Annotated in this window: 60 protein-coding genes and 1 riboswitch (1 of these 61 running past the window's edge); of the genes, 47 read left to right on the top strand and 13 right to left on the bottom strand. The window is 39.5% G+C overall.

All coding sequences use genetic code 11. The features are described from left to right. The 26 genes from AA980_RS23970 to argH all read left to right on the top strand — a co-directional run. A protein-coding gene (locus AA980_RS23970) for an ABC transporter ATP-binding protein (protein ID WP_024029134.1) crosses the window boundary here: on the top strand, positions 1-380 show its 3' portion. It extends 634 nt beyond the left edge of the window; the window shows 380 of its 1,014 coding nt (coding positions 635-1,014); the start codon falls outside the window, past its left edge; it ends in the stop codon at positions 378-380. Continuing rightward, positions 361-1,329 carry an ABC transporter ATP-binding protein gene (locus AA980_RS23965; RefSeq protein ID WP_024029133.1) on the top strand — a complete coding sequence of 323 codons (969 nt, stop codon included), beginning with the start codon at positions 361-363 and terminating at the stop codon, positions 1,327-1,329. The genes AA980_RS23970 and AA980_RS23965 overlap by 20 nt, the downstream gene beginning before the upstream one ends. Before the next feature lie 49 nt (positions 1,330-1,378). Further along, the gene (locus AA980_RS23960) at positions 1,379-2,995 is read left to right on the top strand and encodes an ABC transporter substrate-binding protein (RefSeq protein WP_024029132.1); all 1,617 of its coding nucleotides are present in this window, start codon (positions 1,379-1,381) and stop codon (positions 2,993-2,995) included. Between the two features lie 79 nt (positions 2,996-3,074). After that, positions 3,075-4,082 (top strand): ABC transporter permease, encoded by a 1,008-nt coding sequence (locus AA980_RS23955; RefSeq protein WP_024029131.1) that lies wholly within the window; start codon positions 3,075-3,077, stop codon positions 4,080-4,082. A gap of 14 nt (positions 4,083-4,096) precedes the next feature. Beyond that, positions 4,097-4,996: a nickel transporter permease gene (gene nikC / locus AA980_RS23950; protein WP_024029130.1), complete on the top strand. Its 900-nt coding sequence runs from the start codon at positions 4,097-4,099 to the stop codon at positions 4,994-4,996. 353 nt (positions 4,997-5,349) lie between these two features. Continuing rightward, positions 5,350-5,886: a shikimate kinase gene (locus AA980_RS23945; RefSeq protein ID WP_024030236.1), complete on the top strand. Its 537-nt coding sequence runs from the start codon at positions 5,350-5,352 to the stop codon at positions 5,884-5,886. 16 nt (positions 5,887-5,902) lie between these two features. Then, positions 5,903-6,667, top strand: a complete 765-nt coding sequence (gene aroD / locus AA980_RS23940) for a type I 3-dehydroquinate dehydratase (protein WP_024030237.1) — start codon at positions 5,903-5,905, stop codon at positions 6,665-6,667. A gap of 144 nt (positions 6,668-6,811) precedes the next feature. Next, the gene (locus AA980_RS23935; protein ID WP_024030238.1) at positions 6,812-7,744 is read left to right on the top strand and encodes an ABC transporter ATP-binding protein; all 933 of its coding nucleotides are present in this window, start codon (positions 6,812-6,814) and stop codon (positions 7,742-7,744) included. A gap of 20 nt (positions 7,745-7,764) precedes the next feature. Next, the gene (locus AA980_RS23930; RefSeq protein WP_024030239.1) at positions 7,765-8,883 is read left to right on the top strand and encodes an ABC transporter permease; all 1,119 of its coding nucleotides are present in this window, start codon (positions 7,765-7,767) and stop codon (positions 8,881-8,883) included. Beyond that, positions 8,880-9,977, top strand: coding sequence for an ABC transporter permease (locus AA980_RS23925; RefSeq protein WP_024030240.1), 1,098 nt, complete (start codon positions 8,880-8,882; stop codon positions 9,975-9,977). The genes AA980_RS23930 and AA980_RS23925 overlap by 4 nt, the downstream gene beginning before the upstream one ends. A gap of 37 nt (positions 9,978-10,014) precedes the next feature. Next, positions 10,015-11,109, top strand: coding sequence for a sensor histidine kinase (locus AA980_RS23920; protein WP_034724809.1), 1,095 nt, complete (start codon positions 10,015-10,017; stop codon positions 11,107-11,109). Next, positions 11,090-11,710: a response regulator transcription factor gene (locus AA980_RS23915; protein ID WP_024030242.1), complete on the top strand. Its 621-nt coding sequence runs from the start codon at positions 11,090-11,092 to the stop codon at positions 11,708-11,710. Before AA980_RS23920 ends, AA980_RS23915 begins: the two co-directional genes overlap by 20 nt. A gap of 196 nt (positions 11,711-11,906) precedes the next feature. After that, positions 11,907-12,332 (top strand): DUF4395 domain-containing protein, encoded by a 426-nt coding sequence (locus AA980_RS23910; protein WP_024030243.1) that lies wholly within the window; start codon positions 11,907-11,909, stop codon positions 12,330-12,332. 406 nt (positions 12,333-12,738) lie between these two features. After that, positions 12,739-13,059, top strand: coding sequence for a PadR family transcriptional regulator (locus AA980_RS23905; protein WP_024030244.1), 321 nt, complete (start codon positions 12,739-12,741; stop codon positions 13,057-13,059). 71 nt (positions 13,060-13,130) lie between these two features. Beyond that, positions 13,131-13,472, top strand: coding sequence for a DUF1048 domain-containing protein (locus tag AA980_RS23900; RefSeq protein ID WP_024030245.1), 342 nt, complete (start codon positions 13,131-13,133; stop codon positions 13,470-13,472). Between the two features lie 171 nt (positions 13,473-13,643). Beyond that, positions 13,644-14,405: an ABC transporter ATP-binding protein gene (locus tag AA980_RS23895; protein WP_024030246.1), complete on the top strand. Its 762-nt coding sequence runs from the start codon at positions 13,644-13,646 to the stop codon at positions 14,403-14,405. Continuing rightward, positions 14,406-15,155 (top strand): ABC transporter permease, encoded by a 750-nt coding sequence (locus AA980_RS23890; protein ID WP_024030247.1) that lies wholly within the window; start codon positions 14,406-14,408, stop codon positions 15,153-15,155. Between the two features lie 274 nt (positions 15,156-15,429). Next, entirely contained in the window at positions 15,430-16,467 is a 1,038-nt protein-coding gene (argC, locus tag AA980_RS23885; protein WP_024030248.1) for an N-acetyl-gamma-glutamyl-phosphate reductase, read from the top strand. Positions 16,468-16,530: 63 nt separating this feature from the next. After that, the gene (argJ, locus tag AA980_RS23880; protein WP_034724810.1) at positions 16,531-17,757 is read left to right on the top strand and encodes a bifunctional glutamate N-acetyltransferase/amino-acid acetyltransferase ArgJ; all 1,227 of its coding nucleotides are present in this window, start codon (positions 16,531-16,533) and stop codon (positions 17,755-17,757) included. A 12-nt stretch (positions 17,758-17,769) separates the two neighbouring features. Next, positions 17,770-18,564 carry an acetylglutamate kinase gene (gene argB, locus AA980_RS23875; RefSeq protein ID WP_024030250.1) on the top strand — a complete coding sequence of 265 codons (795 nt, stop codon included), beginning with the start codon at positions 17,770-17,772 and terminating at the stop codon, positions 18,562-18,564. Then, complete coding sequence (locus tag AA980_RS23870) at positions 18,564-19,763, top strand: acetylornithine transaminase (RefSeq protein WP_024030251.1); 1,200 nt, start codon at positions 18,564-18,566, stop codon at positions 19,761-19,763. Before argB ends, AA980_RS23870 begins: the two co-directional genes overlap by 1 nt. Before the next feature lie 6 nt (positions 19,764-19,769). Beyond that, positions 19,770-20,846: a carbamoyl phosphate synthase small subunit gene (locus AA980_RS23865; RefSeq protein ID WP_024030252.1), complete on the top strand. Its 1,077-nt coding sequence runs from the start codon at positions 19,770-19,772 to the stop codon at positions 20,844-20,846. Next, positions 20,833-24,069 (top strand): carbamoyl-phosphate synthase (glutamine-hydrolyzing) large subunit, encoded by a 3,237-nt coding sequence (gene carB / locus AA980_RS23860; RefSeq protein WP_034724808.1) that lies wholly within the window; start codon positions 20,833-20,835, stop codon positions 24,067-24,069. The genes AA980_RS23865 and carB overlap by 14 nt, the downstream gene beginning before the upstream one ends. Next, positions 24,053-25,024 (top strand): ornithine carbamoyltransferase, encoded by a 972-nt coding sequence (gene argF / locus AA980_RS23855; protein WP_024030254.1) that lies wholly within the window; start codon positions 24,053-24,055, stop codon positions 25,022-25,024. Before carB ends, argF begins: the two co-directional genes overlap by 17 nt. A gap of 79 nt (positions 25,025-25,103) precedes the next feature. Further along, positions 25,104-26,315: an argininosuccinate synthase gene (locus AA980_RS23850; protein ID WP_024030255.1), complete on the top strand. Its 1,212-nt coding sequence runs from the start codon at positions 25,104-25,106 to the stop codon at positions 26,313-26,315. Positions 26,316-26,531: 216 nt separating this feature from the next. Further along, a complete protein-coding gene (gene argH, locus AA980_RS23845) occupies positions 26,532-27,908 on the top strand; it encodes an argininosuccinate lyase (protein ID WP_024030256.1) in 1,377 nt (458 codons plus the stop codon). A 90-nt stretch (positions 27,909-27,998) separates the two neighbouring features. Here the strand turns inward: argH and AA980_RS23840 are convergent, their stop codons facing one another. Both AA980_RS23840 and AA980_RS23835 read right to left on the bottom strand, forming a co-directional pair. Continuing rightward, positions 27,999-28,889, bottom strand: coding sequence for an ROK family protein (locus AA980_RS23840; protein ID WP_024030257.1), 891 nt, complete (start codon positions 28,887-28,889; stop codon positions 27,999-28,001). A gap of 49 nt (positions 28,890-28,938) precedes the next feature. Next, complete coding sequence (locus AA980_RS23835; RefSeq protein ID WP_024030258.1) at positions 28,939-29,370, bottom strand: ATP-binding protein; 432 nt, start codon at positions 29,368-29,370, stop codon at positions 28,939-28,941. A gap of 365 nt (positions 29,371-29,735) precedes the next feature. Between AA980_RS23835 and AA980_RS25975 the strand changes: the two genes are divergently transcribed. From AA980_RS25975 to AA980_RS23810, 5 genes are all read left to right on the top strand, one after another. Then, positions 29,736-30,857, top strand: coding sequence for a galactosyltransferase-related protein (locus tag AA980_RS25975; protein WP_024030804.1), 1,122 nt, complete (start codon positions 29,736-29,738; stop codon positions 30,855-30,857). Positions 30,858-31,062: 205 nt separating this feature from the next. Next, positions 31,063-31,174, top strand: a riboswitch (SAM riboswitch). A gap of 71 nt (positions 31,175-31,245) precedes the next feature. Beyond that, positions 31,246-32,478: a homoserine dehydrogenase gene (locus AA980_RS23825; protein ID WP_024030805.1), complete on the top strand. Its 1,233-nt coding sequence runs from the start codon at positions 31,246-31,248 to the stop codon at positions 32,476-32,478. Positions 32,479-32,658: 180 nt separating this feature from the next. After that, the gene (locus tag AA980_RS23820) at positions 32,659-33,951 is read left to right on the top strand and encodes a glycosyltransferase (protein ID WP_024030806.1); all 1,293 of its coding nucleotides are present in this window, start codon (positions 32,659-32,661) and stop codon (positions 33,949-33,951) included. A gap of 21 nt (positions 33,952-33,972) precedes the next feature. Then, complete coding sequence (locus AA980_RS23815) at positions 33,973-34,653, top strand: glycosyltransferase (RefSeq protein ID WP_024030807.1); 681 nt, start codon at positions 33,973-33,975, stop codon at positions 34,651-34,653. Positions 34,654-34,996: 343 nt separating this feature from the next. Beyond that, positions 34,997-35,494 carry a DoxX family protein gene (locus AA980_RS23810; protein ID WP_024030808.1) on the top strand — a complete coding sequence of 166 codons (498 nt, stop codon included), beginning with the start codon at positions 34,997-34,999 and terminating at the stop codon, positions 35,492-35,494. 131 nt (positions 35,495-35,625) lie between these two features. On the opposite strand, the gene AA980_RS23805 is transcribed toward AA980_RS23810, so the two are convergent. The 4 genes from AA980_RS23805 to AA980_RS23790 form a co-directional block, all read right to left on the bottom strand. Next, entirely contained in the window at positions 35,626-35,814 is a 189-nt protein-coding gene (locus tag AA980_RS23805; RefSeq protein WP_034725098.1) for a YfhD family protein, read from the bottom strand. Between the two features lie 146 nt (positions 35,815-35,960). Beyond that, complete coding sequence (locus tag AA980_RS26680; RefSeq protein ID WP_082195836.1) at positions 35,961-36,095, bottom strand: YfhE family protein; 135 nt, start codon at positions 36,093-36,095, stop codon at positions 35,961-35,963. 100 nt (positions 36,096-36,195) lie between these two features. Beyond that, positions 36,196-38,193 carry a glycosyltransferase family 2 protein gene (locus AA980_RS25970; RefSeq protein WP_024030811.1) on the bottom strand — a complete coding sequence of 666 codons (1,998 nt, stop codon included), beginning with the start codon at positions 38,191-38,193 and terminating at the stop codon, positions 36,196-36,198. A 16-nt stretch (positions 38,194-38,209) separates the two neighbouring features. Further along, complete coding sequence (locus AA980_RS23790; RefSeq protein WP_024030812.1) at positions 38,210-39,016, bottom strand: UTP--glucose-1-phosphate uridylyltransferase; 807 nt, start codon at positions 39,014-39,016, stop codon at positions 38,210-38,212. 294 nt (positions 39,017-39,310) lie between these two features. Here AA980_RS23790 and recX point away from each other — a divergent pair, with 294 nt between their 5' ends. Further along, positions 39,311-40,120, top strand: coding sequence for a recombination regulator RecX (recX, locus tag AA980_RS23785; RefSeq protein WP_024030813.1), 810 nt, complete (start codon positions 39,311-39,313; stop codon positions 40,118-40,120). A 9-nt stretch (positions 40,121-40,129) separates the two neighbouring features. On the opposite strand, the gene AA980_RS23780 is transcribed toward recX, so the two are convergent. Beyond that, complete coding sequence (locus tag AA980_RS23780; protein ID WP_024030814.1) at positions 40,130-40,801, bottom strand: SDR family NAD(P)-dependent oxidoreductase; 672 nt, start codon at positions 40,799-40,801, stop codon at positions 40,130-40,132. 90 nt (positions 40,802-40,891) lie between these two features. On the opposite strand from AA980_RS23780, the gene AA980_RS23775 reads away from it, so the two are divergent. Beyond that, the gene (locus tag AA980_RS23775) at positions 40,892-41,215 is read left to right on the top strand and encodes a YfhH family protein (protein WP_024030815.1); all 324 of its coding nucleotides are present in this window, start codon (positions 40,892-40,894) and stop codon (positions 41,213-41,215) included. 42 nt (positions 41,216-41,257) lie between these two features. Here the strand turns inward: AA980_RS23775 and AA980_RS23770 are convergent, their stop codons facing one another. Together AA980_RS23770 and AA980_RS23765 are read right to left on the bottom strand one after the other, a co-directional pair. Next, positions 41,258-41,434: a small, acid-soluble spore protein K gene (locus tag AA980_RS23770; protein WP_024030816.1), complete on the bottom strand. Its 177-nt coding sequence runs from the start codon at positions 41,432-41,434 to the stop codon at positions 41,258-41,260. Between the two features lie 146 nt (positions 41,435-41,580). Further along, complete coding sequence (locus AA980_RS23765) at positions 41,581-42,561, bottom strand: metal-dependent hydrolase (protein ID WP_024030817.1); 981 nt, start codon at positions 42,559-42,561, stop codon at positions 41,581-41,583. 171 nt (positions 42,562-42,732) lie between these two features. Here AA980_RS23765 and mutY point away from each other — a divergent pair, with 171 nt between their 5' ends. Continuing rightward, the gene (gene mutY, locus AA980_RS23760; protein ID WP_024030818.1) at positions 42,733-43,833 is read left to right on the top strand and encodes an A/G-specific adenine glycosylase; all 1,101 of its coding nucleotides are present in this window, start codon (positions 42,733-42,735) and stop codon (positions 43,831-43,833) included. 27 nt (positions 43,834-43,860) lie between these two features. Here mutY and AA980_RS23755 read toward each other — a convergent pair whose 3' ends face one another. Continuing rightward, complete coding sequence (locus tag AA980_RS23755; protein WP_024030819.1) at positions 43,861-44,046, bottom strand: hypothetical protein; 186 nt, start codon at positions 44,044-44,046, stop codon at positions 43,861-43,863. 115 nt (positions 44,047-44,161) lie between these two features. On the opposite strand from AA980_RS23755, the gene fabL reads away from it, so the two are divergent. The 5 genes from fabL to AA980_RS23730 all read left to right on the top strand — a co-directional run bounded on the left by fabL (position 44,162) and on the right by AA980_RS23730 (position 48,210). Further along, the gene (gene fabL / locus AA980_RS23750; RefSeq protein ID WP_047772033.1) at positions 44,162-44,911 is read left to right on the top strand and encodes an enoyl-[acyl-carrier-protein] reductase FabL; all 750 of its coding nucleotides are present in this window, start codon (positions 44,162-44,164) and stop codon (positions 44,909-44,911) included. Positions 44,912-44,985: 74 nt separating this feature from the next. Beyond that, complete coding sequence (locus tag AA980_RS23745; protein WP_024030821.1) at positions 44,986-45,210, top strand: gamma-type small acid-soluble spore protein; 225 nt, start codon at positions 44,986-44,988, stop codon at positions 45,208-45,210. A 148-nt stretch (positions 45,211-45,358) separates the two neighbouring features. Further along, positions 45,359-45,616 carry a YgaB family protein gene (locus AA980_RS23740; RefSeq protein WP_024030822.1) on the top strand — a complete coding sequence of 86 codons (258 nt, stop codon included), beginning with the start codon at positions 45,359-45,361 and terminating at the stop codon, positions 45,614-45,616. Between the two features lie 232 nt (positions 45,617-45,848). After that, complete coding sequence (ntdP, locus tag AA980_RS23735; RefSeq protein ID WP_024030823.1) at positions 45,849-46,379, top strand: nucleoside tri-diphosphate phosphatase; 531 nt, start codon at positions 45,849-45,851, stop codon at positions 46,377-46,379. 64 nt (positions 46,380-46,443) lie between these two features. Beyond that, entirely contained in the window at positions 46,444-48,210 is a 1,767-nt protein-coding gene (locus AA980_RS23730) for an ABC transporter ATP-binding protein (RefSeq protein ID WP_024030824.1), read from the top strand. A 17-nt stretch (positions 48,211-48,227) separates the two neighbouring features. Here AA980_RS23730 and AA980_RS23725 read toward each other — a convergent pair whose 3' ends face one another. Together AA980_RS23725 and AA980_RS23720 are read right to left on the bottom strand one after the other, a co-directional pair. After that, positions 48,228-49,304, bottom strand: a complete 1,077-nt coding sequence (locus AA980_RS23725; protein ID WP_024030825.1) for an FUSC family protein — start codon at positions 49,302-49,304, stop codon at positions 48,228-48,230. 209 nt (positions 49,305-49,513) lie between these two features. Beyond that, entirely contained in the window at positions 49,514-50,806 is a 1,293-nt protein-coding gene (locus tag AA980_RS23720) for a glutamate-1-semialdehyde 2,1-aminomutase (RefSeq protein ID WP_024030826.1), read from the bottom strand. Positions 50,807-51,002: 196 nt separating this feature from the next. Between AA980_RS23720 and AA980_RS23715 the strand changes: the two genes are divergently transcribed. From AA980_RS23715 to perR, 7 genes are all read left to right on the top strand, one after another. Then, positions 51,003-52,019 carry an ABC transporter ATP-binding protein gene (locus AA980_RS23715; protein ID WP_024030827.1) on the top strand — a complete coding sequence of 339 codons (1,017 nt, stop codon included), beginning with the start codon at positions 51,003-51,005 and terminating at the stop codon, positions 52,017-52,019. Further along, complete coding sequence (locus AA980_RS23710) at positions 52,012-52,803, top strand: ABC transporter permease (protein ID WP_024030828.1); 792 nt, start codon at positions 52,012-52,014, stop codon at positions 52,801-52,803. The genes AA980_RS23715 and AA980_RS23710 overlap by 8 nt, the downstream gene beginning before the upstream one ends. Before the next feature lie 3 nt (positions 52,804-52,806). Next, complete coding sequence (locus AA980_RS23705; protein WP_024030829.1) at positions 52,807-53,592, top strand: ABC transporter permease; 786 nt, start codon at positions 52,807-52,809, stop codon at positions 53,590-53,592. An 88-nt stretch (positions 53,593-53,680) separates the two neighbouring features. After that, positions 53,681-54,061: a potassium channel family protein gene (locus AA980_RS23700; RefSeq protein ID WP_024030830.1), complete on the top strand. Its 381-nt coding sequence runs from the start codon at positions 53,681-53,683 to the stop codon at positions 54,059-54,061. An 85-nt stretch (positions 54,062-54,146) separates the two neighbouring features. Further along, on the top strand, positions 54,147-54,614 hold the full coding sequence (gene bcp, locus AA980_RS23695; protein ID WP_024030831.1) for a thioredoxin-dependent thiol peroxidase: 468 nt from the start codon (positions 54,147-54,149) through the stop codon (positions 54,612-54,614). A gap of 252 nt (positions 54,615-54,866) precedes the next feature. Further along, on the top strand, positions 54,867-55,415 hold the full coding sequence (locus AA980_RS23690; protein ID WP_024030832.1) for a cob(I)yrinic acid a,c-diamide adenosyltransferase: 549 nt from the start codon (positions 54,867-54,869) through the stop codon (positions 55,413-55,415). A 113-nt stretch (positions 55,416-55,528) separates the two neighbouring features. Next, positions 55,529-55,966, top strand: coding sequence for a peroxide-responsive transcriptional repressor PerR (gene perR / locus AA980_RS23685; RefSeq protein WP_034725105.1), 438 nt, complete (start codon positions 55,529-55,531; stop codon positions 55,964-55,966). Positions 55,967-56,055: 89 nt separating this feature from the next. Here the strand turns inward: perR and AA980_RS23680 are convergent, their stop codons facing one another. Then, positions 56,056-56,412: a YgzB family protein gene (locus AA980_RS23680; protein ID WP_024030834.1), complete on the bottom strand. Its 357-nt coding sequence runs from the start codon at positions 56,410-56,412 to the stop codon at positions 56,056-56,058. A gap of 149 nt (positions 56,413-56,561) precedes the next feature. Between AA980_RS23680 and AA980_RS23675 the strand changes: the two genes are divergently transcribed. Continuing rightward, on the top strand, positions 56,562-57,437 hold the full coding sequence (locus tag AA980_RS23675; protein ID WP_024030835.1) for a nucleotidyltransferase-like protein: 876 nt from the start codon (positions 56,562-56,564) through the stop codon (positions 57,435-57,437). Positions 57,438-57,671: the final 234 nt, after the last annotated feature.

Here is a 57,671-nt window from a genome sequence, read left to right as displayed (position 1 = left end):
TTCTCATTACCCATGATTTAGGTGTTGTAGCGGAAATTTGTGAACGTGTGATCGTTATGTATTCAGGGCAAATCGTTGAACAGGGCGATGTCCGGAAAATTCTCAAAGATCCGCAGCATCCATATACAAAGGGTCTCCTTAAATCTGTACCTGACTTAAGAGGAAAAAAGGACCGGCTTTATAGTATTCCCGGAACTGTCCCGGCACCCGGAACAATTCTGAACGGATGCCGGTTTGCCGCACGGTGCTCAGAGGTTTTCGGAAAGTGTCACTTGGAATCTCCAGAATTATATAAAACCGAGAAGGACGGACATGAAGTGCGCTGTTTCCTACATACATTGAAAGAGGAGAGTGACAAACATGTCGGAGTTACTTCTTGAGGTAAATGGTCTTAAAAAATATTTCCCGATTACCGGTGGTCTTTTTGGAAGGACACAAGGAGAAGTTAAGGCAGTTGATGATGTTTCTTTTTATGTCAAAAAAGGAGAGACATTAGGCATCGTCGGTGAAAGCGGTTGCGGGAAATCCACGACTGGCAGGCTTCTGATGCGCTTAATTGAGGCGAGTGACGGCAAGATTATTTTTGAAGATAAAGAGATTACCAGCATGTCAAAATCTGAATTAAGAAAAACCCGCCGGGATATTCAAATGGTGTTTCAGGACCCCTATGCGTCATTAAACCCGCGGCACTCTGTTGAGCAGATTTTAGAAGAGCCTTTGATTGTCCATGGAATTGGTACGAAAGAGGAACGCCGAAAGCAGGTAAGGGAAATGCTGGAGGTGGTGGGCTTAAGCAGTTATCACGCAAAGCGATATCCGCACCAATTTAGCGGCGGCCAGCGCCAGCGGATAGGGATTGCAAAGGCTTTGATGACGAAACCTAAACTGATTATTGCTGATGAACCGGTATCAGCACTCGACGTTTCCATCCAAGCTCAAGTCCTCAATCTAATGAAGGATATCCAAAAGGAGTTCCAGCTTACATACATATTTATCGCCCATGATTTAGGGGTTGTCCGACATATAAGTGATCGTGTCGGTGTCATGTATTTAGGCAGATTAATAGAATTAGTGGAAAGCGAAGAGCTTTACGAAAATCCGAAACATCCATACACAAAGGCCCTGCTATCAGCCGTACCTATTCCAGACCCAGATATTAAGAAGAAAACGATTTTAATCGAAGGGGAGCTTCCAAGTCCGGCCAATCCTCCTTCAGGATGCGCCTTCCATACGAGATGCTCTCAAGTTATGGATATTTGTAAAACGGCCAGACCCGCGGAACACAATCTAAACGGTCATTTTGTTGCCTGTCACTTATTTAACGGGTGAACGGGAAGCATTCATGATAAAAAAACAAATTAGGGGGTAAGAAAGTCAAATGAAAAAAAGGTCTATACTCGTGCTGTTGATTTCTTTATTAGCAATAAGTATGTTTTTAGCTGGCTGTAACACTAAGACAAATACTGACGCAGACGGTAAGAAAAATCCCGGAACAAGTAATGGTTCCAAAAAGGATACTCTTGTCTATGGCCGTGGCGGGGATTCCACTTCCCTTGATCCCATTACCACAACTGAAGGTGAAGCGTTCAAAGTAACACAAAATATTTTTGAAACGTTGTTAGTGTATGGTGAACAAGATACGACAATACATCCTGGACTTGCAGAAGAGTGGAACACCTCCGATGATGGATTAACGTATACGTTTAAACTTCGCCAAGGTGTTAAATTCCACGATGGTACTGATTTTAACGCAGATGCAGTTGTCTTCAACTTTGACCGTTGGATGAACGGGAATGAGGATAAATTCCCTTATTACACAATGTTTGGCGGTTATAAAGCCGATGAAGGACACGTAATTAAAGAGGTTAAGGCAGTTGACCCGAACACAGTTCAGTTCATATTGAAACGTCCTCAAGCTCCGTTCCTGAAAAACATCGCGATGTCTCCATTTGGAATCGCCAGCCCCGCTGCTGTTGAAAAATGGGGCGATGATTTTAGAAGCCATCCAGTCGGAACAGGTCCTTTCAAATTTGTTGAGTGGAAACAAAAAGATCGAATTACCATTGAGAAGAACCCTGACTACTGGCAAAAAGGGCTGCCAAAGTTGAACAAAATTATCTTCCGCGTCATTCCTGAAAATACTGCTCGTCTCAATGCCCTTGCAAATGGTGAGATTGATGTGATGGATGGATTAAATAACTCGGATGAAGCAACTGTGTTGGCAAATGATAAATTGCAGATTATTGAACGTCCGTCCATGAACGTTGGCTATATTGGCTTAACTACTAATCGTCCGCCGCTTGATAACAAGCTTGTCCGCCAAGCAATTAACCACGCAATCGATAAAAAATCAATTATTGATGCTTTCTATGGCGGTAAAGCACTTGCAGCGAAAAATCCAATGCCTCCTTCCATTGAGGGCTATAACGATGCGATTCAGGAATATCCGTTTGATCTAGAGAAAGCGAAAGCTTTATTAAAAGAAGCTGGATTTGAGAAAGGATTTGAAATGGACCTTTGGGCAATGCCTGTAGCACGTCCTTACATGCCGGAAGCAAAAAAAGTGGCAGAGGTTATTCAGGACAGCTTAGGGAAGATTGGTATCAAGGCAAAAATCCAATCTGTTGACTGGCCAACGTATTTAGAAAAAGCACGAAAAGGTGAGTTTGATGCCTTCATGCTTGGTTGGACAGGTGACAATGGAGACCCCGATAACTTTATTTATACCCTTTTAGACAAGGACAGCATTGGAAGCAACAACTATGCTTACTACAGCAATGAGGAGCTTCATAAAATCCTGATTGAGGCACAGACAGAAACGGAGCAATCTAAGCGTAACGAGCTTTACAAAAAAGCCCAGGAAATTATCCATGAGGATGCTCCGTGGGTGCCGCTTGTTCACTCGACTCCGTTGTTAGCGGCAGGGAAAGATGTATTAAATTATTTACCGCATCCAACCGGTTCCGAGTGTTTACTCAATGTAGAATTTAAATAATAATTGGAAAACGGGGGAGGGTGGTTTGCCTCCCCTTTTGATTAATAAAAGAATCTCCTTAAAAAAAGAGGTGAATATCATGTTAACTTATACAGTTCGCCGTCTGCTCTCTTTAATACCCGTTTTAATTGGTATGACGCTAGTTGTTTTTGCGATTATCCATGCAATCCCAGGAAATCCCGCACAAGTCATCCTAGGACAAAGGGCCACAGCTGAAGCGATTGCAAACTTAACAAGACAATTAGGCTTGGACAGGCCGTGGTACATACAATACTTTGAATATATTAAATCCTTACTTCACGGGAATTTAGGGACTTCACTGCAAACTAGAGGGCCAATTAACGAAGAAATTTGGCCTTACTTGGCAGCAACTGCAGAATTGACAATCGTAGCCATGTTCATTGCAATCATGGTTGGAGTAAATGCCGGAATTATCAGTGCCTGGTTCTCGAAATCATGGTTTGATTATGTCGCAATGGTCCTTGCACTTATTGGCGTATCGATGCCTATCTTCTGGCTCGGCCTAATGGGGCAATGGGCGTTTTCGATTGAATTAGGCTGGCTGCCGACGACTGGAAGAGAGGATGTCCGTGATCCGGTTACCGCCATTACCAATATTTATTTACTAGATACCTTGTTACAAGGTAGATTTGATCAATTTGGAACCGTCCTTAAGCATTTAATCCTTCCAAGTTTTGCGCTTGCTACCATTCCGATGGCGATTATCGCCAGGATGACTAGGGCAACAATGCTTGAAGTTATGAAATCCGATTATATTCGCACAGCCAGGGCAAAGGGACTTAGAATGTTCTGGGTGGTGTACAAGCACTCCTTAAAAAATGCGATTATCCCCGTTCTTACCGTTATCGGGTTGCAGACAGGGCTGTTATTGGGAGGAGCGATTCTGACGGAAACCATTTTTGGCTGGCCAGGAATTGGCAGATATTTATATGATGCGATTGGCTATCGTGATTATCCGGTGATTCAGTCCGGCATTTTGGTCATAGCCGCTATCTTTGTTCTTATTAATTTAGTTGTAGATTTATTATATGTCTTCGTCGATCCGAGAATTAAATATACAAAATAGAGGGGGAATCTAGAGTGGCTGAACTTGCAAAAAATCCGGCAGACATCTCGATGATACCTGCCGAAGAAAAGCAGATACCTCCGTGGAAGGAGAACTGGCAATCATTTTATAAGAATAAATTAGCTGTCATTGGCTTAGGAATCGTTATCTTTTTTATCATTATCGCCATCATCGCTCCCTGGATTGCACCCTATAGCTTTAAAGACCAGGTGTTGGCCGATCGGATGCAGGCGCCTTCGAGTAAGCATTGGTTCGGGACAGACGACTTTGGCCGGGATATTTTTTCCCGTGTTTTACATGGAGCAAGAATTTCCTTAACGGTGGGATTTTTCTCGGTATTAGGCTCAGTTGTCATCGGGACCTTACTGGGAATTGTGGCTGGATACTATGGCCGCTGGGTAGATACCATCATCTCCCGTATCTTTGATATCATGCTTGCGTTTCCAAGTATTCTATTGGCGATTGCAATTGTCTCCGTTTTAGGACCATCATTAAAAAATGCCTTAATTGCAATAGCCGTGATTAATATTCCGAATTTTGGCCGGCTTGTCAGATCGAGGGTTTTAAGTGTGAAGCAAGAAGAATATATCATGTCAGCAAGGGCTGTGGGCATGAAGGATACAAGAATCCTCCTTAGACATATTTTGCCTAATAGCGTTTCTCCAGTCATTGTCCAAGCAACATTAGCCATTGCAACAGCGATTATTGAAGCTGCGGCATTAGGATTCCTTGGATTGGGTGCCAGACCACCCGAGCCGGAATGGGGGACTATGCTTGCCGATTCTAGAAATTACATCACTCAAGCACCGTGGACACTGTTTTTCCCAGGGATGGCAATCATGCTGACCGTGCTAGGATTTAACTTAATGGGAGATGGTTTGAGAGATGCGCTTGATCCGAAAATGAAAAACTAGGCGGTGCATTGTCACTGCCTAGTTTTTTAATTTTATAGCTGTGTTAAAGAACATTGTTGATTATGAGCACAATGTTGATTGGAGTGGAAGGCGCGAGACTCCTGCGGGAGCAGCGGGACAGGTGAGACCCCGCAGGCGCTTTAGCGCCGAGGAGGCTCACCGCCCGCCCCGCGGAAAGCGAAGCGCCTGGAACGGAAATCAACATTCACTTTTAACAGAGCCAATTTTTTATAAAATAAATGGTCGCTATCTGTCTTAGAAGTATTAATTATTGTTTTTCAACATTAATAAATAATATAATTATTTCAATATGCTTCTTGGAATTTTTTATCCTTTAGGGGGATTTACTCATTATGAATAACATCGAAGTTTCATTAAATGAAAAAAATATAATTTTAATAGGTTTTATGGGTGTTGGAAAAACGACTGCTGGAATGCTTGTTGCCAAAAAACTTCAGCGTGAATTTATTGATATTGATGAAGAAATTGAAAAAGAATTTGGAATACCCGTTTCAGAGATTTTCAATAAACTAGGTGAAAAGACTTTTAGAGAAAAGGAAAAAAGTGTTATCACCAGTTTTTGTGAACAAAAGAATAAAGTTTTATCCCTAGGTGGAGGAGCTTTTTTGCAAGAAAAAATTAGAAGCGTTTGTTTGACGACTAGTTATGTCATTTTTCTAGATTTATCTTTTGAAAAATGGAAGGAGCGGATTAGTCAAATTATAGATAGCCGTCCTGTATTACAAGGTAAGTCGCTAGAGGAAATGAAAGAGCTTTTTACCAAGCGGCAGGAAACGTATGCAGAGCACCATTTAAAGGTTGTCACTGATGAAAAGGATCCTGAAGTGATTGCCCAGCGTATCATTAACGAATTTGCTTTATTAATGTAGTAGAGAAGGTGTAATCATGAAAAGGACTGTAACAGTTAGAGGAATTACGATTGGCGAAGGGAAGCCGAAAATCTGTGTCCCGTTGGTTGGAGAAACACTGTCGCAATTAAAGGAAGAAACTGAATTTCTAGAAACTTTAGATGTAGATGTTGTTGAGTGGCGGGCTGATTTTTTTGAACACGTGGAAGAAATTAAAAAGGTGAAAGAGGCGCTCAGCGAGATTCGCACAATTCTCCCTACTATTCCTTTAATTTTTACCTTCCGCAGTGCCAAAGAAGGCGGAGAAAGGGAAATCAGCACTGAATATTACCTTGAATTAAATAAGATTATGGCGGGATCTGGTCAGGTAGATATTATTGATGTTGAGTTGTTTAATGCGGATTATGATATTAAAGCTATAATCGAATTTGCCCATGGATATGGAGTGTTCGTCATTATTTCTAATCATGATTTTGACAGAACACCCTCGAAACAAGAAATCGTGTCACGCCTAAGGAAAGCACAGGAATTAGGTGGAGATCTTCCTAAGATTGCGGTGATGCCCAGAAGTTCGGGAGATGTCTTAACCCTTTTAGACGCAACGAACACAATGAACGACCAATACGCAGACAGACCAATCATAACGATGTCGATGGCGGGCAAAGGGCTTATCAGCCGTCTAGCTGGTGAAATATTTGGTTCAGCTCTCACTTTTGGAGCGGCAAAGGAGGCATCGGCCCCAGGACAAATCGATGTGGCCGAATTACGCAGGACAATTAACCTTTTACATTCAAATTTATAATCATTCAAAAAAGCACTCATTGCAGAGTGCTTTTTTGCATTAATAAACATGACAATTGTCACATGAACTTATTCTTCCAGTCACTATAAGAGCTACTCAATTTGGAATATGATTACATTAGAAAACGAAAAGGGAGTTGGAAACATGTTACTAGAAGTGAACAATTTAATTAAACGATACGGTGATTTCCTTGCATTAGATCATATAACATTTGCTGTAAAAGAAGGAGAAATCTTCGGCTTACTGGGACCAAATGGAGCTGGAAAAACAACGACTATCAGTATTATCTCGAGCCTTACTCAGTATGATGGCGGTGAAGTAAAATTTCTTGGAAAAGAGATCAAGCGGCATGAAATGGAAGTTAAGCAGGAGCTTGGAATCGTTCCGCAAGAAATCGCCTTATTTGAAGATTTAACGGCTTATGAAAATCTGGATTACTTCGGGCGGCTTTACGGACTTAGAGGAAGCCTCTTAAAGGAAAGAATTGCTGAGGCACTCTCGTTTACAGGGCTTACCGATCGACAGAAGGACCGGCCAAAGGGATTCTCCGGCGGGATGAAACGAAGATTAAATATCGCCTGCGCCATCTTGCATCATCCAAAGCTCATCATTATGGATGAACCAACAGTAGGAATCGACCCGCAATCAAGGAATCATATTTTACAATCAATTAAAGAATTAAACAAAATGGGTTCGACGATTATTTATACATCCCATTACATGGAAGAGGTAGAAGAGATATGTACGCGAGTGGCTATCGTCGACCATGGCAGGGTCATTGCCCAGGGAACAAAGGAAGAACTTACCGCCTTCGTTTCCACAGAGGAAAAATTAGTAATTGAATTATCTTCAGTCACTTACACAGTCGTTGAACAGATAAAATCGATCTCTAGCATTCGCGAATGCAGTATCAAAGGAACTAGCTTAGAAGTGATTGGGAAAAAAGGTGAACATAACGTCAGTCGTGTGATTAATTTATTGTCGGAAGCAGGAATTGAAATTCTATCGTTGAATGTAGAGAAGCCAAGTTTAGAGGCTGTGTTCTTGACGCTTACTGGAAGGTCATTGAGAGATTAATAAGAGGAGAGGTGAATCAAATGAAAATATCGATGATTGCTTGGTATACATTCATTCGCAATGTAAGGGATATAAAAGCGATGATTGTGTTTATTTTACTGCCAATTTTAATGATTCTGATTCTTGGAAAGGCCCTGGATAGTGCTTATACCCCAAAGAAAATCGATCCAGTAGTAGTTGGCTATTTCAGTAAAGATGACGGGCTGTTAAACAATTCCTTGAATGAATTTTTTCAAGCAAAAGAAACCAGTTCAATATTAGAAGTGAAAAAATTTAAAACGCTTGAAAGCGGCATGAATCAAGTTAAGTCCGGAAAGTTAAAAGGGTTAATTTATCTTGAAGATGGGATTTCAAACAATTTCCAAAATGGAAAGCAAGTAAAGATTAACTTTTACAGTAAAGAGAAAAACTCTTACGTTCAGCCAGTATTAGAAAGCTTTGTTCGCACCTTTAATATTGGAAACACACTTATCAAGATTAATGGGCAGCAAGTGCAGCCCAACTCTAACACTTCGATTATTAAAGAAGTAAAAATAGTGACAGAAGGGAAAATACCGCGGGGAGTTGATTATTATTCGCTGACAGCATTATTTCAATCACTGTTATTCGGAGCTATTTTTGGAATTTTTGCGATTACGAAGGATATGGGAAACCATACAAATCTACGAATGAATGCTGCGCCAATCCAGACTAGTAAAATCATCTTTGGAAAATTATTGGGAAGTTCAATGACCCTGTACGGAATATCGTTATTGATTTTTCTTATCTCGAAATTTGCCTTTCAAGCAAATTGGAATGGCAGCTTATGGCTTATTTTACTTGTACTGTTCCTATTTTCAACCATTTCAGTCGCATTTGGTATGATTCTAGCGTATTTGTCAAAAAGCACGATGGCATCAGCATTAAGTATCTTTATTATTGGTACCATCCTTACATTAGTTGCTGGTGGATTTTCACGAATGGACGGAAAAGTAATTGAAATGCTGAGCTACCTTTCACCCAACACCTATGCGCAAAAGGCGCTATTTACCAATATTTATGATGGTACCTTTGCGCAATCGAATATTCTCGGATTAGTATTATATATGATTATTGTTGTTACCCTTACATTTATTACTGGAAGGAGGAGAATTGCATGACCATTTTCGTGAATTCTATAAAAAGAATTTTTCGTAATAAAGTTCAGATTTTCTTTATCTTGTTGTTTCCTCTTGCCTTTACGACGTTAGGGTTTATTGGGCAGGAACCTTCAGTAAAAGTCGCTGTAATTGATAAGGATCATACAGAATTTACAGCTGATTTAGCCGGTAATTTAAAAACAAAAGCTGAAATCCGCCATGTTAAAGAGGAAGAAATAAACAACAATCTTAAAACATTAAAGGTGGATTATGTGGTTGTGATTGATAAGGGATTTACAGATAACCTCATTCAAGGAAAAAATGGAGGGATTACGAGTTACTCTGTTAAGGAGTCGAATTTCTCTAAGCCGGTGGGGGCATTATTAGAGCAATGGCTTAACCATGCCATTATGGTTGCTGAGGCCGTCGAACATAATCCAGATTCTTTCTACAAGGAATTTTCCAACTATGACCAGCATGGTGCAATTCAACTCAATCACAAATTAGCCGTTAACGAAGGAGCGGAAAGAACGAGATCGGTGTTGGGATATCTTATCATTTCGATGTTATATACTTCCTTAATTGTTGGTTTGTTCATCATTTTTAATAAAAACAACCATACGCTCTATCGTACACTTACCGCACCTGTAAAAATAAGAACCTACATGCTTCAAATTGTTAGCAGCTTTCTATTTGTTTCGTTTATACAAATTTCCTTTGTCCTGCTGATTTTAAAATATGTTTACAAACTGTACCTTGGTAGTGCCGGGCTTTCCATCTTTGTCTTGTTGCTTTTATTTTCACTAGTCTCGGTATCATTTGGCGTGGCGATCAGTTCACTTTCAAAAAACATCGTTCAGGCCTGCTTAATTGGTATCTGTTTAGTAGCGCCGCTTGCAATGCTCGGTGGTGCCTACTTCCCACTCGACTTTGCGCCGGATATCATCAAGACGTTAAGTAACTTCACACCGGTATCATGGGTTATACATGGAATTGAGAAGCTTTTGCATGGCGATTCCCTAACTTCTCTCGTAAAAGAAGTATCAATCCTATTAATGTTTTCAATTATTTTCTTCTTATTAGGAACATTTAGAAAGGCAGATATTGCTAAATAAAGTATAATGAAGGAAAAGATTAATGGCAGGGGATGACATGAACTATATTGTTAAGGCAGCGATTATCCTATACCTTAGTTTAAACCTAATTATCGATTATCATATACCATACCAACAGCTCTTAATCCTCTTGGTGATTATCGCCGTAAATATTTTTAAAGAAAGATATTTCGATTCTGTTTATTTAGCCATCGTAACGCTGCTATTAACATATGCAGCCGTTACGGTGGATTTCCGTTTTTCTATCCTGTTCGCGCTATGTAGCTATGACTTTATTTTAAAAAGAATGTTTGTTGGACTCGGCGTAACAACTGCGTGCATGATTTATTTACTGAGATCAAGTGATTTGCTCTTAACCAACCTGTTGATTGTTCTTTTTACCAGTTTACTAGCTTATGTTATTCGTAAAGGGAAGGAAGAGAGAGACAGTTTTAAACAAATAGTAGATAACGAGCGCCGTTTACGGTATGAACTTGAAGATACAAAGGCGAAGCTGCTTCATTCGTCAAAAGAAATCGCTAATATAACTGAAGTCAGAGAACGGAATCGAATTGCCCAAGAAATACACGATAATATCGGACATAGCATTGCAGGAGTTTTATTCCAGCTGCAAGCGGCATACAAGCTGCATTCAAGGGACAATGAGAAATCATTAAACATGATTCAGAGTTCTATTGAAGGGTTGGCAAAATCGGTCGAGTTACTCCGTAATACCGTACATAATATTAAGCCAAAACAACATTTAGGAATAGAATATTTAAAAAACATCATCGACAATTTCAGCTTTTGCCCGGTAGAACTTCTAATTAGTGGTGATTTGAATACCATACCTGCCAGCCATCTAGAATTATTAAGTACAAATTTAAAAGAGGCATTAACGAACGCTTCACGTTATTCCAAAGCAACAAAAATCGAGGTAAAGATTGAAGTAACTGAGCAATATTCGAGGATGTATATAAAAGACAACGGGGTAGGTTGTAAAACGATGAAAGAAGGACTCGGGCTAAGTGGGATGCGTGAAAGAGTAAGAAATATTGGCGGCAGTCTTTCAATCTCCGCAAATGATGGATTTTTAATTGTTTGTCTAATTCCGAGGGAAGGAGGTGGGATATTTGAAGATTCTAATCGTTGATGATGATGCATTAATTCGTGATGGATTGAAGATTCTGATTGATCTCGAAAATGACTTTGAGGTAACAGGCACGGCAGCGAATGGACAGGAAGCATTTGAAATGTGTCAAAAGCAACGGCCTGATTTAGTGTTGATGGACATCCGCATGCCCATTATGGACGGTGTACTGGGTACGAAATTAATTAAGCAACATTTTAATACTATTAAAGTAGTTATCTTAACGACCTTTAAGGATGATGACTATATCAAAGAGGCGATAAAAAGCGGTGCAGAAGGGTATATCTTGAAAAATCAACCATCTGACAGCATCATCGAAAGTCTTCGAGCGGTGGGGAAGGGGAATATTGTTTTAGAAAGAGAAGTTGCAAGTGCTCTTTCGACAATGCTTAAAGATGAGAAGAAGGCACCGTTGAAATTAGACCTTTCAGACAGGGAATTAGAGATACTTGGGTTAATTGCAGAAGGTTTGTCCAATAAAGAAATTGCACAACGGATTTATTTAAGCGAGGGAACGATAAGGAACTATACCACAGGGTTACTTGAAAAATTAAAGTTACGGGATCGGACGCAGCTTGCGATATATTATTTGAAAAACTTTTGATGAATGGTCCGTTAATGAAATTCGAAGTATATTAAAACTCTTTCATACAAGCCTTTAAACATTAAGCAAGCACTCACAACTGAGTGCTTTTGTTATTTCAATTACTTCCTTGTTTTAGAGGATTTCATATACATAAGATATAATTCAAGTAAAAATAGTCGTAAGCATATAATTCCAATAAGAAAGGTGGGTTTTTGTGACTGAAAATATTCGTTCCATCCCAAGTCCTCTTGTAAAAACAAATCAATGGGTTATTGTCATAAGTGTACTGCTAACATGGGTGTCAGGTATTGAATGGTTTTTATTAGTTCCGTTCCTTTCAGGAGTATGCGGACTAATATTCGGATTAAATCCGATAATGCAGGTGGCAAGTTTATTTTTGAGGAAGGAGCCAAATGCTTACATTCCTGAGGATTGGGAGCAGCAGCGATTTAATCAAACCATTGCTGTATCGTGTCTTGGAATAGGGTTTGTCAGCTTTTTGCTTAATTGGGATGTAGTGGGTAATATATTTACGATAATTGTTGCAGTTGCAGCATTTGTTGCCATTCTAGGCTTTTGTATTGGCTGTTTTATTCATTTTCAATGGAAGCAATATAAATATAGGCGCAGCATTAAATAGTGGTTTAGATTAAAGTTGCAGCAAATTACTAAAGGGTTCCGTTTTGGGGGCAAAACGTTAAATTGACACAAGAAATGGCATAAGAATTGACTATGCCATTTTTCTTTTTTCCTTTTTATAGAGAATTGACAGCCTAAATTACATAAATATTTTATAGGACAATGATTGTTGTACGCTAAAAAATAGTTGTAAATTAACGTGTCAAACGAACATTCAAATTCATTGATATTGTATCGAAATATTTTTTAAAAAAATAGTTGACACCCCTCGCTACTCGGTGTTACGATGTAGTTGTAATAAGTAACACTAAATAGTGTGATTTCCCATTAGCTATTAGGTGAAAATTTTTACCTCGGTACTATGTTATACTGAATATAAGTCAGACAGAATAGAGGTGGCTCTGAACATGGAAAATTTAACTGAAATGCTGAAGGGTTCGCTGGAAGGCTGTGTGCTGGAAATTATCAGCCGCCATGAAACCTATGGCTACGAAATTACACGCCGCCTAAACGAGCTTGGATTTACCGAAGTCGTGGAAGGGACGGTCTACACCATCCTCGTGCGGTTAGAAAAGAAAAAACTCGTGAGCATAGAAAAGAAACCGTCAGATATGGGACCGCCCCGCAAGTTTTACTCACTTAATGAGGCTGGCCGCCAGGAACTTGAATTGTTTTGGAAAAAATGGGACTTTGTATCCTCAAAAATCAACGTCTTGAAGTCAATCTAGCTTCATAAGATATTCCATCAGATATTTTTGGAGTGTCTTGTTCAGCTTTATAAAAAAGGAGGAAAAATAACATGATGGAAATGTTCAAAAAAATGATTGGTGATAAAAAAGAATACAAGATGATGATGGCACGGGTTGAAGCCCTGCCAGAGGACTACCACTTTGTATTTAAGCAAATTCAAAACTATATGTGGAAGTTCGCATCGGGCAATGGAATGGATATGCTGCACATGCAGTATGAATTAATCGAGTTGTTCGAAGCCGGTGCGGCGGAAGGCAGACAAGTGCTTGAAATCACTGGCGATGACGTGGCGTCCTTTGCCGACGAACTAGTGGCAAACGCTAAAACCTATGTCGCCAAGTATCGTGAGGATTTGAATCAGAGTATCATGAAGCGATTGGGAAAAAAATAAATACAATAGATAATACCGACTGAATAGCTGGTTACAAATGTGAATTGCCACCTTCGTTATTCAGTTATTTTTTCAACTAGGTACTAAGTCATACAGATTATCAGTCAGACTAAATAGTAGAGTGTAGGCAATCTAGCACCAAAAGGCGCATTTTATAAGGAGGAAAAAAGTATGAACAGTGCAGCGATTTCTGTAAAAGGGTTAAAAAAATCCTTTAAAGACAAGGAAGTCTTAAAAGGGGTAGATTTTGAGGTCCGGCGTGGCGAAATTTTCGCACTGCTGGGCTCAAATGGAGCGGGCAAGACGACGACGGTCAGCATCCTCTCGACGCTAATGAAGCCCGATGGCGGTGAAGTAGGTATTTGCGGTTTTGACGTCCAGCGTCAACCGGATCAGGTTCGTCAGAACATCAGCCTGACAGGACAGTTCGCAGCTTTAGACGGCATGCACACTGGGCGGGAAAATCTGATGATGATCGCCAAGTTGCGGGGAGTATCCAATCCCGCTCAAGTCGCCGACAATCTGCTTGCAAGATTCACCCTGCGTGACGCGGCCAATCGCCGGGCGGACAAATATTCCGGCGGAATGAAGCGCCGGCTTGACATCGCCATGAGCCTGATCGGGACGCCAGCAGTCATTTTTCTTGACGAACCGACGACAGGGCTTGACCCCGAAGCGCGGATTGAAGTCTGGGAGACCGTCAAGGAGCTTGCTGGCGGCGGCACGACCATCTTGCTGACGACCCAGTACTTGGAGGAAGCCGAACAACTCGCGGACCGTATCGCCATCCTGCATGGTGGAAAAATCATCACGACCGGTACCCTTACCGAACTCAAAGAGATGTTCCCGCCAGTGAAAGTGGAGTATATCGAGAAACAGCCGACATTAGAGGAAATTTTCCTTGCGATCATCGGCAAAAAGGAGGAGAAGTAAATGAAAGGCAAAACAGGGGTATTACTAGGACGTTTAATGCGCAACATCATGCGCAGCCCGGATACGATTATCACGGTGGCGATTACGCCGATTATGATGATGCTGCTGTTTGTCTACGTTTTTGGCGGTGCTATAGAAACAGGCACGAACAACTACGTTAATTATTTATTGCCGGGAATCTTGCTGATGGCGATTGCATCCGGGGTCGCTTACACTTCCCTGCGGCTGTTTACGGATGTAAAGAGCGGGCTGATGGCGCGTTTCATTACCATGCCCATCAAGCGCTCGTCGGTATTGTGGGCTCACGTGTTGACCTCGCTTGTTTCCAATGCGCTTACTATCGTGGTGGTGATCATCATAGCGCTCTTGATGGGCTTTCGTTCCAACGCTGATATCCTGCATTGGCTTGCGGTAGCTGGGATACTCGGGCTGTTTACGCTGGCGCTGACATGGCTGGCGGTCATTCCTGGATTGACAGCGGGGTCTATGGAAGGGGCGACAGCCTACTCGTACCCGCTGATTTTCCTGCCGTTTATCAGTTCGGCCTTTGTCCCCACCGAAACCATGCCTAAAATTGTCCGTGCGTTCGCTGAGAACCAACCCGTGACTTCAATCGTGAATGCGATTCGCGCTCTCTTGTATGAAGGGTCTGTTGGCAACGAAATCTGGATCGCGCTTGCTTGGTGCGTCGGCATTATGGTCATCGCCTACTTCTTCGCCAGTAAAGCATTTACACGCCAGTTAGGGTAAGTACACCATTATGGGCTAAGCCATACCAATCGTCCGCCGCTGCAATGAATGCATTTGTTATCACATGGAAGGCAGCATAATTGTTTGCCTTCTATTTTTTTAAACATTTATATACATAATAATTGTATATCCTTAAAACGTAAAATGTAAGCGATTTCAAATTAAAAAGCAGTGATTTCCAATTAAAACAGAAAATTAAGCAATATTTATATTGAATAATTATATAATCGTGTGTATAATAATTCATTATTAAAGCAATGCAGGAGTTGAGGAAATGAAGGCTGCAATTATTGGTGGAACAGGATACGGGTCAATTGAATTAGTAAGGTTAATGAAAAAGCACCCTCACATAGAAATAGGTACAGTTGTTTCCAACTCGCATGCAGGGGCCAAGTTTAGTGAAAATTATCCGCAGCTGTCTAATATCGTTGATCCTATTCTTGAAGCATTCAATCCAGATAGAATATGCCAGGAAAACGACCTTGTATTTTTTGCGACACCCTCAGGAGTGAGTAGTAAACTTGTTCCACCACTATTGGATAGAGGGATAAAATGTATTGATTTATCTGGAGATTTCCGGCTAAGGTCAAGCGAGGAATATGAATCATGGTATAAACATACACCAGTCTCAGAGGATTATTTAAACCATGCAATATACGGTTTAAGTGAAATTTATGCAGAAAAGATTAAAACTGCAAATCTAATAGCCAATCCTGGCTGCTATCCGACAGCTGCTGCACTGGGCCTTATTCCAATACTTAAATCTAATTTAGCGGATTTAAATACAATAATAATTGATGCAAAATCAGGGGTTTCTGGTGCTGGGAGAGGACTTTCATTAACTTCCCACTACGCAGAAATTAATGAAAACTTAAAAGCTTATAAATTAGGAGCGCATCAGCATATACCGGAAATTGAGCAGACTTTTCAGGATGAAACTGGTCATCCAATCACGATTACTTTTACGACCCACTTGGTGCCTATGACAAGAGGGATCATGTGCACGATGTATTTATCGTTAAACGAGAACGTTACCACTGATGAGATTCAACAAATATACAGTGAATTTTATAAATATAAACCGTTTGTGAGAGTCAGATCTCAAGGTGCTTTTCCGGCTACTAAAGAAGTACTTGGTTCGAACTATTGCGATATTGGGCTTCATTTTGATGCAAGAACAAATCGATTAACCGTTATTTCCGTCATCGACAATTTAGTTAAAGGAGCAGCAGGCCAGGCCATTCAAAATGTAAATATCATGAATGGCTGGGATGAACAGACAGGACTTGAATTTATCCCAATGTACCCATAAATATTTACTAGTTTTATAGTCCAACAGAGTAACCTAGGGAAATTAAAGGAGGAAAATTAAGTGATACAGGCAATAACCACTAATGAAATAATTGTTTCTGAAAAGGAAAGTGTTACCCTGCCTAAAGGCTATAAAGCTGGCGGAATGCATTGTGGAATAAAAAGAAAACGACTCGATCTGGGGTATATTGTGTCAGATGTTCCTGCCGCTGTTGCGGGTGTATATACAACAAATTTATTTCAAGCAGCCCCATTATTAGTTACACAAGAAAGTATAGCGAAAGAAAATAAAATCCAAGCAATTCTTGTGAATTCCGGTAATGCCAATGCTTGTACTGGCGAACAAGGATTAGCAGATGCACTGACCATGCAAAAAGAATTCGCATACGAAATGGGAATTCAAGACCACTTGGTTGCAGTAACATCTACTGGGGTTATTGGTGAATTGCTTCCTATGGGTAATATCACAAATGGCATTAAACAAATTCTCCAGAAAGAATATGAAAATGAAGAAAACTTTAAGAAAGCAATCCTAACTACAGATACAAGTACAAAAGAGATTGCCGTTCAGTTTACTATTGACGGAAAAACAGTAAGCATCGGCGGTGCAGCTAAAGGTTCTGGAATGATCCATCCCAATATGGCTACGATGCTCGGCTTCGTCACAACGGATGCAAACATTGCCCATGAAGATCTTCTTTCTGCCTTAAGAGAAGTAACGAATACAACATTCAATATGATCACTGTAGATGGAGATACAAGCACAAACGACATGGTATTGGTAATGGCGAATGGGCTGGCAGAGAATAACGAGCTTACTAAAGATCATTCAGAATGGGACGTTTTTAAACAGGGGTTACAGATTGTTTGTGAATCACTTGCTAAAAAAATTGCCCGTGATGGCGAAGGAGCTACAAAGCTAGTCGAAGTAAAAGTTAATGGCGCCTTCAGCACTAATGCAGCAAGAGCAGTTGGAAAATCAATCATTTCTTCTAATCTTGTTAAAACAGCTATCTATGGAACTGATCCAAACTGGGGAAGAATAGTTACGGCCATAGGCTATAGCGGTGTACCAGTAGAACCAACTGCAATTAAAGTTTCAATTGGTCCATTCACTGTATTCGAAAACGGTCTGCCAAGTCAATTTATTGAAGAAGAAGTGAAGGAATACTTAGAGTCAGAAAATGTAAAGTTAATTGTTGAATTAAATCAAGGTGATTCTTGCGCAACTGCCTGGGGATGCGACTTAACATACGATTATGTGAAAATCAACGCATCATACCGTACTTAAGGAGGCCGAAAAATGAAATATTTAGTCATTAAGTGTGGCGGCAGTGTGTTAGATAGTCTACCAAGATCATTTTTTGAAGATGTGGTTAAGATGCATCAGCTCGGAGAATGGACACCAATTATTGTCCATGGCGGCGGCCCACTCATCACTTCATTATTAAAGAGCTTAAACGTTGAAACCAAATTCGTAAATGGACTCAGGGTAACGGATCATCAAGTTTTAGATGTAGTAGAAATGGTTCTAAGCGGTTCTGTTAATAAACAGGTGGTAAGAAATATTGTTGAGGTTGACGGAAATGCGATTGGCGTAAGTGGAGTAGACGGAGGTTTATTAAAAGCTATACCAGCACGAGATGCCAAGACATTAGGCTTCGTTGGCGAAGTAGTGGAAGTCAATCAAAGCATAATCGAAGGGATCATCAATCAAGGTTACATTCCAGTTATCTCACCTGTTGGAATTGATTTCAGTGGGCAACGCTATAACATAAACGGCGACATCGCGGCATCCGCAATCGCAAATGCTTTAGGAGCAAATCTTTGCTTTATCAGTGATATTCCGGGGATTTTAATTGAACAGAATGGAAAAAAAATGAAACTTGATAAAGTTTCAAAATCAATCATCGAAGAAATGATCGGCAATCAAACTATATATGGCGGAATGATTCCAAAGGTAACCGCGGCAATTGACGGCCTTGTTCATAACATACCTGAAGTTGGTATTATCAACGGACTTGATAAAGATAGCCTAATAGATTTTGTAAACGGAAAGAATATCGGAACAAAAATTATTTTAGAGGAGATTGCGTAATGACAACTAATAATTCTATCTCCGTAGCGTCGCCTGTCATGGCAACTTACTCCCGCTTTCCAATCACAATCGTGAAGGGAAAAGGAAGTTACGTATGGGACGATCAAGGGCATAAATTCTTAGATTTCACATCCGGTATTGCCACCTGTAATTTAGGCCATGTTCCAGACGTGGTTAAAGGGAAACTAGAAGAACAATTACAAAATATCTGGCATTGCTCAAACCTCTACAATATACCGAACCAAGAGCAACTTGCATCCCTTCTTACAACAAACAGCTGCGGTGACCAAGTCTTTTTTTGCAATAGTGGTGCAGAAGCAAATGAAGCCGCAATAAAACTAGCTAGAAGATACGCAAATAAGGTTAAAGGCAGCGGCTCATCCGACGTCGTCACATTCCAGCAATCATTTCATGGCAGAACTTTAGCCACCTTAACAGCTACTGGACAGGAAAAAATCCAACAGGGATTTTCACCGCTAATGCCTGGGTTCAGCTACCTGCCATACAATGGCAGCGAAGCACTGGAAAAACTTCATATAATCAAACCGGCTGCAGTACTGCTTGAGCTTATTCAAGGAGAAGGCGGAGTCATTCCCGCAAATAAGGATTGGGTAAAAAAACTCTCCCAGATTTGTAAAGCAAACGATATCCTGCTAATGGTCGACGAAATTCAAACTGGAATCGGCCGAACAGGTACCCTTTTTGCCTATGAACAATACGAAATTGAACCAGATATCATCAGCATTGCCAAAGGCCTCGGCTCAGGCTTTCCAATCGGAGCCATCATTGCAAAAGAAGAGGCGGCAAAAGGTTTTGAGCCAGGCAGTCACGGCAGTACCTTTGGCGGGAATCCATTAGCGACCGCAGCAGGGCTGGCCACAGTTACCCATATACTTGAAAGTAATTTACTCAAACACGTTATCCAAATCACGGATTACTTGGATCAACAACTCCAAGACTTGAAGGAAAAATACTCTTTTATAAAAGAAATCCGAGGAAAAGGCCTGCTTAAAGGTTTGGTTATTGAAGCCAATGCTATAGAAATCGTCCAAAAAGCAATAACGAAAAACCTTCTTATTTTAACAGCCGGCCAGAATGTCGTTCGGATTTTACCACCGTTAACTGTAACAAAAGAAGAAATCAACGAATTTGCGAATAAATTGGAATGTGTTTTTCTAAGTTTAGAGGAAGGCGAGTGAGCGAACTTGGAGCAGGGATACCTTACTTTGGAAACGGGAGAAGTATTTGAAGGCTCCTTAATCGGTGCTGAAAAGGATTCTCTTGGAGAAGTAGTTTTTAACACGAGCATGACCGGATACCAAGAAATCATCACCGACCCTTCATACGCTGGTCAAATCATCACCTTCTGCTATCCGATTATAGGAAACTATGGAATCAATGCACTGGATGATGAAAGCATTACACCTGCATTATCAGGGGTAATAATCGGTGATTTATGCGAGATACCAAGTCATTATCAGTCGATTCATAAGTTTTCTGAAAAACTAAAACAGGCAGGAGTTCCCGGTATAGCGGGAGTAGATACTAGACTTCTCGTCAAAACAATCCGCAACCGCGGGACAGTCAAAGGATACTTATGCCATACGAAGAAGGCAAAATTGCCAATAACAGAAAAACAGGCATTTTGGGTTGAAAAAGTATCGACTAAGGTAACGCAATATTTCAAAAATAAAGGGCCACATGTAGTTTTATTTGACTATGGTTATAAAAAATCTATTCTACATGCTCTTTTAGATGAAAACTGTGCGGTTACAATTGTGCCATATAACACTCCTTTTGAAAAAATAAAAGCGATAAATCCGGATGGTGTCTTGTTAAGCAACGGACCAGGCGACCCAATGGAACTTCAAAAGTGGTTCCCGGAGATTAAAAAGATTACCCAAGCTTACCCTGCACTCGGAATATGTCTTGGACACCAATTAATTGCCTTAGCATATGGAGCCCATACGAAAAAACTTGCCTTCGGACATCGCGGCGGCAACCACCCGGTTAAGGAACTAACCACTGGTAAGGTCAAAATAACAGCCCAAAATCACGGCTACGTTGTTGTTGACGAAAGTATTGATAAGAACGTTTTTGCTGTAACCTTTCGAAATGTAAATGATCGATCAATTGAAGGTCTGAAGCATCAATGCTATCCAATTCAAACCGTCCAATTTCATCCCGAAGCCCATCCGGGACCAAGCGATACAGAATATATATTAAAAGATTTCGTAGGTCAGATTGCATCATTGGGAGAGACCGTTTATGCCGCTAAATAAAAACTTAAAAAAAGTCCTCGTTATCGGATCTGGCCCAATTGTCATTGGCCAGGCTGCAGAATTTGATTATGCCGGGACACAGGCATGTATTGCCCTTAAAGAAGAGGGAATTGAGGTCGTTTTAATCAATAACAACCCGGCAACGATTATGACAGATGAGACATACGCCGACAAGGTATATATCGAACCGTTAAACGTAGCAACCATTGAAAAGATTATTCAAAAAGAAAAGCCAGATGGTGTGATCGGCACACTTGGCGGGCAAACAGGATTGAATTTAACTGTTCAGCTTTATGAACAAAACATATTAGAAAAATATAATGTTGAACTGCTTGGAACCTCCGTGGAGTCCATCAAAAATGGTGAAGACCGGGAAAAATTTCGTAACCTGATGCTTGAAATCGCTGAACCGATACCGGAATCAGCGATCATTCACAGCTTTGAAGAAGGGGCAGCTTTTGTAAAGAAAATTGGCTTTCCAGTCATCATTCGCCCAGCCTATACCCTTGGAGGAGAAGGAGGCGGCTTTGCATATAACGAAGTGGAACTCGAAATCGCTCTAAAGAAAGGCTTAGCGTCAAGTCCGATTCATCAAGTATTAGTCGAAAAAAGCATTAAAGGCTGGAAGGAAATTGAATATGAGGTCATGAGAGACGGCAATGATACATGCATCATTGTTTGTAACATGGAAAACATGGACCCTGTTGGTATTCATACAGGAGATTCGATTGTTGTTGCACCATCACAGACATTAACAGATGTTCAATATCAAATGCTCCGTGACGTTTCGATAAGAGTGATTAGGGAACTAGAAATAATTGGCGGATGCAATATCCAGTTCGCGCTTCACCCGGAATCGAATCAATATTACATCATTGAAGTGAACCCAAGGGTCAGCCGCTCGTCAGCACTTGCCTCAAAAGCAACCGGGTATCCAATTGCCCGAATGGCGGCAAAATGTGCCATTGGTTATCACCTGGATGAGATTGTGAATCCAATAACAGGTAATACCTTTGCTTCATTTGAGCCGGCGATTGATTATATTGTAGTAAAACTGCCTCGCTTTCCGTTTGACAAGTTCCCTGAAGCTGACAGAACACTCGGAACACAAATGAAAGCAACCGGAGAAGTCATGGCAATTGACCGTACTTTTGAAGGGGCATTAAATAAAGCAATCCGGTCAATGGAAATGAATGTTTACGGTCTCTGCCTTGAGGGAAATAGGTCTTTAAACGAGAATTCCTTGTTTGAACTGCTTGAAAATGCAAATGACCAAAGGCTTTTCGTAATAGCCGAAGCATTCAGAAGAGGAAATTCTTTTGAAAAAATTCAACAGTTAACCGGGATTGACCCATGGTTTTTACACAAAATTAGCTCAATCGTTGCGTTAGAAACGGAACTAGCTTCCTTTGACTGGGGCAATGTTCCGACAGCATTGCTGAAAAAGGTAAAACGTAACAATGTTGCCGACAAGCTATTAGCGCAAATATTTAATATCCCAGAAAAAAAGGTCAGAAATAAGTGGAGAGAACTCAACTGGAAACCAGGCTATAAGATGGTGGATACTTGTTCGGCAGAGTTTGATGCCATTACACCGTACTACTATTCTACATGGCACGGATTTGATGAAGTAGAAGTGACGAACAAACGGAAAATCCTTGTCATTGGATCTGGCCCAATCCGTATCGGCCAGGGAATTGAATTTGATTATTGTTCAGTCCATGCCGCAAAAGCGATCAAGAAAAAAGGCTATGAAGCGGTAGTAATTAATAACAATCCTGAAACCGTTAGTACGGACTATTCAGTTGCCGACCGGCTGTATTTTGAACCACTTGCTGCTGAAGATGTCCTTCATGTCATTGAAAAAGAAAAAGTTGACGGTGTATTGATTCAGTTCGGCGGGCAAACGGCTATCAATCTGGCGCAGGCGTTAGAAGAAGAGGGCGTCAATATTTTAGGGACTAGAGTTGAAAATATAAATCTTCTTGAAGATCGAAAGGAATTTTATCAGCTTTTAGAAAACTTAAATATCCCGCATATCGAAGGGAAAACAGCAGCATATTCTGAAGAACTAATAGAAGCAGCGGCCCAGTTGGGTTACCCAGTGCTTGTCCGTCCATCGTATGTCATTGGCGGTCAAGCGATGTTTACAATTTTTTCAGAAGAGGAACTAAAACAGTATATCATTCAGCTGGAGAAAAATTCTCATGCGGAGATGTGGCCGTTATTAGTCGATAAATTTTTGCCAGGGCTAGAATGTGAGGTTGATGTGATCAGCGATGGCTGCAACATAGTTGTTCCGGGAATTTTTGAACATATTGAAAAAGCCGGTGTTCATTCAGGTGACAGCATCTCGGTGTTTCCACCGCTCTCGTTATCAGCAAAAACCAAAGAAACAATCATTCATTATGCAGAAAAAATTGCAACATCAGTATCAGCAATCGGCATGATGAACATTCAATATGTCATTTATAATGATGAAGTCTTTGTGCTTGAGGTAAACCCGCGTTCATCAAGAACCGTGCCAATCATCAGTAAAATAACGGGGATTCCAATGATTGAATGGGCTGTAAGTGTCCAATTAGGAGAATCTCTAAACGACCTATCCTCAGATAAAGGTTTGCTTTCTGAACCTGACTTTTTTGCTGTCAAAACGCCGGTGTTTTCATCAAGCAAGCTTAAGGGTGTGGATCATGTGCTTGGACCGGAAATGAAATCAACCGGGGAAGTACTTGGAATGGGAGAAACGTATCAGGCGGCACTTGAAAAAGCGATTTCTGCACTTAAGGGAAACACGGAAGCCGAGTATCTGTTTTGTTCTATTTCTGACCGAGAAAAACCTGAAAGTCTTTCAATTATGAAGGAACTTAGCAAGCTCGGTTACAAGATTGTTGCGACAGCGGGAACTGCGTTGTTTTTCCAAAGCAATGGTCTTAAGGTTGAACAAGTGGTCAAAAATGATAAAGAGGTAAATGAGCTTTTTCGAAAACAGCCAATCAAGGCTGTAATTAATATCCCAAGCCAAGGGCGAAATAAACTCAAATTTGGTTTTAAAATTCGAGAACATGCCGTTCGTTACCAGCTGCCAGTATTTACACATCTAGATACGCTTGAAGCATTTTGCAGTTTACAAAATCCATTCATGTCAGATGGGGAAGTACGAACAATCCGTGAGTTTGATAATTTGAAAAAAAGAGGTGTTGACCATGTTAGAAGCATATAAATTAAGTAAAATGGAAAAAAATCATTTGAAGGGAAAAGATTTTTTACAGCTTTCAGACTACAGCACTGACGATATTCATTATTTGTTAGACGTGGCCCAGGAGTTAAAGGCACAGCAGAAACAGGGAAAACCTCATCCGTATTTAAGCGGAAAAGTATTAGGGATGATTTTTGAAAAATCATCAACTCGTACACGAGTATCGTTTGAAGTTGGCATGCTTCAGCTTGGCGGTCATGCCATTTTCCTTAGTTCGAAGGACATCCAGCTAGGCAGAGGCGAAAGTATTTCTGATACAGCGAAAGTATTATCCCGTTATGTCGATGGAATTATGATTCGCACATTTTCACACGATTCGGTTGAAGAGTTGGCGGAGCATGCTTCAATCCCTGTTATTAATGGATTAACAGATTTACAACACCCATGTCAGGTATTAGCGGATCTCTTGACCATCCTAGAACATAAAGGAAAACTGGTCGGCTTAAAGATGTGCTATTTGGGAGACGGTAATAATAATATGGCGCACTCGCTGATGGAGGGTGCAGTTAAAACAGGAATGAATTTTAGTATTGCTAGCCCGGAAGGTTATCTGCCAAATGGAAAAGTAACAGGGAAGGCAATCGAAGCGGGCAAACTTACAGGAAGTACGGTTGAGGTTACAAACAATCCACAGGAAGCTGTTAAAGACGCAGATGTCATCGTTACAGATGTGTGGACCAGTATGGGGCAGGAAGAAGAAACCGAAAAGCGATTGAAGGTATTCGAATCTTATCAAGTAAATGAGGATCTATGCAAGCTTGCTAAGAACGACTTTATCTTTTTACATTGTCTGCCGGCACATCGCGGTGAAGAGGTTACCGCCGATATTATCGATGGACCCCACTCGGTTGTATTCGATGAGGCTGAGAACCGCCTTCATGCACAAAAAGCAATTTTAAAATTATTACTAGCAAAATAGTATTTATTTTTTTGAGATTTGCTGTATAATAATTCTATCTAATGAATATTAATGCAATCTAACGAAAGGGAGAATACAAATGACTAAGGAAAAAATTGTTTTGGCCTATTCAGGCGGTTTAGATACATCGGTATCGGTTAAATGGATTCAGGAAAAATACGGCTATGATGTGATTGCACTAGGGCTTGATGTTGGTGAAGGGAAAGATTTAGAGGCGATTAAAAATAAGGCTTTGAATGTGGGAGCGAGTAAAGCGTATATCGTCGATGCAAAGGAATTGTTAGCGAAGGAATATATTTTACCGGCTTTAAAGGCAAATTGCTTATACGAAGGTAAGTATCCATTATCCTCAGCCCTTTCCCGACCGTTGATTTCTAAATTACTAGTTGAGGTTGCTGAAAAAGAGGGTGCAACCGCTGTTGCCCACGGTTGTACTGGAAAAGGAAATGATCAAGTTCGTTTTGAAGTTTCGATTCAAGCGTTAAATCCAAGTTTAAAAGTGGTGGCTCCTGTTCGTGAATGGGGCATGACCCGTGATGAGGAGATTGCCTATGCCGAGGAAAATGGAATTCCAATCCCTGTTGATTTAGACAATCCGTTTTCGATTGATGCTAACATTTGGGGCCGTGCCTGTGAAGCTGGAGTGCTTGAAAATCCATGGGCAGAGGCACCGGAAGCGGCGTTTGATTGGACGAATCCAATTGAATTAACACCAAATGCAGCGGAATATGTGGAAATTGAATTTGACCAAGGTGTCCCTGTTGCTCTAAATGGCGAAAAGCTGCCATTAGTACAGTTAATTGAAACGTTAAATGAGCTTGGCGGCAAGCACGGTGTGGGCCGTATCGATCATATTGAAAATAGATTAGTAGGCATTAAATCGCGTGAAGTGTATGAAAATCCAGCAGCGCTCATTTTAATCAATGCTCATAAAGAATTAGAGTTTCTAACCTTGACTCGTGAGGTCACGCAATTTAAAACGCAGGTTGAACAACAGATGGCAAAAATTATTTATGAAGGTCTCTGGTATTCTCCGTTAAAAGCGGCACTTGATGCCTTTATTGATGAAACACAAAAGGTGGTGTCAGGCACCATCCGAGTTAAGCTTCTAAAAGGGAATCACACGGTTGTCGGCCGAAAATCACCGCATAGTCTTTACAATGAGGAATTAGCAACCTACTCAAAAGGAGATGCCTTTGATCATAATGCGGCAGTTGGTTTTATTAAACTTTGGGGTTTACCGACTAAGGTTTATTCTGAAGTGAATAAAAAAGAATCGGTTCTAAAATAGTTTTTAGAGTGCCCCCGGAGATAAATTTCGGGGGCAAACTTCTTAAGAAGTCTACTATGCCAAAGGCAATTTTGCGATTCGCTGATAAAAATGGAAATTCGCCGATATAATGGTCAGATTCGCTGATAAAATGCAAAATCCGCCGATAAACACCAAAAAATCGCTGATAAACTATTTTTGGAGGCAAAAACACCTTGTTTGAAGGGAGAAAACTACATGTCTAAGCTATGGGGCGGACGTTTTACAAAGGAAACGAACAAATTAGTGGAAGAATTTACAGCTTCGATCAATTTTGATCAAAAACTAGCCAAAGAGGATATTGCAGGCAGCCTTGCACATGTCCAAATGCTGGGGGAATGCGGCATAATCCCGATGGAGGATGCTGAAAAAATTAAGGATGGCCTTCTTTCGATAAAACAGATGGTAGAAAATAACGAGGTTGAGTTCTTAGTGGAAGATGAAGATATTCATATGAATATTGAAAAACTATTAATTGAAAAAATTGGCCCTGTGGGCGGTAAGCTACATACGGGCCGCAGCCGTAACGATCAAGTAGCAACAGATATGCATATTTATTTACGATCAAAAACAACCGAGCTGATTAAATTACTGGAAGATGTCCAGCAGGCATTAATCGGGCAGGCAAAAGAGAATGTGCAAACGTTGATTCCAGGGTATACACACTTGCAGCGGGCCCAGCCGGTTTCCTTTGCCCACCATGTGATGGCCTATTTTTGGATGTTTGAACGTGATAAAGAGAGATTACTAGATTCTCTAAAACGGATTAACTGGCTTCCTCTCGGTTCTGGTGCCTTGGCAGGGACAACATTTCCAATCAACCGTGAACTTGTTGCCGAGCTGCTAGGGTTCGAAACGGTATATCCAAACAGTATGGATGCCGTTAGTGACCGCGATTTTATTCTTGAATTTTTATCAATCGGTTCCATTATTATGACGCATATTTCCAGACTTTCTGAAGAATTGGTCATCTGGTCTAGCCAGGAGTTTCAATTTGTGGAGCTGGATGACTCCTTCTGTACAGGCTCAAGTATTATGCCGCAAAAGAAAAACCCGGACGTGCCAGAACTGCTCAGAGGAAAAACGGGCCGCACGTATGGCAATTTGATTGGGTTGCTAACGGTGCTGAAAGGTTTGCCGCTCGCTTACAACAAGGATTTGCAGGAAGATAAAGAAGGAATGTTTGATACAGTGGAGACACTAGAAGGGTCATTAAAGCTGTTGGCACCAATGATCGAAACGATGACCGTTAAAAAGGATATAATGCGTAAGGCGATCAACAATGACTTTTCCAATGCCACTGATATTGCCGATTACTTGGTTAGAAAAGGGTTACCGTTCCGCGAAGCCCATGAAGTGATTGGAAAAATTGTCTTGCATGCCATTCAATCTAACCAATTTTTACTGGATTTAAATTTCGAAGAATATCAAGAGTTCAGTCCACTATTTGAAAAAGATATTTATAGAGTATTGGCTCCTGAGCATGTAGTTGCCGTAAGAAACAGCTTTGGCGGAACAGCACCGGAACAGGTATCGAAGCAAATTGCACTGGCTGAAGGGAAACTACAAGAATAAGTGTTGTGAAATGCCCGCTATTTGGCGGGCATTACCTATTTTCCATCGGGTACCAAAAGTTTGAGATTAACGTTTCTAGGTAATTTAATTTTATACACCTTGCTTTTGGATGAAATGGTACATTGCTCCAATCATTCCTGCGTCATTTTGATACTTACAACTTTCGACAGGGATCTTAATATCTTTCCACCCGGGAATCTGGTCAAGTTTATTGTTAATATTACCTAACAAACCTTGTTGGGCAATTACTCCCCCGCCAATTAAAATTTTTTGAGGGTTTAACGTTGCTGCCAAGTTATAAATTCCATAACTAATGTTTCGAATCCAGTCATCAAGTAGTTCTTTTACCGAACTATTATGGCTGGATTCTAAAAAAACTGTTTCTCCTTTAATGTTTTCATATTCACTAATACTCTTTAGTTTTTTATAGGACTTAATTAAGGCATTAGTAGAAGCATTGGAGTGCAGTATATCCCTACCATTGTTTCTGGCTTGAGTAATCATAAAACCAAATTCACCGCCTCTAAAACTGTGACCATGCAAAAGTTTCCCGTTAATAAATATACCCCCTCCTATTCCAGTCCCAATTGTGACACAAATAAAATCAGTACATTTTTTTGCGTTACCACTTATTTTTTCTGCTAAAGCAGCACAATTTCCGTCATTTTCAATTTCAATCGGCAGCGAAGTTCTTTTTTTTAATAATTTTTTTAGATTCTGGTTATCTAGTGCTTTTACCGCGCCTCCACGTTCTGAGTAACCTGTATGAGGGTTAATAAAGCCCGGTAAGCTAATAGCTACACCGCTTATATTATAATTTTTAGTATAGATGTGAATGATATCTACCATTTCTTTTAAAAATAATTCTAGATTTGTACAATGAGTATCGAAACTATCTTTTGAAAGAATAGTTCCATTCTCTAGTAATATACCGTGCTTTACTTTTGTCCCGCCTATATCAAAGCAAATATACTTTTTCAATTTCCTTCCTCCTAATCTGCGAATTGTTGTAAGCTTGAAGGTATTTTTGCTATATGACCTTTATAATAGTTCCTTCATCTGAAGTCGGCTTCTGGAATTCTTTATATATTTGTTTTAAAACATTTTCAGATAGTCGCTTCAGCTTTCTGTTACGTTGTTTACAAGTTTCATAATCAGTATCTACATGGAATATTTCCAAAGTAAGTCCAAATTCCTTCGCAACACGAATCCATCTTTTGCGACGATCTCTGGTTCTGTTTGTGGTATCAACAAGGACGTAATGTCCACTTTTTAGCAAAGAACGTACCATAAGTTCAGCGCTTTCCCACACTAGCGGTTCTGCTTCTGCTTTGTATATTTGGCCATGCAAAGCTTGCCTAATATCATCTAGAGATACACGTACCCAACCTTGCTTCTGAAGAGTTTTACTGTATGTTGATTTTCCGCTTAATGGCATCCCACACATAATGCCCAATTTCACTTTTCATCTCTCCCAAATCAGATTCGCATCCACTCTCTAAATGGCAGCGACAAATAAATTTCACATAATTAGCATGTCCTTCTACCTTATAAAATGCAATTGCGCATTGATTTGAAAGGTACAATAAACTATGTTGCAATTACCAAATGATATAAATAAATCCCTCATGAAGCAGATGCCAGCGGTCAGCGAGACATTAATTTCTGAATACCCCATGTTGAATTACTCTAATTCGTCAAATTGCCCTGCCATAACTAATCATTCAGCAGAAGCATTATACATGCCGTTTCCATCACAGATCCATTCACATACAGTAAGAAATAATAGAAATTATAAAAATTTTTATAAAAAAGGAGAGAGTTGCAGTGTTAGAAAACGTTTCAATAATTGTACCTTTCCAAACAGACAATGGTCCAAGAGCGAAGGCGTTTGAATGGATTAAAAGATATTATGCTCGTGCGATGCCCGAAGCTGAATTATGTTTGGGACTAATCAATGGCGAGGACATTAATAAATCTAAGGCTGTAAACTTTGCAGCTAAAAAAGCAACAAAAGATATTTTTGTAATAGCTGATGCGGATGTCGTTTATAACTCCAATATTATTGTAGAAGCGATAAAACTACTTGATAAAGCAGCATGGGTAGTCCCTTTTACTGAAGTTTATAATATTGAATGGCAAGGTACTGAAAGATTACTTAAAACTAAACCAAAGTGGCCAATTGATGTAAAGTATGAAGAATGTAACAAATCAAATTGGGTTTATGAAGGATTTGCAGGAAAACTCTTTGTCATTCCTCGAGTAAACTTTGAAGCAGTTGGTGGTTTTGATGAACGGTTTATTGGTTGGGGAGGCGAAGATGATGCATTTTCACATGCTGTCCGTACGCTTTGCGGAGAAATCGTAAATATTAAAGGGAAACTATTTCACTTATGGCACCCTAGTTCGAACTATCAAACAAATCCACATGGTAAAGCGAATGCTGAGCTTCTCGGCCGCTATATGCAGGCAAGTGGAAACAAGAAAAAAATGACCAAACTCATTTATGAACGGAAAAATACTTTAGAAAACTTTGAAACTAAAAATAGTGATCATTTGAACAGTTATGATAATTTAGGCGGCTATAAAAATGAATTAATTGGATCTTTGTATTTTGAAAATAAACATAATACAAAAAAGTATAAAAATAAAAAATATCCGTGGTATGAGGATAATCCAAATAATTATGCCATTTCCATTCCAATCAAGAGTAAGTTTGGTAACTTAGAGATTATTGTTCGGTCAGGTTCTTCTTTGACCCATTATTGGCAAGACCCTAATGGAAAAGGGCGTAAAAGTAAGACGTTTGCTAAAGGTGTAACGGGAAATCCTCTTTTTTTTGAAAATAATTCAGGGCAATTTGTAGTAGTCAGTAAATTAAAAACTGGTGGAGTTGGCTTTTGGCTAAGAGACAACAAAGCACCTGGCTACCCTTGGTCTGGACTATGACTAATAGCCAATTTTTTTGTATGAAAATATAGGTAATCACCCTTATCAACCACTTTTTATAAAACATATAATGACGATGAAGCAATTAAAAATCTGTGTCTTAATTTCAAGAATTATATAGATGTGGATTCCGAATTTATTGACACTTCAAATTGTTTAAATTAAAATGAATTTTAATAATAAAATGGTGACGCATAAATATATACTCTTATCCAGAGCGGCGGAGGGACTAGGCCCGATGAAGCCCGGCAACCTTCAAGGTATTCCTTGAAAAGGTGCTAATTCCTGCAGGTTATTTTGAACCTGACAGATAAGAGGAGGAAATGAACCCTCTTCTTATGGAAGAGGGTTTTTTGCTTATCATTAAATCTAAAGGGGTGGATTAACCATGAGTGCAATAAAAGTGGCGATTCTTGGTTTTGGAACGGTTGGTGAAGGGGTTTATCGGACCATACAATCCCATTCGGAAGAGTTAACAGCTGTTTTAGGAAAAAAGGTGGAGGTAGCTGCTGTCCTCATTAAAAACAAGCAAAAGGAAAGAGCAATAAATGAAGATGTGCTTGTTACAACGGATTTTTCAGAAATTCTAGAGCTGCCTCAGCTTGACATTGTGGTCGAAGCCATTGTCGACAAAGAACCAACGTTCACATTTTTGAAAAAGGCAATCGAGCGCGGCTGTCATATTATCACTGCTAATAAAGAGATGTTTGCCCACCACGGGAAAGAGTTGTTCGAGCTTGCGGAGGAGAATCATGTTTCCGTGGGTTTTGAAGCAACGGTGGCAGGGGGAATTCCAGTTATTCAAACACTAAGGCAGTTATTAAAAATAAATCGTGTCCAGCAAGTCCAAGGCATTCTTAACGGGACATCAAATTTCATTTTGACGGAAATGCGCGTGAAAAAGCAGTCATTTGCTGAAAGCTTACTCTCGGCACAAGTGAATGGCTATGCGGAGGCGGACCCGACTAATGACGTTGAAGGCTATGATGCTTTTTATAAAACAATGATCCTGAGCCGTATCGCTTTTGGGGAAGAACCGAATTGGCAGGATGTCGAGCGGGAGGGGATTACTTCAATAACTATTAAATTAATTGAAGCTGCTGAAAAAATAGGTCTTAGATTCAAACATATTGCAAGCCTTAGTAGAGCAGGAGGACAAATAAAGGCTTCGGTTAAACCTGTTCTTGTTGGAAGTGAACACCCATTCTACCATGTCGAGGGAGTAGAGAACGCTGTAAATGTTTTCTCCGATATAGTCGGAAGAATCACCCTCCAGGGGCCAGGTGCCGGAATGTATCCCACTGCAAGTGCGGTAATTGAAGATTTGGTGTATGTCTGTCAAAGTAAGCCTGCCAAAAGTAGTGTAACTCCTTCACCCACAGCCATTTCGGAACCGGAAAATCCACAGGGAAAAGAAACTTGGCTTGTATATGGACTTGCCAAGAAACAACTTAACACGTCGATTTTGTGGATTGAACAGGTTTCTGAAGGGACGTTTATCATTCAGGCGACTAAGAAAGATGTTGAACAGCTGGTTCGTCAACAAAATGCACAAGGCTATTATCCTATAGTTGGAGAATATGACGTGGAAATGAAAGATGAAGTAGTAACAGCACTTTAATCCAAATTGGTCATTCTAAATCACCTTTGCCGCGTTATACATCTTTTCCTTAAAAAAGAGCATCAATTGCTCTTTTTTTATAGGGAGGAGTTTAGTCAAATTAAAAAGGCATTCATATATTGTGTAAAAGCACAACAAAGTGGACTGATTATTTCAAAAAAGAAAATGAAGGAGTAAGTCATGTCAGGTAATAGGTATAATTGGTCAAGTAGTATCCTTAAGGATAGCATCGAAAAAGATTTGCAAACTCCCCAAAAAAGCCTAATTCCAGATAACAACACCAACCAAGATATTGAAGTCAGTATCATCATTCCATCCCAAAATAGATATCCTCTAAATTTATTCACCCTCTACTCACTCGAACATCAAACCTTTAATCCCGATAATATGGAAGTGATTTTCATTGATGATGCTTCAACCGACGAAACGAAAGAAAAACTATTAAACTATTCACCACCCTATCATTTTAAATATATTGTCAGTAATGAAAAGCTTGGCAGAGCGAAGGCTAGAAATTTAGGTATTCGTTCCGCAAGGGGAAGAATTCTTATCTTTCTTGATGCGGAAATGATAACAGAACCAGATTTCGTCGAAAATCATTATAACTATCATCAATCCAAAGATAACGTAATTGTGTCGGGTGCCATGTATACCAAAGCGCTATTTTCATGTATTTTCCCTGATTTCTCCAAGCGAAAAATCAATACAATCGCAGACTTAGCGAAAAATAATCAAGAAATATATGCGCGATTCCAAGCGTGCAAATTTCCACTTGAAAAACCTTGTCCATTATTAGAAAAAAAAGATATCGCTAGAAAGACCTTCAAGGATATAGCATCTAAAGGATATCGATGGTTTCAACAAATAACCAGAAATTTTGGTGAAAATTTATCTGGTTTTGCGTTTCCGTGGATGGCGTTTATTACTGGTAATGTCTCTGTATGTAAAGATTTGATCGTACAGGCAGGGGTGTTTGATGGGGATTTTTACCACTATGGTTATGAAGATTGGGAACTTGGCTACCGATTAAGTAAACTGGGTGCCCAATATATTGTAAGTGAACAAGTGGCCGCATACCACCAAGAGCATCCTATAGGGGAACGAAAATGGAGAGAGACAATCGGGAACTTCGGTCTTTTTACGATAAAACATCATGATGTCGAAGTGTTGATTCTGGGATTAGAGCTTTCCGGTCTTACCGATTTATTGATGATGAATAATATAGTAAGGGAATACACATTACTTGTTCAGTCTAACCCAGAGAGGTTCCAAAATCTCCAAGAAAAATTTATTACTATTCTTGAAACAATTATCCTTTTCCTCGAAGTTGATATCCGTAATATCAATATCTTAGGAGCAGCTGGCTTTGATTCAATTGCTAGAAAACAGCTGCAAGGAGATATTTATTTCATCAAAACATTAAACGAGTATCCAAATTTAACTGATTTTCTGGAAAAAATCTTAAAATCCTAACTGTTGAGAAGGAGTGAAAAAGTGGTTTCCATCATTACATGCACAATAAGAGAAGAGAATATCGAAAATGTATTTCATAATTTCCAGCAGCAAACCTGGAAGGATAAAGAGCTAATTATTATCTTAAATAAGGATTCGATGAACATTGATAAGTGGATCAAAAATTCAAAAGACTTTCCCAATGTTCAGGTCTATCAACTTCATGAAAATACAACGCTAGGCGATTGCCTAAATTTTGGCGTGATGAAATCAAACTATGATTTTATCGCAAAATTTGATGATGATGATTATTATGGTCCAGAATACATTTCTAGTTCAATGAATGCCTTTAAAGACAGCAAAGTTTCGATAGTCGGAAAAAGCTCTTATTATATTTATTTTAAAAATAGGAAGGCCTTGATTCATGTAAAAGGTACAGAGAATTCCATCACCGACACTGTTGCAGGCGCAACATTATTGTTTAGAAAAGATGTGTTTTACCATGTCCGTTTTAAAAAAGTAGATTGTGCTGAGGATTATCTTTTTATTAAAGATGCAAAAAAAGAAGGGTTTGTTATCTATTCGACGGATCATCACGATTTTGCTGTCATCCGGCAAGATTCAGAAAAACACACTTGGAAGATTTCAGATAAGGATTTAATGAAATGGGGAAAATTAATCACTTATACGGATGACTTTCAATCCATCGTGGCAAAAGAGTAGTGCTGGTTGAACGTAAAGCATGATTCTAATCAATATTTAAAGAGGGGAGCAGGGCAAGAAAAGCCATATGCCGCCTCTTTTTTACATTACCAACATAAGCAACTTGGTAAGTTCACATTCTATTCAAATTTCTAATATTTATATGTTAAAAAACTGTGAAAGTCGTTGTCAAATTACTTCAAGGGGAGTATATTAAGAGTGTAGAGAAGATAGTGAAACATTTCACAAACTTCACTACAAGATACAGCTAGCTGAACAACCCCTTCATCGAAAAGGGGAATATAAATTTTATTTTACATTAGATTGTGAAGCATTTCACAAGTATTAATAGGAGATGATTGTGATGAGATGGTATAAAACCCCTGTCGCAGCAGTTGTTTGGACAGTATTGAGAGTATGGCTTGGATTACAATGGATTGAGGCAGGCTACCATAAGCTAACAGGTGGATTTGATGCAGGTGGATTCCTCAAATTTGCACTTGCTAATGCAAAAGGGGATCATCCAGCAGTGCAAGGTTGGTACGCTGACTTCTTACAACAATTCGCGATTCCAAACGTTCATATCTTCAACGTGTTAATCCCTTGGGGAGAATTACTTGTTGGTCTTGGATTAATCGTCGGTTTAGCGACGATCCCAGCTCTAATCGCCGGAGCCTTTATGAACTTAAACTTTATGCTTGCAGGTACAACTAGCACAAACCCGATTCTTTATACAGCAGCTATGATTCTCCTTTTCGTGGGAGCTGGAGCATACCTCTTCGGACTTGACCGCTATGCAGTACCATTTATCAAAGGCTATTTTAAGAAAGACCATTTGAAAGCAGTCAAAAGCAATCAATAGCAGTAACGAGTTCTAATCGCTTAAAAAATGAAAACCTCTCTTTAGAGCTCGATGAAATAATATTTCCCCCCCTTTTATAGTTGAGAAGCAGGGCAGACCTGCTTCTCTTTTTTCTCTGTCAGGAATATACCTTATTTATTTTTCCGATTTTTGACACGCTGGTTTGCTGCGTTTGAGCGTGCTTGTGCCTCCAGATCTGCATGGTCAGCAAGTTCTTGTGAAAACTCTACATCTATGCCATCTGACTTCATGTTCTTCGGTACCTGTGGAAGTGATCCTTTATTCTTATCACGAGTCCTGCCTCCGCGTGAACGTCCCATTGTAAAAACCCCTTTCAATTGTAAAGGCATGTTAGGAGCAACAATGCTCCTTTTACTAGCTTTTACAATTAGAAACGGGTCCATTAATGGTAAAAAATTTAAATTAATTTAACACTAGCCAGCTCGCACGTTCGGCCGTCAAGTTATTAAAGCTTTGTTTTTCTGTCATGGTAGCCGCCGGCACGGTCCGCCATTTTAAATTCTCTTTGGTAAGATACTTCCTGCATGCTTGTTAGTGGATATTTTCCTCTATCCTTATCTTTTTTCTTCTTTTCTGCCATCATACTCATTCCTTTCAAAATTGTACTTATTTCCATTTTTACCTTTAAAGAAAGGAATGATACAAATTTCAGGAAAATATTCTTTGTGGTTTTGTAAAGGTTAACTATTATTAAAAGGAAGTCCCTTTTTCCATCTATCATCGGTATCCCTGAGCCAATAAACTAATTTATTATTGGCTCTACAAATTAAAATAGGTTTTAAATCCTGTAGTTGTGCAATCATAATAGGATCGACATCCTCACTCGTGATCCGATAAGGCCCCACCCAAGGATGTCCAGCTTTTTGATTGTCCCTCGTCCATAATCCCACACCGCCTGCGGCTAACTTACAAGCTACTGCAAAAAAACCTGAGTGGGTTTCAAAAAAAACTGGAACACCGACAGCACCATCGGCAAACGTTTCACTTTTGTACCATTTATTCTTATTTTTATCCTGCCAATAATGGGTTAAGAAAGAATTCGATCTGACAATTAGTTCTTCACTCCCAAATCCACTTGTAATGGGTAAAGAAAGGTCATACATGTGTGAATTATCTTGGTACCATGGATATTTCTTACTTCGGTATTTTTTACTATATTGTTCAGTCGCAAGGTGTTTGATTAGTTTCCTCGCTAAATCATGTTTATCACGATATACGGGATGGCACAACCAACTGTTTCTAATGTTATTAAAGCTGTGAATCATTTCATCTAATGTAAAGTGGGGGCGGTAGCGAATCATTAATTGGTCAGTATTATTAGGATATTTTTTGATTCTATACTTGAGTTCTTTAGCCATGTTTACAAAAATAAACTCATCTGTTCCAAAGGATGATGTTTCTAGCAGTGCTTTTTTTAACATCGACTTCCTTCTAAGTAAGGATCCTATAAGTGACCTATTGAAAACCTGACCGACATTGAAAATACCATAGAAGGGATTAATATTAAATAATTGACTCCACCGGTTTTTTTCCTTCATTAGTTCGTATCCAATGTACCAATCTTTTTCCGGTATCCGTAATTTTACTGCCATGTAATCTGTATTCATCATTTGAGTTTGGACGAAATCTTCATAGCCTTCCCTGATAAATAATGCGTCCGAATCAATATTTACCAGGTAATCATAATCCATTTTCATTTCTTCGAGCCATTCCATCGTCTCGAGAAAATAAATTGTGGTGAATCCGCGTTCCATCTTGTGGCTAGATGGACAAACAGGAACCCCTAAATTATCACACAGGGTTGGATCATCGCCGCCATTATATAAGACCATGGAGCTATTTGGACAAAAATATCTTACGTTATCAATTAATTCTTTAACAAGAGGCCGGTTATCATGAACAAGGATTGCAAAGCAGATTTTACTTTTAGAGGATAGCGAATATTGATGATAGCCCTCCATGTTATGATTTATCCTTTCTTGATACCCTGCACGTTCCTTAATTAATTTAACCATTTCATCTTTGTTTCCACTTGCTGCAATATACCGATTCAAGAGCTTTTTATTGGCTTCACCATTTGGATTCGTTGCATAGTGAGATGAAGGGTGCCACAAATGAAATATTCTGGCTCTATAATTAACGAAGTGACCGCATATGGTATTGACCGCATGTGAAAAGGCATCATCTTCCCCTCCCCAGCCAACAAAGCGTTCATCAAAACCTCCTGCTGCTTCAAAATTCTTTCTTGGAATGACATTTAGTTTTCCAGCAAACCCGTTATATATCCAGTTTGCTTTAATACAGTTTGCTAATTCCACATCCAGTGGCCACTTTGGCGTTTTTTTAAACAGTCTTCTGGTCTCGTATTTTGGAATATCATATATTTCTGTAAAAGGAACGACCCATGCAGCGTCGTTTAACAAGTGAATAGAATCCTGAATAATTTGCGGATCATAAACAATATCCGCATCTGCTATTACAAATATATCTCTTGTTGCCTTTTTGGCAGCTAGGTTAACAGCTTTAGCTTTGTTAATCTCATCACCATTGTAGAGTCCTAAACATAATTCAGCTTCAGGCATTTTAGCAGCATAGAATCTTTTCAACCACTCAAATGCCTCTGCTCTTGGACCATTATCCGTTTGAAAAGGAATGATAATTGAAACATTCTCAAACATACAACTCCTCCTTTCTTCAATAATCATCCTTGCTTAATATGTTCATTAATTGAACATATTCTTCTAATTTTCCAATATCATATCGACTGCCGGAGATAACTTTTCCAAAGACTGATTCAGATGCTAACAAACCTTTAATGGCATCAGTCAATTGTATTTCGCCTCCAACACCTATCTCAACGGTGTCTAAACTTTGAAAGATAGCTGGAGTGAAAATATATCTGCCTACCACGGCAAGATTTGAAGGTGGATTGTTTAAAGGTTTTTCCACGATATCTTGAATATTTATAAAATTAGGGCTGTCATTCCCTTGAATAACCCCATAATCCTTTAAACAATCTTGATCTACCTGTTTTAAGGCGATAACACTTCCCTCAGTATCCATGTGAACATCAATTAATTCCTTAAGGGCAGGTTGGTGTTTTGGAATGATAATATCATCTGGCAATAGAACTCCAAACGGTTCATTGCCTACAAATTCTTTCCCGAGTCGAATGGCATCTCCAAGTCCACTTGCGTAAGGTTGTCTAATATAAAAAATTTCTACCTTTGGAAGTGCTAACTTTTTTACTAGATGTTCTTTATTTTGACTTTTTAAAAAGGTATCTAACTCTAAGGAAAAGTCAAAGTAGTCAATGATCATATCCTTTGATTTTGATGTTATTATTAGTAATTGTTCAATCCCAGAATTAGCAGCCTCTTCGACTATATAGTGTATGGCTGGCTTAAAGCCAAGTGGAAACATTTCTTTTGGGATTGCCTTTGTAATTGGAAGACTTCTTGTTCCATAGCCTGCAGCAGGAATAATTGCCTTTCTTACCATTAATGAGCTCCTCACTTTCTTTATTTCTATCGAAAAAAATTCAAAAAACTGTAACTTGTCCAATATATAGCTTATAGAATAGGTCATCTTTTCTTTTGAAGATAAGGAATTAGGCGAATAATGAACTTTCACCAATCCAAAAAGGATTGCCGCAACCGTTTTATTTCATCTTATGTTCGCTAGAAAGAGGATGAAAGAGGAAAAAGCCCATAATGTAGACAACAATAAATATAAATAAAATGATGAATGGTTAAACATCAGGATTGTGGTAAAGTAATCTTTGAGGTGAAGGAAATGGCTATCATAACAAAAATCACCACGCAGAAGAAAAATACGGATCGGTTTAATGTCTTTATGGATTACGGTAAAGGCGAGGAATTTGCCTTTAGTGTCGACAGCGATGTGTTAATCAAATTCCAATTAAAAAAAGGAATGGAGCTTGACGACTTTTCCTTTTTGGAGATTCAGTATCAAGACGATATTCGCAAGGCGTATAACCTAGCGGTTAATTATTTGGCAAGGAGAATGAGAGCGGAAAAAGAGATTAGGGATTACCTAAGTCAAAAAGAGACTGATGAGCCAGTTATTGATGAAGTCATCCATAAATTAACCGCCCAGAGATACATCAATGACGAGGAATTTGCTTTAGCATATGTGAGGACACAGGCAAATACAACCGATAAAGGCCCAGATTTAATCAAACTGGAGTTAAAAGAAAAAGGAATTGCTGAGGGGATTCGGTTACAAGCCCTTGGAGAATATCCATTAGAGCAGCAAATTGAGAAAGCAGTCAAAATGTGCGGAAAGTTTCTTCAAAAGGGAACAAAAGAATCTTTGAAAATTCAAAAGCAAAAGCTTGAGCAACTGATGCTAAGAAAAGGTTATTCTTTTGAAGTCATTCAGATTGCTCTAGATGAAACACAAGTGGATAAAGCGGCTGATGAAGAAATGGAAGCGATTCGCTTCCAAGGTGAAAAGGCTGATCGAAAATTTTCTCGTTACAGTGGTTTTGAATATCAACAAAAGATGAAACAGACATTATACCGAAAAGGTTTTTCAATGGAGCTAATTGAAAGGTTCCTTGCCGAAAAAGAAAACTCATGACAAGAAGCGTCATGAGTTTTCGATAATAATCGAATCTTGATCCAATTTTTCCATGATGATTTCTGCGATTTCTTTGGCTGAGCGGAGGCGTGATTTATCTTTAATGTGGTCACTGTTGTCCCAAAATGGGGTGTCCATGCCGCCCATATAAACAGCATTAAATTTAATTCCACTGCCTTCATATTCTTTTTGCAGACTTTCGGTAAAGCCCCTGACGGCAAATTTGCTGGCAACATATACGGCTTCATTCACTTTACCACGTAAACCAGCAGTAGAAATAATATTCATAATTCGTCCCTGGCCAGTTTTTTGTAAATGAGGAAGGATGGCCTTTGTCATTAAGATGGTTCCTAACACATTCGTATCTAGCATCTCGCTAATTTGCGCGTTCTCTATTTCCTCAAATCGACCAAAATGACCAATTCCCGCGTTATTTACCAATCCGAAAATTTCATATGTACTGCTAATTTCATTCAATATTTGAGTTACTCCTTCAACGTTTCTGATATCTAACGGAAGGATGTCTGCTATTCCTCCAGCCGTTTCAATTTCTTGTTTTGCATGGGCTAATTTTTCAATGGATCTCCCTGCCAGCAATAGGTGAAAGCCATTTTTCGAAAAAAGCAGAGCTAATTCCTTTCCTAAACCCGATCCTGCTCCGGTAATCAATATTGTTTTCATTGTTTATTCTCCTTCAATTGAGTTTTCACTCTTTATTAAATCTATTAAAATAACTATACTAAAAAAAGAAGATAAATGGGAGTGGATGAGATGGAGCAGGAGAAACGCTATAGTGCAATGACAGAATATGAACTAAGACAGGAAATTGCCATGCTTCAAGAAAAGGCAAGAAAAGCGGAGCAAATGGGAATGGTCAATGAGTTTGCGGTTGTTGAAAGAAAAGTACAGATGGCACGAGCGTACATGATAAACCCTGATCAATTTAAACCGGGAGAAGTTTATGAAATCGAAGGAGACCCCGGCCACTATTTTAAAATTGATTATATGAACGGTGTTTTTGCCTGGGGCTATCGGCTTAAAGGTGATGGGAAAGAAGAGGCATTACCAATTTCTTTATTAAAATCGCTTAAATGACAAACCAGAGATATAGCTCTCTGGTTTGTCTTAATGTTGCACCTATTTATAAACTTGCGGCGATTCATCATCGCGCTCGCCTGAGGCACGCATCCGTTCTTGCGGATGTGTATTGATAGTGCCATCTGCCCTTGTGGAGGCATACTCTGCTTTCGCTCTTGGCTCTCCCTCAAACTTGTTATTATTTTGATTTGGGAAATTCTTTGCTTTATTTCTCATGCTGTACCTCCATTATCGGAAATGAGAAACACGTGAAAAGCAAAGCATTCTCAATGCTTACCACGTAACAATAGTATCTGTGCTTTTACGCTCAATTATGTTATTAGATACTGGAAAAAGGCGAGTGACTAAAGTGTCACTGCTTTTTAGCTAGGAATAATACTAAGTTTCTTCCGCAATTTCTTTTCACTAAACACCCAGCCTGTGTAGGAGCTGATTGGCTTTAATTCGCGGTCTAGCTGGACGACGGCCACGAAGGGATAGTGACCATTGCTCCGGTAGCGCAGGTCAATAAAACGGACTTCATAAAAATCAGTGTATTCATCAACTTCCCAGCGATAAACAGGAGAAAACGATAGAAAAGCGGACAGGTTTTTATCCTTTTTTGCCGCTTCAATTACAGGTGTTTTGGGTACTGGTATACGTTGAAATCGGTCTAATATCTCAACTTTATTCTTAAGTGCCATTCCAACAAAAAATTGCTCGCGATTCATGGCAGCAATTCGCCATTTATGAAACTTCATTGTCGGGGCAATAATAATATCCGTTGCATCAGGTATAATTGTCCTTACTTCATCTAATACTCTTTTCTTCGCCAGGTATCGTAGGAAATAATAGCCGACGATAACGGCATACATCAGCAAAAAGGTAACCCCTGGATCTGCCCCTAAAACCCAAATGAAAATTCCAACAACATGAAATCCAAAAATAAACGGATCAAATGTATTAATGATGCCTAGTGCAACCCATTTGTTTGAAAAAGGTCTTAGGGCTTGCGTACCGTATGCATTAAAAATATCAACAAATACATGGATAAACACGGCAGCAAATGTCCAAGCCCATAAATGTAGTAAATTGGCATCTGGGAAAAACGGGTAAATGACCGCCAAAAGGGCAATCGGCCATAAAAGAACTGCAGGAATTGAGTGTGTTACACCACGATGATTACGAATGTAGATAGCATTATTTCTCAGTTTTAAAACTGTGTCAATATCTGGTATTTGCGAGCCGGCGATGGTTGCAATTAATACACTGGCTGTAGTAGCATGGCTGCTGGCGACGGACGGGTCAAGCGTAGCCAGACCGCCAAGAGCAATGCCCATAACAACATGAGTTCCAGTATCCAAAAGGAAAAGCCTCCTTTAATATGGTCTTGTCAAAAGATAGAATTTGGCTTATCGTAGAACAAAATGTCTTTTTACTTGAAAAAAGCAGTCCATGCCCGGTAAACCGGCGCTTACTTTTCTTATTATATTCCCTTTTACCGTAGTGTTTAACAACTTGGAGGCACAAAAGTTATGTTAATTGAACAGAAAAATCTTGAAAAAATCAATATAATTGCTTTTCAAAATGATTTAATTACCTGGTTTAAAAATGAGCAGCGCGACCTGCCCTGGCGGAAAGACCAGGACCCGTACAAGGTTTGGGTGTCAGAAATTATGCTTCAGCAAACAAGGGTAGATACGGTTATCCCCTATTTTAATCGCTTTATTGAATGGTTTCCAACCATTGAAGACCTGGCAGAAGCCGAAGAAGATAAAGTACTTAAAGCTTGGGAAGGTCTTGGTTATTATTCAAGGGTAAGAAACTTGCAATCAGCGGTTAAAGAGGTGCAAGAGAAATATAATGGAGAAGTACCAAACACTCCTGAAGAAATTTCTTCCCTTAAAGGTGTCGGTCCCTACACAGCTGGTGCGATATTAAGTATTGCTTACGGTATTCCAGAGCCAGCTGTCGATGGGAATGTGATGCGGGTTATATCACGGGTCCTTTCCATTTGGGATGATATTGCCAAACCATCATCCCGAAAAGTATTCGAAAAAGCAGTCCGGACGTTAATTTCGCACGAAGATCCATCTTCATTTAACCAGGCATTAATGGAATTAGGGGCATTAATCTGTACACCAACTTCTCCTTCCTGTTTATTATGTCCAGTCCGCGACCATTGTCATGCTTTTTTCGAAGGAGTACAAAATGAACTGCCGATTAAAACGAAAAAAACAAAAACGCGGGATGTCCAGCTTGCCGCAGCAATCCTGTTAGATGACAACGGAAAAATGTTAATTCATAAACGTCCTGCAAGCGGATTGCTTGCAAACTTATGGGAGTTTCCAAATGTTGAGCTCCATCATTCATTGCAAAATGAACGGGAACAGGTCGTCGATTTGTTTAAACAAAACCTTACTTTAGAAATTGACCTAAAGAAAATTATTGGTCAGATTGAACATGTATTTTCCCACCTCGTTTGGAATCTAAACGTATATACTGGCAAAATACATTCTGGGTTTCAAGAGAACGAGGAGTGGAAGCTTGTCTCTTTTGAGGAAATGGAGAAATTTGCTTTTCCCGTATCCGCTCAAAAAATGCTTAAACTTTACCTAGAGCATATAAAGAAATGAACGCCGTTTAAACGGCGTTCATTTCTTTTATGTCGCTTGAAGACCTCCGCGATTTTCAATTTCTTTAATGATTTCCCGATGGATTGTCTGTCCTTCACTATTTAAATATGGTGCTATTTGCTGTAAGGAATGATGAAAAAAAGCAAGCTCACTTGGTTCCCAGTCTGATTTTGCCATCATCGAAAGCTCAGTCATATCTCGTCCCGCATACATGTTACTACTTCCTTTCAATTGGTTATTTTGCCTTAGTTTTTTGTTTAATAATTGTCTTCTATTCATGAAAAGGCTAAAATGGATAAATAATTGATAGTAGAAGGGAATATGAAAAATGACTCAAAAGGTAGCACTTATAACTGGCAGCAGCCGGGGAATCGGGAAAGCAACTGCACTTCGGTTAGCCCAAGCAGGATATGATATTGTAATTAATTATGCAAGAAGTAAAAAAGGTGCTCTTGAAACAGCTGAACAAGTTGAAGCATTGGGTAGAAAAGCATTCATCATCAAAGCCAATGTTGGTGATGTAGACAAAATTAAAGATATGTTTGCTCAAATCGATCAAGAATTTGGCCGTTTAGACGTATTTGTCAATAATGCAGCCTCCGGGGTGCAGCGTCCTGTCATGGAACTTGAGGAATCACACTGGGATTGGACCTTAAATATCAATAGTAAAGCTCTATTGTTCTGCGCACAGGAAGCAGCCAAACTAATGGAGAAAAATGGCGGCGGAAAAATTGTCAGCATCTGTTCACTTGGCTCCATCCGCTATTTGGAAAACTACACTGTAGTAGGTGTATCCAAAGCGGCACTTGAGGCTTTAACGAGATATTTGGCGGTCGAATTAGCACCGAAAAATATTGTGGTTAATGCGGTTTCTGGTGGAGCTGTCGATACGGAGGCATTGAAGCATTTTCCTAACCGAGAAGAACTCCTTCAGGAAGCAAAAGAAAAAACACCTGCTGGCAGAATGGTTGAAATTGACGATATGGTCAATTGCGTTATGTTCCTTCTGTCCGAGGAATCAAGTATGATCAGGGGGCAAACGATTATAATTGACGGGGGAATTTCATTACTCGTATAGTTATTTTTTTATATAAATTATTTTGGATAATCTTCACCTCCCATGGATAAATTAATCACGTGGAGGTGATTACAATGGCAAAATTCAATCAACAGCCAAACAAAACTTCAGCTGGAACAAACATCCAGGAAGTAAGACAACAAAACGCCCAATCTGCTGGCGGTGCTGGCGCAGCCGGTGCACAAGGCCAATTTGGAACTGAGTTTGGAAGCGAAACAAATGCGCAAGAAGTAAGACAGCAAAACCAAGCTGCAGAAGCTAAGAAAAACCAAAATGCAGGTCAATTTGGCCAACAATAAAAAAATACTTAAAAAGAAGGCGCTCTTTTCCGAAAAGAGTGCCTTCTTTTTCGACAAAACTTCCTCTATGTCTACAGAAGTAGTCAAAGGAGAATACTGTTTGTTAAAGAATACATAATGAGTACGAAAATATAAGGCGGTGAGGGAAATGAATCATTTTAATCGATTAGTTTCCGAACAAATGGTGACGATGGAAAAACTGCTTTACCTTCAGGCTGAGCTTGAGCGCTGTCAACAAATTGAAGATGAGCTTCAGATTCTTCAGAACGCCACAAATCTTGAAAGTGTTCAGAAGGACATTCAGCAGATGAAAAAGGAATTGAAAGAAATTCAGCTAATTTTTGAAAAGCAGACAGAAGATGTAATTAATTCATATCGCGAGACAAACTTAACACATTCCTTGTAAAAACTAACATTGGCTGAATTGCTTTTACGGCGCTTCGCCCCCTTTCCCACAGAAAAAAATTCGCAAATTTTTACAAAGAGCCATGGATTTATGGCTCTTTTGTTTTAAATTCTGTTCTCAACCGTTATAATAATAGAAAATAGGAATTTTCTTTGTTGCCTTTTGTCGATATTTACTTAAAAAATTTTTAGAATAGGTTACAAAGCGTTCAGGAATGAAGGTAGGGGAGAACATGGGCGTACCCATAGAAGGTGAACCAATGCAAATACATAGCTATAAGCACAATGGGCACATCCATCGCGTCTGGGAAGAAACAACCGTTTTAAAAGGGTCGCAGCATTTAGTGATTGGCGGGAACGATCGCACCTTGGTAACTGAATCAGATGGGAGAACGTGGATTACAAGGGAACCAGCCATTTGTTACTTCCACTCACAATACTGGTTCAATGTCATTGGGATGATCCGAGAGGACGGCATTTATTATTACTGTAATATCAGTTCACCATTCATTTTTGATGGTGAAGCACTAAAGTATATTGATTATGACCTTGATATTAAGGTGTACCCTGATATGACTTTTAATTTACTAGACGAAGATGAGTATGAACGGCATCGCCGTGAAATGAACTATCCAGAAGCAATTGATCAAATTCTAAAGCGGAATGTTGAAAAACTGATTCAATGGATTCGGCAGCGGAAAGGCCCGTTTGCACCAGATTTTATTGATATTTGGTATGAACGTTATCTAACATATAGACGTTAGAAGCTAAACACCTGTTGATTAGGATATCAACAGGTTTTGTTATGAAGAGAGGGGGGCTTTAACGGTGAGCAGCATTCGCAGATACCTTCAATTTGTTAAACCGTATCGTCTGCAGATTATTGGAACGGTCATCATTGGAGTAATTAAATTTTCCATTCCGCTCATCATTCCATTGTTGATTAAATACGTGGTTGATAACATTGTCGGAAACCATGCTTTATCTCATGACGAGAAAATTAATAAACTAATGCTTATTATGGGTGTGATGCTAGTTGTGTTTGTCTTCCTAAGACCGCCTATAGAATATTACCGCCAGTATTTCGCCCAATGGACATCTAGTAAAATCCTCTATGATATTCGTGATACGTGTTTTTCGCATATTCAAAAGTTGAGCTTCAAATATTATTCAAATACCCGCGCAGGTGAGATAATCTCACGTGTGATTAATGATGTAGAGCAAACAAAAACATTTGTTATTTCCGGATTAATGAATCTCTGGCTTGATATTGCGACCATCATCCTTGCCATTATCCTAATGTTTTCAATGAATGCTAAATTAACGTTAGTATCGATTCTGCTGTTCCCACTTTACGCCTTTTCAGTGCGTTACTTTTTTGGGAATTTACGCAAGCTGACTCGATCGCGTTCGCAGGCCCTGGCAGAAGTTCAAAGCTATTTACATGAGCGCGTGCAGGGGATGCCGGTAATAAAGTCCTTTGCCATTGAAGAATATGAACAGGGTCAATTTGATAAGCAAAATAGAAACTTTTTAGAAAAGGCATTGCAGCATACAAGCTGGAATGCGAAGTCCTTTTCAGTGGTTAATACGATAACGGATATTGCTCCATTACTCGTTATTGGCTATTCCGGCTATTTGGTCATCCAGCATCAGCTGTCACTGGGGACAATGGTTGCGTTTTTTGCCTATATTGACAAGCTTTATAATCCACTCAGAAGGTTGATCAATTCATCAACAACCATTACTCAATCCTTTGCATCAATGGACCGGGTGTTTGAATTTTTGGATGAGAAGTATGATATCGTTGATGACCCGAAGGCAAGAGTTTGCAGTAATGTTAAGGGAGATATCTCTTTTGAAAATGTTTCTTTTTCCTACGACAAAAATGAGGAAATGGTGTTAAAGGACATTCAGTTAGATGTGAAAAAGGGAGAAACAATTGCACTTGTAGGAATGAGTGGCGGCGGAAAATCAACGCTAGTCAGTCTAATTCCCCGTTTTTACGACGTGACAAAGGGAAGAATTACATTAGACGGTGTAGATATCCGACAATTTAAGGTTCAAACACTACGCGACAAAATTGGTGTTGTTTTTCAGGATAATATTTTATTTAGTGAATCGGTTAGGGACAATATTTTATTAGGCAAGCCAGGGGCACCTGATGAGGAAGTTTATCGGGCGGCTAAAGCGGCGAATGCCCATGAGTTTATCTTAAATCTGTCAGACGGGTACAACACTAAGGTTGGCGAAAGAGGAGTCAAGCTTTCTGGGGGACAAAAACAACGCGTCGCGATTGCCCGCGTATTCTTGAAAAATCCACCGATCTTAATACTTGACGAGGCGACATCGGCACTCGATTTAGAAAGTGAACATTCGATTCAGGAATCACTTGAGGAGTTGGCGAAAGACCGGACCACTTTTATTGTGGCCCACCGCTTATCGACCATAACACATGCCAACCGAATTGTCCTAATCGAGCATGGACAAATTGTAGAAGTGGGAACACATGACGAACTAATGACCAAAAAAGGAAATTATTATAAATTATTTCAAGTCCAGCAGCTTGAACAAACAAAAACCGAGGCAGAGTAATCGCTGCTTCGGTTTTCTTATTCTTGGCTTTCTTCTTCAATCGATACTTCATTTTTGTGATAGGAATGAAAGCTGGTAATCAATGTATCGAGATGTTCGACTTGTTCAGCATAATCAATAACCGAGGCGATAATCTGCATTGTATGAAAAAGATGCGGATTATTATGGTCGGCAGATTCACTTTGATGTGTGAAAAAGTAGTCGAATAACTCCTTTTTGTTTAAGTAAACATTCTCCTCATGATAGGGAGGCGGCGTTGGAATTTTCCCAATGAATCTGAGCAGAACCTGTTCATGATGATAAATAAGGCTATCAACCTGTTCCTGGATAGATTGCTTGAAATCTTCCGGAAGGTGAAGCAGTTCATTTTCAAACCGATGCAGTCTTTTTAATGTATCAAGTGCTTTTTTTGCCGTTAAGTTCAATTGTCGGTAAATTACAAGCTTTCTCGATTTTTCAAGATTCTTTTTAGAAAAATAACCTCGTTCTTCCTTGTACATCTTATAAAACTGGTCCATCGTCTGGATTTCTTCTTTTAACTTCTTTATATCAGTTTTGAGAAGCTGGTGATCGTAATCATGGCGTGTACTTAAGCGGATCCACTTAATAATTTCCTCAGTAGTGCCAACGATTTTAAAATAAAGCTTATTTTCATATTTTGGCGGGATAAAGACGAGATTGACGATAAATGCTGAAAATACCCCGATCATAATAGTGGAGAAGCGAATCCCGGCGAATTGAATAAAGCTTCCGCTTTGTGTTTCCATAATAGAGATTAATGTTACAAGTGAGAGTCCGATTGTGTTCTCTAGTTTGAGTTTAAGATTAATAATAATCACAATGATTGCGGCTAAGCCGATAACGATAAAATGGTTTCCCAACAGAAGAACCAGGATGACAGCAAGCAAAGCACCAATGATATTTCCTTGGATTTGTTCAACAATAGTTAAATAAGAGCGATAAATGGTCGGTTGAATCGCAAATATTGCTGCGATTGCAGCGAATACTGGTGAAGGCGAATGGAACAACTGACTTAAGTATAAGGCTAAAACAATGGCTATTCCCGTTTTTAAGATGCGGGCACCTAACTTCATTCTAAATAAATTCCTTTCAAAATACGTTTTTGTTTTTAATTTGCTCACTAACAAACAATTAAGTACTATACATGGATAAAAACAAATAATCAAGAGAAATTATATGAATTTAACTTGTAAATGTTGCAGGAAATTCCGGCAAAAAAATTAACGCCCTCAAAACAGAGGACGTTAATTCGTTTGTGTGGCAGATGGGGGTGTGAAACACCCTATTCATTTAGCAATGAAAAAGCATGATTTACTGCGTGAAGAGTTGCTTCAATATCCTCTTCCGTATGGGCAATCGTCATGAACCATGCTTCGTATTTGGATGGAGCAAGATTAATTCCTTGCTTGAGCATCAGTTTGAAAAACTTTGCGAAAATTTCTCCATCAGTGTTTTCCGCCTGTTGATAATTTTCAATTTTTTCAGATGTAAAATAAACAGTAAGTGCACCTTTCAAGCGATTGATGGTAATTTGAATGTCATGCCTCTTAGCTGCCTCTAAAATTCCTGCTTCAAGCATTGCCCCTAATCGATCTAAATAATCATAAACACCATCTTGCTTTAATACCTCGAGACAGGCGATGCCTGATAAAATGGACGCTGGATTTCCGGCCATTGTTCCAGCTTGGTATGCAGGTCCAAGCGGTGCCACTGTTTCCATGATTTCTTTCCGGCCGCCATAAGCACCGATTGGCAGACCGCCGCCAATAATTTTTCCCAGTACGGTTAAGTCAGGCTGGATGCCTAATAAATCCTGTGCGCCGCCGTACATAAACCGGAATGCTGTAATGACTTCATCATAAATGACAAGTGCACCTGCTGCATGAGTAAGATCATTGACTTGCTGCAAAAATCCTGGTTTTGGCTCAACGATCCCAAAGTTCCCGACAATCGGCTCTACTAATACCGCAGCAATTTGCGGTCCCCACTTTTCTAATGCTTCTTTAAATGGTTCGATATCGTTGAAAGGTACGGTTATCACTTCTTGAGCAATGCTTTTTGGCACCCCAGCCGAATCAGGTGTCCCAAGCGTGGAAGGTCCAGAGCCCGCTGCAACAAGGACAAGGTCGGAGTGACCATGATAACAGCCGGCAAATTTGATAATTTTATCGCGTCCGGTATAGGCGCGAGCCACGCGGATCGTTGTCATGACGGCTTCAGTTCCGGAATTGACAAAACGCACTTTATCCATTGAAGGAATCGCTTCCTTCAGCATTTTGGCAAATTTCACCTCGTGTGGTGTTGGGGTACCGTAAAGAACTCCTGACTCTGCCGCTTTTTTAATTGCTTCTGTTATATGCGGATGGGCATGACCGGTGATAATTGGACCGTAAGCTGCCAGGTAGTCAATATATTGATTGCCGTCGACATCCCAGAAGTAAGCACCTTGAGCGCGTTCCATGACAACTGGAGCACCGCCGCCAACTGCTTTATAGGAACGTGAAGGGCTGTTTACCCCACCGACAATATGTTTTAAAGCCTCATTATGTAACCGTTCAGAGTTTGATAATTGCATTTTTTTCCTCCTAAAAATATTTCAACTTAATTATTCCAATTCAAGCGCCGTAAAACGGGCGCTTCCGCTTTTCTATTTTAGCACTTTTTTAGTTCCAATTTAATTTTTTCAATTTTTAATGAAGTGCAGGACTGTTGTTTTAACACTCTAATTTAGCTAAACTAATTCATTAGGGTAAGTTTCAGGAGGTACAAGGATGAATAATGCCATTGAGGTACAAAAATTAAGGAAAGAATTTAAAGCCTACTCCAGTCGATCTGGCCTAACAGGGGCTTTTCGAGATTTATTCACAAGAAATTATCAAATTGCTACCGCTGTAAATGATATTAGTTTTACTGTCAAAAAAGGTGAAATGGTCGGTTACATCGGTGAAAATGGGGCTGGGAAATCGACAACGATTAAAATGCTGACAGGTATCCTGACTCCCACTTCCGGACAAATCAGCGTTAACGGCATGAATCCACACAAGGAGCGGGAAAAATTTGTCCAAACTATCGGCGTTGTTTTCGGGCAGCGCTCGCAATTATGGTGGGATATCGCCGTACAGGAGTCATTCCGACTGTTGAAAAAAGTATATAAAGTGTCGGATCAACAATATGACGACCACATGAACCATGTCATTCGAACATTGGATATCGAGCCGCTTCTCGATAAGCCTGTCCGTAAATTATCGCTTGGTCAACGGATGCGCTGTGAATTGGCAGCAGCGTTGATTCATAATCCGCCGTTACTGTTCTTAGATGAACCGACAATTGGTTTAGATGTACTGGTAAAGTTGAAAATTCGTGAATTCTTAAAAGAAATTAATGAGAAATATAACACGACGATTCTCCTGACAACCCACGACCTTACTGATATTGAAGCGTTGTGCGAGCGGGTAATCATGCTTGATGAAGGGAATGTGATATATGACGGGGCACTTAAGAATTTAAAGGAAACATTGGGCGAAGGAAAAGAGCTCCAATTTCAGTTTCTTGAAAAGGTGGATCTCGCAGCTGTTAAACATGTAACAGACGGTATGCCTGTTAAATGGGAGTTAGATGAAAGGGATCTAATTTTTACGGCAAATATCGAGGACAGCGATGAACTCATTTCCCGGGTTATTACCGCGGTTGCTGCTGTTTTTAAAATTAAAGACATGAAAATTAACGAAACCTCTACAGAAGAAATCATCCGTAATATTTATGAAAAGGGTGCGGTCGACGTTGGATAAATATTTAGAAATGATTAGAGTCCGGTTTTTAATGATGCTCGCCTATCGGACGAATTATTATACGGGGATTTTTATTTATGGCATAAATATCGGCGCCTATTATTTTTTATGGACGGCTATTTATGGCGGGAAGGAGCAAATTCAGGGGCTGTCTGTCATCCAAATGACTACCTATGTCGCAATTTCTTGGATGGCCAGAGCGTTTTACTTCAATAATCTGGACCGGGAAATGGCGATGGAAATCATGGAGGGGAAAGTCGCCGTTGAGCTGATTAGACCTTACAATTATCTTGGGATGAAGACGATGCAGGGTTTAGGCGAAGGGATTTTTCGCTTGTTTTTCTTTTCGGCGCCAGGTCTTGTCATTGTTTATTTCATCTTCCCAATCCGATTCACCTGGGATTTAAGCGTATGGGGTTTATTTGCCGTCTCTATCCTGCTGAGCTTTTTCATTAATACGCAGCTAAATTTATTAACAGGGCTAACGACTTTCTTCTTATATAATAATACAGGGCTGATTCGGGCCAAACGTGTGGTCATTGATTTGTTTTCCGGTCTGCTCTTGCCGATTAGTTTTTTTCCCGGCTGGGCGCAAGAGATTATGAAATACCTCCCGTTTCAAGGGATCAGCTATATACCGAGTATGATTTTTACGAAAGGCTTTTCGCACCAGCAGGCCATCGAAGCACTTGGACAGCAATTATTATGGGTAATCATTTTAGTGATCCCAATCCAATTGCTTTGGCATGCGGCCAAGAAACAGCTGGTGATTCAAGGGGGCTAAGCGTTGTTTTACGTATCGATGTTTTTTCAATATCTATCGCAATATTTAAAAACAAGACTACAATATCGGGCAGATTTGTTTGTTGAGTTTTTCTCGGATTTACTTTCGCAGGCGATTAATCTGGTCTTTATCTTAGTCGTTTTTGGCCACACTAATTTGCTTCATGGCTGGAACCGGGATGAAATTATTTTTATTTATGGCTTTTTCTTAGTTCCATACGCTGTTTTTTCTGCGTTTTTTAATATTTGGGACTTTAATGAACGCTATATCGTAAAGGGGGAACTTGACCGGATCTTAACAAGACCGATCCACAGTCTGTTTCAAATTATTCTTGAACGGCTGGAACTGGAATCTTTATTCGGGGCAATTACCGGGCTTGCAGTGATGTTTTATGCCGGCAGCAGGCTGGGTATTGAGCTGCACTGGTATGATCCGTTCCTGTTTATTGTGTTTGTAATCGGTGGAGCGCTAGTGTACGGCGGTGTGTTCATCATGCTTGCCTGCATTAGCTTCTGGGCAGACGCCAGAACATCGCTCATGCCGATGATGTACAATATTAGTAACTATGGCAGGTATCCGGTTAATATTTATAATAAAATCATCCGGTTTGTACTAACTTGGATTCTGCCGTTTGCGTTTGTTGGCGTCTATCCCGCGGCCTTTTTCCTTGGAAAAAATGAATGGTATTGGTATTCATTTATCACTCCAGTTATTGGAATTCTCTTTTTTGTTTTCTCAGTGCTCTTATGGAATCAGGGTGTCAAGAAATATCGCGGAGCGGGGAATTAATTACAACTTGGATATTTTATTGTCCAAGCAAGCATAGAAATAGAGTAACCTATGCTGAATTTAGAGGTGATCCTAGGTGTTCTATTTCTTGCTGCCAATTGTTATCTTTTGTATATTTATGAGTTTAAGAACTTTATTTATCCCTAACACAATTAGAGGGAAATTTGTCTCAGTAGATAATTTTCTTTATTTGGGGACAGTCTACTTGACCGTTATCCTTGGATTTGGATTAATTTATCTTCTCTTTCATTTAATTGGATTGCCGATACTTAAGGAAGTGAACCCGCATCCAAAGGGTAATATTTTTGAAACAAGTTTTTATTTTAGCGCAATGACGTTGTTCTCAGTCGGTAATGGTGATGTCCTGCCGCAGGGGATGGGCAGAATTATTGCTGTTATTGAGGCATTAATAGGTTATACATTGCCCGCTGCATTTGTCGCGCGAGTCATGCTGAATCGGGAAAAATAATCCTATTGACTGCGAGAAAGTTGTGTTATCTAGAAAGATTAGGTACGCTGTAATGAAGAATATTTTACAATTGGAGTGATATCAAGTGACGGTTGAGATAGGAAAACAAGCCCCTGATTTTCAGTTAGAAGCGAATAATGGCGAGACAGTAACATTAGCAAAATTTCGCGGAAAAAATGTTGTTCTTTATTTTTATCCAAAGGACATGACTCCTGGATGTACGACTGAAGCATGTGATTTCCGGGATCAATTTCAGCAATTTCATGATTTGAATGCGGTGATCCTAGGTGTAAGCCCAGATCCGGCCAACCGCCATCAAAAATTCATCGAAAAATACGGTCTGCCATTCTTGCTGCTTGCAGATACGGACCACGAAGCCGCCGAAGCCTATGGAGTATGGAAATTAAAGAAAAACTTCGGGAAAGAATATATGGGGATCGAAAGGTCAACATTTATTATTAATCAAGAGGGCACCCTCGTTAAGGAATGGAGAAAGGTTCAAGTCAAGGGGCATGTAGAGGAAGCATTAACTTACATACGCGCTAACCAATAATTTTTCTAAGCCTATTTTTAAAAGGAAAGGCATTTGTCCAATGCAACAATCCTTGATTTGAATATCATTTTATTAGGGCATACCTCCTCAGATAAATTTTTGGGTCCATAGCGGCCCTTTTTTTATGCTTAAAAAGGGATATCTTTATTCCGAGTATTCGAAATATACATATAGGTGTTATGATAAAGGAAATAATCACTTCCTGTCTGCCAAAGGGGAAGAGCCAAATAGTTCATTTAGGGGGATGGAAAAATGAAGATTTATACAAAAACCGGTGATAAGGGAACAACTTCACTAATTTACGGTCAAAGGGTAGCGAAGAACGACATGCGAGTGGAGGCATATGGGACTTGCGATGAAACGAATTCTATGATTGGGCTTGCGCTGAGTCATTTAAATAATGAAAATTTCAAAGGGAAAGAAATAATTGAAAATGCATATCATAAAATACAAACAAACCTATTTCATGTCGGAGCTGAATTAGCGACCCCAAATGGTAAGGAAGTAAAGTGGTCACTCAAATCTTCAGATGTGGAGGAATTGGAAAAACAAATCGATGATTGGGATACGGCACTTCCAGGGTTAACGAATTTCATTCTGCCTGGAGGACACCCTGCAGGTGCTGCATTTCATGTGGCCAGAACAATTGCAAGACGGGCAGAAAGGTGTGCGGTTACTTTGGGTGAGGACGTGAATCCACTCGTATTGGCCTATTTAAACCGGCTTTCGGATTTATTGTTTGTGACCGCTCGATATGTAAATCATCAACTAGGGGCTACAGAAAAGACTTTGCACAGTTAATATATAAGAAACATGTCGGTTAGTGAGATTACAATATTGACAAAAGTACAAATTACCTAGTACAATTAATTATAACAATTATAATATAAGAATATTTTTTGGAAAGAAGGTGCATGGCGATGAATCAATTAAAAGAAGCGTTGGATACCCTGAAGGATACGGGGGTACGAATTACTCCGCAACGTCATGCGATACTTGAATATTTAATAAACTCGATGTCACATCCTACTGCAGATGAAATCTATAAGGCACTTGAAGGAAAATTTCCGAATATGAGTGTGGCGACGGTTTACAATAATTTACGAGTATTTCGTGAAGTTGGTCTTGTAAAGGAATTAACTTACGGTGATGCATCAGCACGTTTCGATTTTGTAACTTCGCATCATTATCATGTCATTTGTGAAAAGTGCGGAAAAATTGTCGACTTTCATTATCCGGGCTTAGATGAGGTGGAGCATCTTGCTTCACATGTGACCGGCTTTAAGGTGGAAAATCACCGCATGGAAATCTACGGTTCCTGTCCTGAATGTGCAAGTAAAGAGGTACATTAACGTTATACTATGAAGGTTGATTTTAAAATTTTTGTGAAAAAAGGATGACTTACCAATCACGGCTAAAAGCCATGAAGGTAAGCCATCCCTTATTTATTTTTCCGGTTTTTCTTATTATAAGTTTCGTCAAATTCTTTTCCTTCGAGTTTGGGATCAAGTGTTAATGGTTCACGACAATACATACACATATCCACTTTTCCAAGCATTTTTGTTTGCTTTCCACAGCTTGGACACTTTACATGGATGGATTTTGTTGATAACATTCCAATCCAAAAATAAACAACTGTACTCGCGATAATAAAAAGAAGACCAAAAAGCATGAAGATGGTCATAATAAGTGGTGAAGTACGAAAAAAGATACCGCCATACATAACAATAAAGCCGATGAAAATTAATGATAATGCAAAGCTGCGAATTTTATTTATTTTACTCGAATATTTTGCCATGAAACTCCCTCCTAGAGAAACTATACCATATTTATGAAAAGAGAAAAAATTATGCGACAAGAATGTCGAAATTTGTCTTTGTTTTAAGGAGGATATTTAGTTTCATTGTCGAACATATACCATACCCGAAAAAAATGGAGGAATGATGAATGGAAGACATCCTTCGGCCTATTTATCAAGAAAGGGCGAGCCAATCCAATACTCTAGGAGTGTTGTTAATTGAAAAAAAACAAAAATTAAGCCATATCACTGATTCATTTGATGTTATTCTCTTGGTAATTATTAAAGAGGCGGATCAGCCATTATTCATAAAACACTATACGTACAACAACAAAAAAGCTGCCATGCATGTCCTTGCCGAAACCCAGCTCCAAGAATGGCTTTTACTTGGCACAAATAGAAAGATATTTGAGTGGATTCATGATGCCAAAATCCTTTTTGACAGAAATGAGTACGTTGCAAATTTAAAAACGGAACTGCGCGAATTTCCTTTTAACGGACGAAAAATCAAAATGGGCGTAGAATTTGCTAAATTAATTCGTCGTTATGTCGATGGAAAAGCCCTATTCGAAAGCAAACAGGTTTTAGATGCTTATAATCATGTTGTCCATTCCTTGCACCATCTTGCAAGATTAGCGGTGATTGAAAATGGTCTCCACCCAGAGCTAACAGTTTGGCAGCAAGTTAAACAAATCGAACCGGAAATATATAAATTATATGAGGAACTGGTTAATAGTGAAGAGACACTTGAGAAAAGACTGGAACTATTATTCCTTGCAAGTGAATTTATGATTCATTCTAGAACAAATATTGGGACCTCTCACTTATTGGAAGTACTCAGCGGCAAGGAATACTGGTTCTTTAATGAAATGATGAATGAAAAGGAATTAATCCCTTACTCCGTTGATCTTGCTGTCCTGCTTGAGTATTTAATTGAAAAACATCTAATAGATGTAATAAACATTGAAACAAAAGGTCATGGGGTTTTTCATCGCGGATATTGTGTCAGCAAAAAATTATCGTAAAAAAATAAAAAAGGTATTGACCTTTTATTGTTTGCTTGGTATATTAATAACCGTCGCTGCGAAACATTCTTATAAAGTTTTCGTGAGTGACGGTTTGAAAAAAGTTATTGACATCTTGATGAGTTTTATGTTATATTAATAAAGTCGCTTAAGAGCGATTGAAAGATTGTTCTTTGAAAACTAAACAAACAAAAACGTCAACAAACAATATTTTTTAGTTTTTTTATAAAACTA

Source organism: Neobacillus vireti, assembly GCF_001026695.1.
GTDB lineage: Bacteria > Bacillota > Bacilli > Bacillales > Cytobacillaceae > Neobacillus > Neobacillus vireti.
Note: the sequence above shows the minus strand (reverse complement) of the source record. Positions and strands in the feature narration are given on the sequence as shown.

Excerpts from the sequence above, each read along its gene's own strand:
- AA980_RS23965 (WP_024029133.1), top strand. The coding sequence starts at position 361 with ATGTCGGAGTTACTTCTTGAGGTAAATGGTCTTAAAAAATATTTCCCG.
- AA980_RS23960 (WP_024029132.1), top strand. The coding sequence starts at position 1,379 with ATGAAAAAAAGGTCTATACTCGTGCTGTTGATTTCTTTATTAGCAATA.
- AA980_RS23955 (WP_024029131.1), top strand. The coding sequence starts at position 3,075 with ATGTTAACTTATACAGTTCGCCGTCTGCTCTCTTTAATACCCGTTTTA.
- AA980_RS23945 (WP_024030236.1), top strand. The coding sequence starts at position 5,350 with ATGAATAACATCGAAGTTTCATTAAATGAAAAAAATATAATTTTAATA.
- aroD (WP_024030237.1), top strand. The coding sequence starts at position 5,903 with ATGAAAAGGACTGTAACAGTTAGAGGAATTACGATTGGCGAAGGGAAG.
- AA980_RS23935 (WP_024030238.1), top strand. The coding sequence starts at position 6,812 with ATGTTACTAGAAGTGAACAATTTAATTAAACGATACGGTGATTTCCTT.
- AA980_RS23930 (WP_024030239.1), top strand. The coding sequence starts at position 7,765 with ATGAAAATATCGATGATTGCTTGGTATACATTCATTCGCAATGTAAGG.
- AA980_RS23925 (WP_024030240.1), top strand. The coding sequence starts at position 8,880 with ATGACCATTTTCGTGAATTCTATAAAAAGAATTTTTCGTAATAAAGTT.
- AA980_RS23920 (WP_034724809.1), top strand. The coding sequence starts at position 10,015 with ATGAACTATATTGTTAAGGCAGCGATTATCCTATACCTTAGTTTAAAC.
- AA980_RS23905 (WP_024030244.1), top strand. The coding sequence starts at position 12,739 with ATGGAAAATTTAACTGAAATGCTGAAGGGTTCGCTGGAAGGCTGTGTG.
- AA980_RS23900 (WP_024030245.1), top strand. The coding sequence starts at position 13,131 with ATGATGGAAATGTTCAAAAAAATGATTGGTGATAAAAAAGAATACAAG.
- AA980_RS23895 (WP_024030246.1), top strand. The coding sequence starts at position 13,644 with ATGAACAGTGCAGCGATTTCTGTAAAAGGGTTAAAAAAATCCTTTAAA.
- AA980_RS23890 (WP_024030247.1), top strand. The coding sequence starts at position 14,406 with ATGAAAGGCAAAACAGGGGTATTACTAGGACGTTTAATGCGCAACATC.
- argC (WP_024030248.1), top strand. The coding sequence starts at position 15,430 with ATGAAGGCTGCAATTATTGGTGGAACAGGATACGGGTCAATTGAATTA.
- argB (WP_024030250.1), top strand. The coding sequence starts at position 17,770 with ATGAAATATTTAGTCATTAAGTGTGGCGGCAGTGTGTTAGATAGTCTA.
- AA980_RS23870 (WP_024030251.1), top strand. The coding sequence starts at position 18,564 with ATGACAACTAATAATTCTATCTCCGTAGCGTCGCCTGTCATGGCAACT.
- carB (WP_034724808.1), top strand. The coding sequence starts at position 20,833 with ATGCCGCTAAATAAAAACTTAAAAAAAGTCCTCGTTATCGGATCTGGC.
- argF (WP_024030254.1), top strand. The coding sequence starts at position 24,053 with ATGTTAGAAGCATATAAATTAAGTAAAATGGAAAAAAATCATTTGAAG.
- AA980_RS23850 (WP_024030255.1), top strand. The coding sequence starts at position 25,104 with ATGACTAAGGAAAAAATTGTTTTGGCCTATTCAGGCGGTTTAGATACA.
- argH (WP_024030256.1), top strand. The coding sequence starts at position 26,532 with ATGTCTAAGCTATGGGGCGGACGTTTTACAAAGGAAACGAACAAATTA.
- AA980_RS23825 (WP_024030805.1), top strand. The coding sequence starts at position 31,246 with ATGAGTGCAATAAAAGTGGCGATTCTTGGTTTTGGAACGGTTGGTGAA.
- AA980_RS23820 (WP_024030806.1), top strand. The coding sequence starts at position 32,659 with ATGTCAGGTAATAGGTATAATTGGTCAAGTAGTATCCTTAAGGATAGC.
- AA980_RS23810 (WP_024030808.1), top strand. The coding sequence starts at position 34,997 with ATGAGATGGTATAAAACCCCTGTCGCAGCAGTTGTTTGGACAGTATTG.
- AA980_RS23805 (WP_034725098.1), bottom strand. The coding sequence starts at position 35,814 with ATGGGACGTTCACGCGGAGGCAGGACTCGTGATAAGAATAAAGGATCA.
- AA980_RS26680 (WP_082195836.1), bottom strand. The coding sequence starts at position 36,095 with ATGGCAGAAAAGAAGAAAAAAGATAAGGATAGAGGAAAATATCCACTA.
- AA980_RS25970 (WP_024030811.1), bottom strand. The coding sequence starts at position 38,193 with ATGTTTGAGAATGTTTCAATTATCATTCCTTTTCAAACGGATAATGGT.
- AA980_RS23790 (WP_024030812.1), bottom strand. The coding sequence starts at position 39,016 with ATGGTAAGAAAGGCAATTATTCCTGCTGCAGGCTATGGAACAAGAAGT.
- recX (WP_024030813.1), top strand. The coding sequence starts at position 39,311 with ATGGCTATCATAACAAAAATCACCACGCAGAAGAAAAATACGGATCGG.
- AA980_RS23780 (WP_024030814.1), bottom strand. The coding sequence starts at position 40,801 with ATGAAAACAATATTGATTACCGGAGCAGGATCGGGTTTAGGAAAGGAA.
- AA980_RS23775 (WP_024030815.1), top strand. The coding sequence starts at position 40,892 with ATGGAGCAGGAGAAACGCTATAGTGCAATGACAGAATATGAACTAAGA.
- AA980_RS23770 (WP_024030816.1), bottom strand. The coding sequence starts at position 41,434 with ATGAGAAATAAAGCAAAGAATTTCCCAAATCAAAATAATAACAAGTTT.
- mutY (WP_024030818.1), top strand. The coding sequence starts at position 42,733 with ATGTTAATTGAACAGAAAAATCTTGAAAAAATCAATATAATTGCTTTT.
- AA980_RS23755 (WP_024030819.1), bottom strand. The coding sequence starts at position 44,046 with ATGTATGCGGGACGAGATATGACTGAGCTTTCGATGATGGCAAAATCA.
- fabL (WP_047772033.1), top strand. The coding sequence starts at position 44,162 with ATGACTCAAAAGGTAGCACTTATAACTGGCAGCAGCCGGGGAATCGGG.
- AA980_RS23745 (WP_024030821.1), top strand. The coding sequence starts at position 44,986 with ATGGCAAAATTCAATCAACAGCCAAACAAAACTTCAGCTGGAACAAAC.
- AA980_RS23740 (WP_024030822.1), top strand. The coding sequence starts at position 45,359 with ATGAATCATTTTAATCGATTAGTTTCCGAACAAATGGTGACGATGGAA.
- ntdP (WP_024030823.1), top strand. The coding sequence starts at position 45,849 with ATGGGCGTACCCATAGAAGGTGAACCAATGCAAATACATAGCTATAAG.
- AA980_RS23725 (WP_024030825.1), bottom strand. The coding sequence starts at position 49,304 with ATGAAGTTAGGTGCCCGCATCTTAAAAACGGGAATAGCCATTGTTTTA.
- AA980_RS23720 (WP_024030826.1), bottom strand. The coding sequence starts at position 50,806 with ATGCAATTATCAAACTCTGAACGGTTACATAATGAGGCTTTAAAACAT.
- AA980_RS23715 (WP_024030827.1), top strand. The coding sequence starts at position 51,003 with ATGAATAATGCCATTGAGGTACAAAAATTAAGGAAAGAATTTAAAGCC.
- AA980_RS23690 (WP_024030832.1), top strand. The coding sequence starts at position 54,867 with ATGAAGATTTATACAAAAACCGGTGATAAGGGAACAACTTCACTAATT.
- perR (WP_034725105.1), top strand. The coding sequence starts at position 55,529 with ATGGCGATGAATCAATTAAAAGAAGCGTTGGATACCCTGAAGGATACG.
- AA980_RS23680 (WP_024030834.1), bottom strand. The coding sequence starts at position 56,412 with ATGGCAAAATATTCGAGTAAAATAAATAAAATTCGCAGCTTTGCATTA.
- AA980_RS23675 (WP_024030835.1), top strand. The coding sequence starts at position 56,562 with ATGGAAGACATCCTTCGGCCTATTTATCAAGAAAGGGCGAGCCAATCC.